The sequence below is a fragment of the Pseudomonas koreensis genome (assembly GCF_025447595.1).
In the GTDB taxonomy this organism is placed as follows: domain Bacteria; phylum Pseudomonadota; class Gammaproteobacteria; order Pseudomonadales; family Pseudomonadaceae; genus Aquipseudomonas; species Aquipseudomonas koreensis_H.
In genome coordinates this window covers 55922-100326 of sequence record NZ_JAOEJU010000023.1, presented here as the reverse complement: position 1 = coordinate 100326, position 44405 = coordinate 55922, and the positions used below count along the sequence as shown (strand labels likewise).

Sequence of the window (44405 nt, the reverse complement as noted above, 5' to 3'; positions counted from 1 at the left end):
AGGCGATGCCCCCGGATCAATCCCGGAGCGAAGGAACCCGAGCCACAGCGAGGGCCGTACGTCAGGGTAAAGCCTTTGGGGTTACCTTTTCGGCGTTTGGAAAAGGTGACCCGCCGTAAGGGCGGAACCCTAAGAAGCCGTTACCGCAGCAACGGATATTCACCCCAAACAACCCAAAGCATGGTCGGCCCAAAGGCCGCCAAGACACAAAAAAAAAGGGCAACCGAAGTTGCCCAAAATGCCTTGCGTGCTCATCAAACCCGGAAGAATCAAGGCTTCTTGCGCTTGTTCGCATCCTTCCAGATAAAAAATCCAAACCCTGCAAAAAACAGAACCATCAGGCCCACAGTCAGGACCCCGGCAAACACCACGTTATCGAAAAACATGACTGGCCTCCTGGCCCCTGCTCTGCTGCGATGGAACTAAGTTAACCAATCAGGCAGGCGCAGGAATTGACCGGGATCAATGCCGGTCACCATGCGGAGGAAAGGAAGGGAAATAACTGACCTGCATCAACAGATGCAGGGGAGATCAACGCTTTTTCGGTTTGTTTTTCGGCTTTTTCTTCGGTTTGCCCAACGGCATGGCCTGCTCGAACGCCTGGCGTACTTCATTCAGGCGCTTTTCGTTGAGGTCATGAACCCGCTTGGCGCGTTCGGTGTTGAGGTCGATCAGTTTGTCGTCTTGGCTCATGGCGTTCGGTGCATCGCTGGGACTGAATCACAACTGTCGGATCACCGACAGGACTGCGCCAATAATGCGGCCTGACGCAGGCGCTGACCAGCCACACGCATAAAGGCTCTGCAACAATTCAAATCTCGATATCGACCCAAAGCCCCTGACGCGGCTGATCTTCCATCAATGGCGCCACCGGCACGGTGTTGTCGGCATTCAGTTCGGTGCCGGGCACGGCGAGGTGCGCTTCGGGGTCGTCATCGGCTTCACGGCGCCGGCGATCACGTTCCTGCTGGCGGCGCTGCTCTTCGCGCAGCAGATAGCCGTCCTCTTCCGGATCGCGCTTTTGCAGGTCGATGGTGCTTTCGTTAGAGCTTTCCTGTACCGGCACCACAGGGGGAATGTCCGGTCGCTGGCGGATCGGATCCTGCTGGGAGGTGATCGGCACGGCGCTCAGGGGGAGCATCGGTGGCAGCATATGAAGGGTCTCCTGTCAGCAGGTTATCGGCGGCGCCAGGGGTGCCTTGAGCCATCGGTCGCAAACTTGTGACCGGTTTGGCACTCAGGGGTGCCGCAACATCCCGTAAAACCGATGCATGACCTAATCTTCCCTGCAATTGGCCGATTGCGGTTAAAAGCCGGGCCGAGGCTCCTTATCCTTTGGCCTCGGGCCCTCATTCCGTTAAGATAGCCCGCTTTTTCAAGGTGGGAGTCAGGCAGCATGGCGCAGCAGTATCAACCGGGGCAACGCTGGATCAGTGACAGCGAAGCAGAGCTTGGTTTAGGCACCGTTCTGGCACAGGACGGCCGCTTGTTGACCGTGCTTTACCCGGCCACTGGCGAGACTCGCCAGTACGCGCTACGGAATGCGCCCCTCACCCGCGTGCGGTTCTCGCCGGGCGATTCGATCACTCACTTCGAAGGCTGGAAGATGACTGTCCAGCAAGTCGACGACGTCGACGGCCTGATGGTCTATCACGGCCTCAACGCGCAGAACGAAGCGGTCACCCTGCCGGAAACCCAGCTGTCGAACTTCATTCAGTTCCGCCTGGCCAGCGACCGTCTGTTCGCCGGGCAGATCGACCCGCTGGCGTGGTTCTCCCTGCGTTATCACACCCTGGAACACACCAGCCGCCAGTTGCAGTCCTCGCTCTGGGGCCTGGGCGGCGTGCGTGCACAACCGATCGCCCACCAGTTGCACATTGCCCGTGAAGTCGCCGACCGTATCGCGCCGCGCGTATTGCTGGCGGACGAAGTGGGTCTGGGCAAGACCATCGAAGCCGGTCTGGTGATCCATCGCCAGCTGCTGTCGGGCCGCGCCAACCGCGTGCTGATCCTGGTTCCGGAAAACCTCCAGCACCAGTGGCTGGTGGAAATGCGCCGCCGCTTCAACCTTCAGGTCGCGCTGTTCGACGAAGAACGCTTCATCGAAAGCGATGCCACCAACCCGTTCGAAGACACCCAGCTGGCCCTGGTGGCGCTGGAGTGGCTGGTCGACGATGAAAAGGCGCAGGACGCGCTGTTCGCTGCCGGCTGGGACCTGATGGTGGTCGACGAAGCCCACCACCTGGTGTGGCACGAAGAGAAAGTCAGCCCGGAATACTCGCTGGTTGAACAGCTGGCCGAAGTCATTCCCGGCGTGCTGCTGCTCACCGCCACCCCGGAACAACTCGGTCAGGACAGCCACTTCGCCCGTCTGCGCCTGCTCGACCCGAACCGTTTCCATGACCTGGCCGCCTTCCGCGCCGAGAGCGAAAACTATCGCCCGGTGGCCGAAGCCGTTCAGGAGCTGCTGGACAAGGGTCGCCTGTCGCCGGCCGCGCACAAGACCATCCACGGTTTCCTCGGCAACGAAGGTGAAGCCCTGCTCACCGCCGTCAACGATGGCGACACCGAAGCCAGCGCCCGCCTCGTGCGTGAACTGCTTGACCGCCACGGCACCGGCCGCGTGCTGTTCCGTAACACCCGCGCCGCCGTGCAGGGGTTCCCGGAGCGCAAACTGCATCCGTACCCGCTGCCGTGCCCGGACGAATACCTCGAACTGCCGCTGGGCGAACACGCCGAGCTGTACCCGGAAGTCAGCTTCCAGGCTCAGCCGGACGCCAGCGAAGAAGAACGCTGGTGGAAATTCGACCCGCGCGTCGAGTGGCTGATCGACCAGCTGAAAATGCTCAAGCGCACCAAAGTGCTGGTGATCTGCGCCCACGCCGAAACCGCGATGGACCTGGAAGACGCCCTGCGCGTGCGCTCCGGCATCCCGGCCACGGTGTTCCACGAAGGCATGAACATCCTCGAGCGTGACCGCGCCGCCGCCTACTTCGCCGACGAAGAGTTCGGCGCGCAGGTACTGATCTGCTCGGAAATCGGCAGTGAAGGTCGCAACTTCCAGTTCGCCCACCACCTGGTGCTGTTCGATCTGCCATCGCACCCGGACCTGCTGGAGCAGCGGATCGGTCGTCTGGACCGGATCGGCCAGAAACACATCATCGAACTGCACGTGCCGTACTTGGAAACCAGCCCGCAAGAGCGCCTGTTCCAGTGGTACCACGAAGCCCTGAACGCGTTCCTCAACACCTGCCCGACCGGCAACGCCTTGCAGCATCAGTTCGGCCCGCGCCTGCTGCCGCTGCTCGAAGAAGCCGACGACGGCGAGTGGCAAGCGCTGATCGACGAGGCGCGCACCGAGCGCGAGCGTCTGGAAGCCGAGCTGCACACCGGTCGCGACCGTCTGCTGGAGCTCAACTCTGGCGGCGCCGGCGAAGGTGAAGCGCTGGTCGAGGACATCCTCGAGCAGGACGATCAGTTCGCCCTGCCGATCTACATGGAAACCCTGTTCGACGCGTTCGGCATCGACAGCGAAGACCATTCGGAAAACGCCCTGATCCTCAAGCCGAGCGAGAAGATGCTCGACGCCAGCTTCCCGTTGGGCGACGACGAAGGCGTGACCATCACCTACGACCGCAACCAGGCGCTGTCGCGCGAAGACATGCAGTTCATCACCTGGGAACACCCGATGGTGCAGGGCGGCATGGATCTGGTGCTGTCCGGTTCGATGGGCAACACCGCCGTCGCACTGATCAAGAACAAGGCGCTCAAGCCGGGCACCGTGCTGCTGGAATTACTCTACGTCAGCGAAGTGGTTGCCCCACGCTCGCTGCAACTGGGCCGTTACCTGCCGCCGGCCGCCCTGCGCTGCCTGCTCGATGCCAATGGCAACGACCTGTCGTCGCGCGTGGCGTTCGAAACCCTCAACGATCAACTGGAAAGCGTGCCGCGCGCCAGTGCCAACAAGTTCATCCAGGCTCAGCGCGACCAGCTGACGCCACGGATCAACGCCGGTGAAGACAAGGTCACCCCGCGCCACGCCGAGCGCGTCGCCGAGGCCCGCCGCCGTCTGGCAGCCGACACCGACGAAGAACTGGCACGCCTGACCGCGTTGCAGGCGGTCAATCCGACCGTACGCGACAGCGAACTGGACGCCCTGCGCAAGCAGCGTGAACAAGGTCTGGCGATGCTGGACAAAGCGGCGCTGCGACTGGAAGCGATCCGGGTGCTGGTGGCGGGCTAAACCGCCCTGCTCCATCGCCCCAAAAAAAAAGGCCCGCAGCGATGCGGGCCTTTTTGTTTGCCTGATATTTATGCTGCGCGGTTGATTGCCTCTTCGCGAGCAAGCCCGCTCCCACAGTTGACCGGGTTCCTTCAGGAGGAAATGCGGTCGAATGTGGGAGCGAGCTTGCTCGCGAAGGCGATTACGCAGTCACCGCTGCGCCCTCTGGCTCAACCACTGCCACCAGCCCCTCCTTCATCCGCTTCGCATCCCGCACAAAACACCGCGAGGCGAGGAACAGGAACACCATGGTCAGAAACAGCGCCACCGGGATCAGGTACATCGCGTCATGCAGACCGACAGCCTTGAAGGCTTCGGTCATCTGCTCGGCGCCCGCCGAGACCATGGCCGACTTGGCGAAGTGATCCGACAAACCGCCGACCACCACCGGCCCCAGGCCGCCGCCCAGCAAGTACAACCCGGCGAAGAACAGCGCCATCGCCGTGGCCCGCAGGCGCGGTTCGACCACGTCCTGAATCGCCGTGTACACGCAGGTGTAGAAGTTATAAGCGAACAGCCAGCCGACGCTGAACACCGCGACAAACACCCCGATCTCGATGCGCCCGGCATGCAGCGCCCACGCCGTGCACAGGGTCGAGATGATCAGGCTGAACGCGGCAAACAGCAGTCGCCCATTGGCCACCCGCTGGTGAATCTTGTCGGCGATCCAGCCGCCGAGGGTCAGGCCGATCAACCCGGTCACACCGACGATCACCCCGGTCGCCACCGCCGCTTCCTGCAACGGCATCAGGAAATAACGCTGCAGCATCGGCACCAGAAACGAGTTGCAGGCGTAGGTCGCGAAGTTGAAGCACAGCCCGGCCATCACCAGCCACAGGAAGGTCGGCACGGCGAGGACGCGGCGGATCGGCTTGTCGACTTTCTCTTGGGACACCTGCACGGTTTCAGCCGCTCCGCGCTTGGGTTCCTTGATGAAGAACATGAACACCGCCAGCACCAGCCCCGGCACGGCGGCGATGAAGAACGGTGCGCGCCAGCTGTCGAACGCCTTGACCATCCAGCCGATGGTGAAGAAGGCCAGCAGCAACCCCAACGGCAGGCCGAGCATGAAAATGCCCATGGCCCGGGCCCGGCGGTGCGCGGGAAACAGATCGCCAATCAATGAGTTGGCAGCGGGCGCGTAACTCGCCTCACCGATGCCGATGCCCATTCGCACCAACAGGAAACTCCAGAAACTGCCGACCAGACCGTTCACGGCAGTCAGCGCGCTCCAGGTCGCCAGGCCCCAGCCCATCAGTTTGCTGCGCGAACCGGTGTCGGCCATGCGCCCCAGTGGTAAGCCGGCAATCGCGTAGACCAGGGTGAACGCCGTGCCGACGATCCCCAGCTGGAAGTCGCTGAGGTGCCATTCCATTCGGATCGGTTCGATGATGATCGCCGGGATGGTGCGGTCGAAGAAATTGAAAAGGTTGGCGAGGAACAGCAGGAACAGAATGCGCCAGGCATTCGCCGCTTGGGTCGAGTTCTGCATGGGTCCGTCTCTTTATTGTTATTAGGGCTTCACTGCCAACGCATCCGAGCCCGGAACCTGCAATCTAGTCACGCTCGTCGGGACTGTCTGTGATCATTCGTCAGCCTGATGACGGGCCATGGCTGTGTAACGAAACGTAAGCCCTTGAAATGCTTCGAATCCCCCTGAAACCGGGGGTTTTGCGGAAAAATCCGGCAATGAAAAAATACTTTCTCACCCCCCTTCCCAACGCCGTGGCAAAGCCTAGAATGGCCGCCGGATCCGTCCGGATCCTGCCGATCAATCCCTTTGATACCCCCGCCCATGTCCGAAGCCAGTCCGTGTCTGAATTGCGGTGCCTGCTGTTCCCATTTCCGTGTTTCTTTTTTCTGGGGTGAATGCGCATCCTCCGGCGGGACCGTACCCGATGAACTGGTCACCCAGATCACGCCCAGTCGGGTCGCGATGATCGGCACCGACCGCAAGGCGCCGCGCTGCACTGCGCTGGAAGGCGAAGTCGGAAAATCGGTGGCCTGTACGATCTACGACAAGCGTTCCAGCCCCTGCCGCGAGTTCGAAGCGTCGTGGGAAAACGGCGAACAGAACGCCGACTGCGACAAGGCAAGGGCCCGTTTCGGCCTGCCGCCGCTGCAACCGCACTGGAACGAGGTTGCCTGATTTCCGGCATTTCAATGCTTAGCGCCAAACGCTATGACGCTCATGCCAAAATCATTAGCGCCAATGTGCCACTATCGCTTGCACGCCAAAAACCGCCTCTATACTCCTGACATTCGTCTGCGTTGATGACGCAGTAAGGACGCACTCAGGAAACGGGGCATGCTATGGAGTGGCTTGGTTTACAGTTTGTTGCCGAGCTGCCGGAGAGCGGGCAGGTCATCCTCAATTGCATACATAATCCCTTGCTGGTGCTGGTAGCCTATCTGGTTGCCTGCGCCGCGAGTTTCGCCACCCTCGACATGGCGGAACGGGTCGTCCACGCGGAGGAGCCCGGCTCGCAAAGACTGTGGCGATGGATCGGCGCCACCTGCCTGGCCGGCGGCATATGGGCGATGCACTTCATCAGCATGCTGGCTTTCCAGGCGCCCATCGATATCCAGTACGACCTGCCTGTCACTCTCTTTTCTCTTTTGATCGCATTGCTCGCATCCTGGCTGGCGATGCACACCTTGAGTGATCCCCGACCGAATCTGTTGCAATACACCAAAACCGCCATCGTCATCGGCCTGGGCATTGCCGGCATGCATTACGTCGGCATGGCGGCCATGCAATCCGCCGCGACGGCTTACTACGAACCGACCCTGTTTCTGGCATCCATCGTGATCGCCATCGGGGCCAGCTTTGCAGCGCTGTGGGTGGCTGGCAACCTGCGCGAAGCCACCGGCCTGCACCTGCCGATGCTTAAATACCTGGCCGCGCTGATTCTCGGTGCCGGCATCCTCAGCATGCATTTCACCGGCATGGCCGCGTTGCAACTGGTGCTGCCCGAGGGGCGCCTCCCGACCCTTTCCACGCAAACCAGCCATCTGCAACTGGGCCTCACGGTAGCGCTGATCACCTTGTTGATCCTCGGCAGCGCCATCAGCGCGGCACTGGCCGACAAAAAACTGCAAAACAAGGAGCACGATCTGCGCCGGGTCAACGCTCTGCTCAGTCAGCTCGATCAGGCGCGCATGTCGCTGCAACACGTTGCCAACTATGACGCCCTGACCAGTCTGATAAACCGTCGGGGGTTCAATCAGATTTTCGCCGAAAAGCTCAGCCAGAAATCCAGCGAGGGCGGCATGCTCGCGGTGATGTTTCTCGACATCGACCACTTCAAACGCATCAACGACAGCCTCGGCCATGACGCCGGCGACGAACTGCTCAAGGTCATCGCGCAGCACATAAAGGGTTCGGTGCGCAGTCATGAGGACGTGGTCGCGCGTTTCGGCGGCGACGAATTCTGCATCCTGATCGGCCTGCGCGACCGCGAAGAAGCGCGCAATCTGGCCCAGCGCATCATGCTCAAGATGAAAGAGCCGATCGAACTGGCCGGCCGGCGCATGGTGATGACCACCAGCATCGGCATCAGCCTGTTCCCCGAGGACGGCACCACTTGCGACGAACTGCTCAAACATGCGGATCTGGCGCTGTACCAATCCAAGGGCGCGGGACGCAACGGCGTGCATTTTTTTGATTCCAACCTGAAGAACCGCGCCAGCCTTGAGCTGCAACTTGAAGAAGAACTGCGCCAGGCCCTGCGCGAAGAGAACGGACTGATGCTGTTTTACCAGCCGATCTTCGAACTCAAGACAGGCACGGTCACCAAACTGGAGGCGTTGATTCGCTGGCAGCACCCAGTGCATGGCTTGCTGACGCCGGATCGTTTTATCGCCATCGCTGAAAACAACGGTCTGATCGCCGAACTCGATAATTGGGTGCTGCGCAAGGCCTGTGAAGACCTCGGTGAACTGTCACGCCATGGCTGTGAAGAGCTGAAGATTGCCTGGAACTGCTCACCGCTGAATCTGGCCCGGGAAGAACTGGCCAATGAAATCGAGCATGCCTTGCGCAGCGCTGGCGTCGCGCCGGAACGGCTGGAACTGGAAGTTACCGAAAACGCCTTGATGGGCAACATCGCCAACACACTGGTGTTGTTGCGGCAAATCCGCGCCCTCGGCGTGTCCCTGTCGATCGACGACTTCGGCACCGGTTATTCGTCGCTGGCCTATCTCAAGCGCCTGCCGCTCAACACATTGAAGGTCGATCGCTCGTTCATCCTCGATATTCCCAAGGCCACCGCCGACATGGAGATCGTCCAGGCGATCATCGTCATGGCGCACACCCTGCATTTGCAGGTGGTCACCGAAGGCGTCGAAAGCCTGGAGCAATACGAATTCCTGGAGCGCTCGGGATGCGACTTCATTCAGGGTTACCTGCTCAGTCGCCCGGTTCCGCTGGCCGAACTGCGTCCGGTGCTCGAAGAAATCAATCAACGCAAACACGCGCACACCGTCAATCCGCTGAGTCTGGCGCGCGGTACATTTTCACCAGTGTCGCTGGATCCTTCTGCAAAAAGCCCTGCGCCCCATGCAGGCGCATCAGTTGTGCGGCCAATCCGCTGATCGGTGTGGCCGAGCCGGTTTCACGGGAAAACTTCACCGCGGTATCCAGATCCTTGAGCAGCGTGCGCACGTGCCACTTCACCGGCTCGAAACGGCTTTCGGCCATTTGCGGGGCGAGGATCTGCAACGGTTTCGAATCGGCAAAACCACCGGCCAGCGCCTCGGCGATGAGGCTGGCATCGACCCCGGCCTGTTCGGCCAGCGCCACTACTTCGGCGATCACCAAGGCATTGCAGGCGACGATCATCTGATTGCAGGCCTTGGTCACCTGACCGGCGCCGACGCCGCCCATATGCGTGACCCGCTGGCCGAGTTCGAGTAGCACCGGGCGTACGCGATCAAGGTCCGCTGCATCACCGCCGACCATGATCGCCAGGCTGCCGGCTTCGGCCCCGACAACCCCGCCAGAGACGGGCGAGTCGAGCCAGGTCATGCCAGTCTTGTCCGCCAATTGCGCCGCCATCTCGCGGGTGGCCGTCGGTTCGAGGCTGGAAAAATCCACCAGCAACTGACCGGGTTTTGCCCCTACAGCCACGCCGGCCGGGCCGAACACCACTTCGCGCACCACCGCCGTGTCCGCCAGGCACAGCATCACCACATCAGCCTGTTCACAGAGTTCGGCGGGGGTCGCCACCTGCCGGGCGCCGGCCTCGACCAGCGGCGCGCACTTGGCCGGGTTGCGGTTCCACACGGTCAGCGGATATCCGGCGGCCAGCAAGCGGCGGCACATCGGCAGGCCCATCAGGCCGATTCCGGCAAACCCCAACGAAGGTCGCGTTGACATCATTTAGCCTCCTTTTGATTAAAGATCGCCGAATAATGGCCGATCCATCATCAATCAGGAAAGGATTCCCCCGCGCGGCACTCAGGCCAGACCCCTGACGCACGGGCCAAACACGCGCAGAAAAAAGACGCGAGATTCCCATTCCGTGAGGTTCGACGACAGCGGTCGCTGAACCAACCAGTCCAGGTATATGGCGCACAATGACTTCTAAAAACAATCCGGCCACTGCGGTATCCGATCTGACTCTGAGCCCTGCGGCGAACAGCCCTGCCCCGATGAAGCCATTGCCACCCTCGCGCCCGCTGGGCACTCAGCAATACCTGTACTTCACCGAAACCAATACCGACCGCATCCTCGACAACCTCGATGGCCTGCGTGACCTGGTGTTCCCGCGCCCACCGCACCTGGAAGGCGACAACGAACAGCACAACGATCAGGAATTCCCGTCGGTGTGCCTGATCGGCCTCGGTCGTTGCGGCTCCAACATCGCCCTCGACGTGGCGGAGCTGGTGTACAACGCGCGCAAGTTCTACCTCAACGAATTCAACAACGAAGATCGCCCATCCAGCGATCGTCGCCTGGCCGACAAGGGCTACAGCCCGGCCCAGTGGATCAAGACCAACCTGCGGATCGGCCCGAACAAGGGCAGCAAACCGGTGTTCCTGGTGGAACCGCTGGTGATGCTCGGCGACCTCGACAAGGACATCGCCGGACGTATCCGTTTCTCGCGCAAGGGCGAAAAAAGCGGCTTCCTGCGCGACTACAGCAAGATGAAGATCATGGACTTGTCCGAAGTCCACGCCGGTGGTGCCGGTAACGCGCCGATCCTCGGCCAGTACCTGGCGAAGATCATCCTGAACAAGGACACCCAGCGTTTCTCCAGCCCTGACTGGAAAATGATCCACTCGTACCTGATCGACAGCTGCGGCATCAAGGCCAACCAGTCGCGTCTGTATTTCTCGATCTTCAGTGCCGGCGGCGGTACCGGTTCGGGCATGGCCTCGGAGTTCGGCCTGGCCCAGCAGCACTCGTACATGAACAAGACGTTCGACACCAAACCGATGGACGAGCATGACGGCAAGAGCGGTCATTCGTTCGTGTTCGAACCGATCTTCACCAGCGGCATCTGCGTGCTGCCGAACATTTCCGACCACCGCAGCGAAATGTCCGAGGCGCTGCACATCAACGCCGGTCGTCTGCTGTGCAAATACCTCTCGGAAGAATGGGATTTCTCGTACAACTTCGCCAACGAAGACAGCAGCGAAGCCAGCGTCATGGGCCGTATCCGCCCATGGAACGCGATGATGCTGATCTCCAACGACATCATGCGTTACGCCGAAGAGAGCGATGACGGCAACATCCAGAACATTGATGTCAATGCGATGGAGAAGCACGCCAACCAATACATCTCGCAGCAGATCTTCAACATTCTGACGGCTCAGGCGGTCACGACCGACTACGACCAGAATTATTTCCGTCGCGCCGGCATCGACATCGGCGAGACCATTCGCCTGGACGCCAACGACCTGTTCATGAGTCTGGCCGGCCCGGTGGCGATTGCCTACGCCGAATCCGTGGTGCCGGAGACCCCGCCGCCAAGCAGCGACAAGTTCAAGGTGTTCGACAAAGAGCCGCAGCGCCTGAACATCGACGACCTGTTCTTCCGCTCGATCGACCTGCCGCACTTCAACAAGGTCACCCAGGCCATCGAAGGCATCAGCCTGCTGCCGATCGAGTCCAAGCGCTATCGCGCCTCGCTGGAGCAATACAAGAACTCCGGCTACGACGCCGCCGCCCTGCATGACCTGCACTTCTTCAAGAACTGCTCGTCGGTGGTCTCGATCGTTTCGCTGCCCAAAGACTACAAGCTGTCGTACATGGACCTGAACCGGTTGAAGACCCACCTCAACAGCCTGTTCCCGAACACCACGCTCAAGCGCTACGCGCTGGTGATCGGCGCCTCGGCCAACCTGTCGCTGACCACCCTGATCGCCAAGAGCCCGTGCCTGTCGGACGACTTCCTGACGCTGATCGTGGCGTTCATCAAGCGTTGCTTCGCCAAGACCCCGTACCGTTTTGACGAGACCCTGGACAACTCGATCCTCGACTTCATCATCAACGAAGAATTCGACGAAGACCGTATCGACGACCTGCTCAACGAATTCGAGAACCCGGCGAAGATCCTCGATACCAACTGGTACGCGATCAAGCCGATGTACGAGAAGAAGTACCGCGAACTGATCAACGACAAAGAGAAGTTTGTCTCGATCAACGACATTCGCCTGTCGCGTGATTGCGTGAAGAAGTCGATCAAGTACCTGCGCGAGATCTACCGTCACCGGATCGGCAAGACCAAGGTTATTTCCCTCAATAACCACACTGGCAAGTCTTACTCGGTCTGACACCAGACCGAGGCGCCCCCATCGCGAGCAGGCTCGCTCCCACAACGGAATTCATTTCCTGTGGGAGCGAGCCTGCTCGCGATAAGGCGCTCAAATTCCCGGCTTATTCAGCCTTTCCAACATCCCGAAACAATTAAGCAGCCGTTAGGCTGCTTACTAAACTGTGCCCGTTACGTTTACGTCACCGTTATGCCACCCACGCTTGTGGCATTTCTCTACGGCAATCGGCCATCACGCTACTCCGCTACACACTTTTTGCCGGGCGGCACTCGCACCAACAAGGTGCAACCAGTCAGGCCACTGCCCTTTCCTGGACCAGGATCCACGGCCGGACCACCACCGCCCACATCTCGGGATCGCGCTCGAAAATATCCAGCGCCCGCGTTTCAGACAGCTTGGCGACCTTGCCCTCGGCCAGCCAGGCAGCGACTTTCTCGCCCTGATCCGACGCCACGGCCTCGGCGACCGCGATCAAATCCAGGCTGGCGTCGACCCACAATAGGGCACCCTGCGCGTAGAAGCGCTCCAGCTCTTTCCAGGTAATAGATGCGGTTTCACCAAGCAGCTTGGCATAGAGGGTGCTAGGTTCTTGATTCATGGGACTGTCCGGAAAAGAAATCGACGCAAATGATAACGTCGGTGGTCCGGCAGAAAAACCCGGTTGCAAAAGGCCGTACCGAACGAAAAGAGCAGGAACGCCAGGGAATGCTGATGATTGGGGTATAAGCCCTCTGAACGTCCCGCCGCAATTCTGTCTTTTTCTTTCATTTAAGCGACACCCTCAGGTTTTGCCCCCTGGCGCCAGCTTCCCAGGCCAACAACCGGCGCTCTACACTGTACCGGTACAGTTGCCGGGGGCTTTTCCGGAGGGTATCGCCTAGATATCTGTCCCGGTTCTGCTGCTACGGCGTCAGGACTCTAAAAAAATACAACAGTAAGAGTGGAGCACTATGACTAAGGCTACTAAGCAGATTTCCAAACTGTTTGCCGCTATGGTTCTGGCCGGGGTTGCCAGCCATTCGTTCGCAGCTGACACCATCAAGATCGGTATCGCCGGCCCTAAAACCGGTCCAGTAGCCCAGTACGGCGACATGCAGTTCAGTGGCGCGAAAATGGCCATCGAACAGATCAACGCCAAAGGCGGCGTCGACGGCAAGAAGCTTGAAGCCGTTGAATACGATGACGCTTGCGATCCCAAACAAGCGGTAGCGGTTGCGAACAAGGTCGTCAACGACGGCGTCAAGTTCGTGGTCGGTCACCTGTGCTCCAGCTCCACCCAGCCTGCTTCGGACATCTACGAAGACGAAGGCGTGATCATGATCACCCCGGCTGCCACCAGCCCGGACATCACCAACCGTGGTTACAAAATGGTCTTCCGTACCATCGGTCTGGACAGCGCCCAGGGCCCTGCCGCCGGTAACTACATCGCCGATCACGTGAAGCCGAAAATCGTCGGCGTGCTGCACGACAAGCAGCAGTACGGTGAAGGCATCGCCACCGCCGTCAAATCCACACTCGAGAAGAAAGGCACCAAGGTTGCCGTGTTCGAAGGCGTCAACGCCGGCGACAAGGACTTCTCTGCGATCATCGCCAAGCTCAAGCAAGCCAACGTCGACTTCGTCTACTACGGCGGCTACCACCCGGAGCTGGGTCTGATCCTGCGTCAAGCCCAGGAAAAAGGCCTGAAAGCCAAGTTCATGGGTCCGGAAGGCGTGGGTAACGACTCGATCACCCAGATCGCCAAGGACGCGTCCGAAGGCCTGCTGGTGACCCTGCCGAAGTCCTTCGACCAGGATCCGGCCAACGTGGCCCTGGCCGATGCATTCAAGGCCAAGAAAGAAGACCCGAGCGGCCCGTTCGTGTTCCCGTCCTACTCGGCAGTTGAAGTGATTGTCGGCGGTATCGCTGCGGCCAAGTCCGAAGACCCTGCCAAAGTGGCTGAAGCCATCCACGCCGGTACTTTCAAGACCCCGACCGGTGATCTGAGCTTCGACGCCAAGGGCGACCTGAAGGACTTCAAATTCGTGGTTTACGAGTGGCACAACGGCAAACCTAAAACCGAAGTGTCGCCTCAGTAAGGCGCTGCCTGACTGACTGCCAATAAAGCCCACGGCGTGCCGTGGGCTTTGTTTTACGAATGTATAGGGCCGCGCTGGCGTGATCCGCCAGTCTCCCCACCTGAAAATCTCAAAACCGTCATCAGCGGTTCGCTGGCAAAACCCGGATTCGAAGTGGATAAAGATCCACGGGACCGGGCGGGAAAATGACTCCACCAGTGAAATGCGTATCAGGTTTTTAGGAGCGCTGTAATGCCTGACATCTATCACTTCTTCCAACAGCTGGTTAACGGCTTGAACGTTGGCAGCATGTATGCCCTGATCGCCATCGGCTACACGATGGTCTACGGCATCATTGGAATGATCAACTTCGCCCACGGCGAGGTGTACATGATCGGTTCCTACGTGGCGTTCATCGCCATCGCCGGGCTGACCATGATGGGACTCGAAAGCGTCCCGCTGTTGATGACCGTGGCGTTCATCGCCAGCATCGTCGTCACCAGCTCCTACGGATACAGCATCGAACGCATTGCCTACCGCCCGTTGCGCGGCAGCAACCGTCTGATCCCGCTGATTTCCGCGATCGGTATGTCGATCTTCCTGCAGAACACTGTTCTGCTGGCGCAAGACTCCAAGGACAAAGCTATCCCCAACCTGATTCCGGGCAACTTCGCCTTCGGTCCAGGTGGCGCACATGAAGTGCTGATTTCCTACATGCAAATCGTGGTGTTCGTGGTGACCCTGATCGCCATGCTCGGCCTCACGCTGTTCATCTCCCGCTCTCGCCTGGGCCGCGCCTGCCGCGCCTGCGCCGAAGACATCAAGATGGCCAACCTGCTGGGCATCAACACCAACAACATCATCGCCCTGACCTTCGTCATCGGTGCTGCGCTGGCGGCCGTCGCAGCCGTGCTGCTGAGCATGCAATACGGCGTGATCAACCCGAATGCCGGTTTCCTGGTCGGCCTCAAGGCCTTCACCGCTGCGGTACTGGGCGGGATCGGCAGCATCCCCGGCGCCATGCTCGGCGGGCTGGTGCTCGGGGTGGCGGAAGCCTTTGGCGCCGATATCTTCGGCGACCAGTACAAGGACGTCGTGGCTTTCGGCTTGTTGGTTCTGGTGCTGTTGTTCCGTCCGACCGGCATTCTGGGCCGTCCGGAGGTTGAGAAAGTATGACTAGGAATCTTAAACAGGCGCTGTTCAGCGCCTTGCTGGTCTGGGCCGTGGCCTATCCGGTACTGGGTCTGAAACTGACCATCGTCGGCATCAACCTGGAAGTGCACAACACCAGCCCGGCCATTCTGGCGACCATCGCCATCTGCTCGGTGCTGATGTTCCTGCGGGTGCTGTTCAACCAGCAGATCAGCAAGGCGTGGCGTTCTTCGCCGGGCATGCCGCTGATCCCGGCCAAGGCCAGCAACTTCCTGACCCTGCCGACCACCCAGCGCTACTTCATCATCGCGCTGATCATCGGTGCGCTGGTCTGGCCGTTCTTCGGCTCCCGTGGCGCGGTGGACATCGCGACGCTGATCCTGATCTACGTGATGCTCGGCCTCGGTCTGAACATCGTGGTCGGTCTGGCCGGTCTGCTCGACCTGGGTTACGTCGGCTTCTACGCCGTCGGCGCCTACAGCTACGCGCTGCTGTCGCACTACTACGGCCTGAGCTTCTGGATCTGCCTGCCGATCGCCGGTTTGATGGCGGCGACGTTCGGCTTCCTGCTCGGCTTCCCGGTGTTGCGTCTGCGCGGCGACTATCTGGCGATCGTGACCCTGGGCTTCGGGGAAATCATCCGCCTGTTCCTGCGTAACCTGACCGACATCACCGGCGGCCCGAACGGCATCAGCAACATCGAGAAACCGACGTTCTTCGGCCTGACATTCGAACGCAAGGCTGCGGAAGGCCTGCAAACCTTCCACGAGTATTTCGGCCTGCAATACAACTCGATCAACAAGGTGATCTTTCTCTACCTGGTTGCCCTGCTGCTGGCGCTGGCGGCGCTGTTCATCATCAACCGCCTGCTGCGCATGCCGATCGGCCGTGCGTGGGAAGCGCTGCGTGAAGATGAAATCGCCTGCCGCGCACTGGGTCTCAACCCGACCGTGATCAAGCTCTCGGCGTTCACCCTGGGCGCGAGCTTCGCCGGTTTCGCCGGCAGCTTCTTCGCCGCCCGTCAGGGTCTGGTGACGCCGGAATCGTTCACCTTCATCGAGTCCGCCATCATCCTCGCCATCGTGGTGCTGGGTGGCATGGGCTCGCAGCTGGGCGTGATTCTCGCGGCCGTGGTGATGATCTTGCTGCCGGAAATGATGCGTGAGTTCAGTGAGTACCGCATGTTGATGTTCGGTGCCCTGATGGTGTTGATGATGATCTGGCGTCCACAAGGTCTGCTGCCGATGCAACGCCCACACATGGAGTTGCGAAAATGAGCCGCGAGATCCTTAAAGTCGAAAACTTGAGCATGCGCTTCGGCGGCCTGCTGGCGGTCAACGGCGTGGCCCTGACCGTGAAAGAGAAACAGGTGGTTGCACTGATCGGGCCGAACGGCGCGGGCAAGACCACCGTGTTCAACTGCCTGACCGGTTTCTACCAGCCATCGGGCGGTAGCATCCTGCTGGACGGCGAGCCGATCCACGGCCTGCCGGGCCACAAGATCGCCCTCAAAGGCGTGGTGCGCACCTTCCAGAACGTGCGGTTGTTCAAGGACATGACGGCGGTCGAGAACCTGTTGATCGCCCAGCACCGTCACCTGAACACCAACTTCCTGTCCGGCCTGTTCAAGACCCCGGCGTTTCGCAAGAGCGAGCGCGAGGCCATGGAGTTCGCCGAGTACTGGCTGGAAAAGGTCAACCTCAAAGAGTTCGCCAACCGCCCCGCCGGCACGCTGGCCTACGGTCAGCAACGTCGCCTGGAAATCGCCCGCTGCATGATGACCCGTCCGCGGATCCTCATGCTCGACGAACCGGCCGCCGGCCTGAACCCGAAGGAAACCGAAGACCTCAAGGCGCTGATCAGCGTGCTGCGTGAAGAGCACAACGTGACCGTGCTGCTGATCGAACACGACATGAAACTGGTCATGAGCATTTCCGACCACATCGTCGTGATCAACCAGGGCACGCCCCTGGCCGACGGCACGCCGGACCAGATCCGCGACAATCCTGAAGTGATCAAAGCCTACCTGGGGGAAGCGTAAATGCTGCAGTTCGAAAACGTTTCCACCTTCTACGGCAAGATCCAGGCCCTGCACAGCGTCAACGTCGAAGTCCGTCAGGGCGAGATCGTGACCCTGATCGGCGCCAACGGTGCCGGCAAGTCCACGCTGCTGATGACGCTCTGCGGTTCGCCGCAGGCCCACAGCGGCAGCATCCGCTACATGGGTGAGGAACTGGTCGGCCAGGACTCGTCGCAGATCATGCGCAAGAGCATTGCCGTGGTGCCGGAAGGTCGTCGGGTGTTTGCCCGTCTGACCGTCGAAGAAAACCTGTCCATGGGCGGATTCTTCACCGACAAGGGCGACTATCAGGAACAGATGGACAAGGTTCTCGGACTTTTCCCACGCCTGAAAGAACGCTTCAACCAGCGCGGCGGCACCATGTCCGGCGGCGAACAGCAAATGCTCGCCATCGGCCGTGCGCTGATGAGCAAGCCGAAACTGCTGCTGCTCGACGAGCCGTCGCTGGGCCTGGCACCGATCATCATCCAGCAGATCTTCGACATCATCGAACAGCTGCGCAAGGACGGTGTGACGGTGTTCCTGGTCGAGCAGAACGCCAACCAGGCGCTGAAAATCGCCGACCGTGCATACGTTCTGGAGAACGGCCGGGTAGTGATGCAAGGCACCGGTGAAGCGCTGCTGACCGACCCGAAAGTGCGCGAGGCGTACCTCGGCGGTTGATCGAACGCTTCAAAAAAAACGGCCTTCGGGCCGTTTTTTTTGTGCCCGGCAAAAAATTTTTACCGATCGCTGTAACGCATCGCCGAGTCGTTTCTCTAGTGGGGCAAGCAAGCGCAATCGCTTGTTCAAACCCAAGTTCAAACCGGAGAAACATCATGACTGCTACCACCCGCACCCTGTCCGCTACCGCCCTGGTTCTGGCCCTCGGTTCTGCCCTGAGCATCGCTGCCGTCTCCACCGCCCACGCCGCTGACGACAACATGGAAAAATGCTTCGGCGTGGCCATGAAAGGCAAGAACGATTGCGCTGCAGGCGCGGGCACCACCTGTGCCGGCACCGCGAAAATGGATCATCAGGCCAACGCCTGGAAACTGGTTCCGAAAGGCACCTGCGCCACCACCGAAAGCAAAACCTCGCCGACCGGTTTCGGTCAGCTCGAAGCGTTCAAAGCCAAGTCCTGATCCGGGAGCCGCCCGAGTGTCGATCATGATCACATCCTGCGACCATGCCTTGCGCCGCACTCGGGCAGCCCTCACCGGGCTCCCGTCCCGTGCCGGGCTGGGGCTCAAGAGCGAGCACTTCAAGGAAGTGCTCGATTCACGACCGGACATCGGTTTCTTCGAAGTCCACGCCGAAAACTACATGGTGGCCGGCGGCCCGTTTCATCATTTTCTGGGTTTGATTCGCGAGGCGTATCCGCTGTCTCTGCACGGGGTCGGCTTATCCATCGGTGCCGAAGGCCCGCTGGATGTTCAGCACCTCAAACGCCTGTCCGCGCTGATCGAGCGCTATCAACCCCACTCCTTTTCCGAACACCTGGCCTGGTCAAGCCACGGCCCGGTGTTCCTCAATGACCTGCTGCCCCTGGCTTACGACACGCCGACGCTGGACCGCGTCTGCAAACACATCGATCAGGTGCAGAACACTCTCAAACGCCCGATGTTGCTGGAAAACCCGGCGACCTACCTGGCATTCGAGCGCTCGACAATCGACGAAGCGGACTTCATCCGCGAAGTCATCCGGCGCACTGGCTGCGGTCTGTTGCTGGACGTGAACAATGTCTATGTCTCGTGCATCAACCATCAACGCGATCCCCTGGCTTATCTCGACGCACTGCCGCTGCAAGCGGTGGGCGAGATTCATCTGGCCGGGTTTGCCGAAGATTCCGACAGCCTCGGTGATCGCTTGCTCATCGACGATCACGGCGCGCCAATCGATCAAGCGGTCTGGTCGTTGTACCGGCAAGCGCTGAAACTCGTCGGCCCGGTGGCGACGCTGATCGAACGGGACAATCAGGTACCGGCCTTCAACGTGCTGTTGGCAGAAGCGCAGCAGGCCGATGAGCTGTTGCTGTGCGCGGGAGGTCGGTCATGAGCACTCAAGCCGCGTTCAGCGCCGCGTTGCTCGATACCGACCTGCCCTGCCCCGACGGTTTGTGCAGCGCCAACGGCGGCGATCCCGCCAGCCGTTTCGCGGTGTATCGCAACAATGTTCAGAGCTCGTTGATCAACGCACTGGTCGACAGTTATCCCGTGGTGATGCAGTTGGTGGGTGACGAATTCTTCCGGGCCATGGCCGGAATTTTCGTGCAAAGCCATCCGCCACACAGTCCGTTGATGAGTGACTACGGCAGTGAGCTGGCGGATTTCATCAGCGGCTTCGAACCTGCCTCGAGCGTTCCCTATCTGGCCGATGTCGCGCGGCTGGAGCGTTTGCGCACGCAGGCCTATCACGCTGCCGATGCGTTACCCCTGAGTCAGGTACGGATCGCTGCTGTGTTTGCAGACGCCGACGCGCTCAACGAACTGCGTATCGGCCTGCACCCTTCGCTGCATCTGCTCCACTCAAACTTTGCCGTGGTGGATGTCTGGGCCGCGCATCAGCATGACGCGACGCTGGCCGGGATCGATCTTCATAACGCCCAACACGCGTTGATTCTGCGCAACGGACTGGAAGTCGAGGTGTACGCCGTTGATCGCGGCGCCAGCCAGTTCATTCGCCGGCTCAAGGCCGGCCTGTCACTGACCCAGGCTCTGGAATCCGCCGGGGCCTTCGACCTCAGCCAGACCCTCGCTCTGCTGATCAACCGCCAAGTCATCACTCACTTCCACTTAAAGGTGTCGCCATGAACTGTCTCATTGCCCGCGCCATCGCGCTGCTGGAAAAAATCCCTCACAGCCTGATCGCTTTCATCGCGCGTTTTTCCATCGCAGCCGTGTTCTGGAAATCCGGGCAGACCAAGGTCGAAGGGCTGGCCGTCGACCTGATCGATGGCACCTTCGAGTTCGGCTGGCCGCGTCTGGCGGATTCGACAATTCCGTTGTTCAAAAGCGAGTACCACGTGCCGCTGCTGTCGCCGGAAATCGCCGCGCATCTGGCGGCGTTTGCCGAACACCTTTTCCCGATCCTGATCCTGATCGGCTTCGCCACGCGTTTTTCGGCACTGGCGTTATTGGGCATGACACTGACCATTCAGCTGTTCGTGTACCCGGATGCCTACCCGACTCACGGAACGTGGATGGCGGTGTTGCTGTACTTGATGGCAACCGGGCCGGGCAAACTGTCGATCGATCACCTGATCGCCAGGCACTACAACCGGTCCAGCGCTTCGCCGCTGAGCTTGAACCAGCCGATCAGGTAATCCGCCAGCACTTGGGTGCGTTTCGGTAACCCGCCCTGATACGGGTGCACCAGGTACATTGGCATGCGCCGGGTCTGAAAATCGCGAAGGAGCCAGCGCAATCGGCCGTCAGCCAATTCCGTCTGCAACAGGTAGGACGGTAGGCGAGCGATCCCGGCGCCGGCCAGTGCGGCTTTCTTCAACAGGTTGTAGTGATTACTGGCGAACGGCCCCGACACCCGCACCCGCAGCAGTTCGTGCTGCTGGTGATAAAGCCATTCCTCGCGACCGCTGTAGTGACTGTTGAGCAGGCAACGGTGTTCGGCCAATGCTTGCGGCGTCAGCGGTTCGCCAAAGCGCTCCAGATAGTCAGGGCTGGCACAGGTCATTTCCTGCCAGGCCAGCAGCGGCTTGGCCACCAGTCGCTCGTCATTGGCGACCTCGGTGCGGATCGCCAGATCGAAGCCGTCGCGGGACAGGTCGCGGTAGCTGTTATTCAGCTCCAGTTCGATCTGCACCTCGGGGTATTTCTGCGAAAAGTCCAGCAACAAACCGTCGAAGAAGGTTTCCCCCAGCGACACCGGAACCGTCATACGCACCGGGCCGGCCATGTCGTCCTTCAATCGCGCCAAAGCCTGACGCGCTCGCTCCACCTGAACTACAAGCGCCTGAGCCTGTGGCAACAACGCCGCACCTGCCGCCGTCAGGCTCAGCCGACGCGTGGTGCGTTGCAGCAACACCACGGAAAACCGCGCTTCCAGCTGACTGATGCGCTTGGACAACTGCCCCTTGCTGCACCCCAATTGCTGCGCCGCCAGGGTAAAACTGCCCGCCTCGATCAACACCGCGAACGCCGCCAGATCATCCATCTCGCTCATGGATTGTTTCCATTTGAAAACCAAAGGTTGCCCATTAGTGCGCTTATCTGCAGAAAAAACCACTCTAGACTGAAACCTCGTTCAATCACTTGAGGCAATCACGATGAAAATTCTGTTGATCGGCGCGGGCGGCACCATCGGTTCGGCCGTGGACAAAGAGCTGTCGCAGCGTCATGAAGTCATTCGTATCGGTCGCAGCAGCGGCGATTTCCAGGTGGATATCAGCGACAGCGCATCGATCCGCAAGCTGTTCGAACAGACCGGCAAGTTCGACGCACTGGTCTGCGCCGCTGGCAACGTGACCTTCGCCCCGCTGGGTGAAATGACCGAAGACAGCTTCGCTCTCGGGCTGAAAGACAAGTTGATGGGCCAGGTCAATCTGCTGCTGATCGGCCGCGAGTTCGCCAACGACGGCGCATCGTTCACCTTCACCACCGGCGTGCTCAGCCACGATCCGATTCGCAGCGGCGCCTCGGCTGCACTGGTCAACGGCGCGCTGGACAGCTTCGTCCGTGCCGCCGCCATCGAACTGCCACGCGGCCTGCGCGTGAACTCGATCAGCCCGACCGTGCTGGTCGAAGCCATGGGCAGCTACGCCCCGTACTTCCGTGGCTACAAGCCGGTTCCTGCGGCGGATGTGGCATTGGCCTACGCCAAAAGTGTCGAAGGCTTGCAGACAGGTCAGACATTTCACGTGGGCTAAACCCTTGTGATGAACGGTCAGCCTGCGTAACGTGGCGGCACTTGTCTGGAGAGCCAAAGATGCGTGTTGCCCGTTCCCTGATCGTTGTTGCCCTGCTCCCGTTGTTTGCCGCGTGCCAGTTGTTCGATGGTGCGCGGGAAAGCGCCTCCCACGTCGGCCAGACGCGGATGCAGGGGCAACTGACCGCTGCCGAGGGCAAACTGGTGTTCCAGGCCTGCGGGGAGCAGCGCCAGTACGTGGTCAATGACATCGGCGGCACCAGCGTCCTGCAAGAGGCCGCCACCCTGGCCGATGAGCAGGGCAAGTTGTTCGCCGACGTGCGCGGGAAGATCGCCGGCGACCGCCTCGACCTGACCCAGCTCTATCGCGTCGAACGCTCCGGCACCGCCTGCGACGACCCCAACTTCAAACAGCTGATCCTGCGCGCCGCCGGCCATGGCCCGGAATGGAACGTAAAAGTCAGCGGCAAGGGCCTGGTCATCGACCGCGAAGGCCAGCCACCGCTCGCCGTGCCTTACGTTGAAGAGCAACTGGGCGACGGTCGTTTCAACCTCAGCAGCGAAGCCAACAACCAGCGCATCGAGCTGTGGGTAGCGCCGCAGCGCTGCGTCGATAGCAGCACCGGCAGCGTGCAGCACATGAGCGCCGAGCTGCGTATCGACGGCAAGGTGCAGCGTGGTTGCGGGTATTTCGGCGGTTCGCGTAACGACTGATCGTTTTACCCTCACGGGATCCGGCCGTTGCGGCTTATAATCGCCGCCTTCAAACGCCCTGGCGCAGTTGTGCGCCCCGCGAACCGGATCCTGTCATGTTACGAATCACTGAACTCAAGCTGCCGATCGACCATCCCGACGAAGACCTGCGCGCTGCTATCGTGCAACGCCTGGGCATCGCCAGCGATGACCTGCTCGACTTCACCTTGTTCAAGCGCAGCTACGATGCGCGCAAAAAGTCCTCCGAACTGTGCTTCATCTACACCATTGACCTCGAAGTGCGCGACGAGGCCAAAGTGCTGAGCAAGTTCGCCGACGACCGTAACGTCAACGTGGCGCCGGATGTCAGCTACAAATTCGTCGGCCAGGCGCCGAGCGACCTGAGCCAACGCCCGATCGTGGTCGGTTTCGGCCCGTGCGGGATCTTCGCCGGCCTGTTGCTGGCGCAGATGGGCTTCAAGCCGATCATCCTCGAACGCGGCACCGAAGTGCGCCAGCGCACCAAGGACACTTGGGGCCTGTGGCGCAAAAGCGTGCTCAACCCCGAGTCCAACGTGCAGTTCGGCGAAGGCGGCGCGGGCACGTTCTCCGACGGCAAGCTGTACAGCCAGATCAAGGATCCGAAATTCCTCGGCCGTAAAGTCCTGCACGAGTTCGTCAAGGCCGGCGCGCCGGAAGAAATCCTCTACGTCAGCAAGCCGCACATCGGTACGTTCCGTCTGACCGGCATGGTCGAGACCATGCGCGAAGAGATCCGCGCCCTCGGCGGTGAAGTGCGCTTCCAGGAGCGTGTCACCGACGTGCTGATCGAAGACGGCCAACTGGTCGGCGTCGAACTGGCCAGCGGCGAAACCCTGCATTCGAAACACGTGGTCCTGGCCCTCGGCCACAGTGCCCGCGACACCTTCCGCATGCTCCACAGCCGTGGCGTGTTCATGGAAGCCAAGCCGTTTTCGGTGGGTTTCCGCATCGAGCACCCGCAATCGCTGATCGACCGCGCGCGCCTGGGCAAGTACGCCGGTCACCCCAAGCTGGGAGCCGCCGACTACAAACTGGTGCACCACGCCAAGAACGGCCGTTCGGTCTACAGCTTCTGCATGTGCCCGGGCGGCACCGTGGTCGCCGCGACTTCCGAGCCGAACCGTGTGGTCACCAACGGCATGAGCCAGTACTCGCGTAACGAGCGCAACGCCAACTCCGGCATCGTCGTCGGCATCACCCCGGAAGTCGATTATCCGGGCGGCCCGCTGGCCGGGATCGAGTTGCAGGAACGCCTGGAATCCCACGCGTTCATCCTCGGTGGCAGCGACTACAAGGCGCCAGCGCAACTGGTCGGCGACTTCATCAACGACATTCCTTCGACCGAACTGGGCGAGGTCGAGCCGTCGTACAAACCGGGCGTGGCGCTGGGCGATCTGGCCCTGGCCTTGCCGGACTTCGCTATCGAAGCGATCCGCGAAGCCTTGCCGGCGTTCGAGAAGCAGATTCGCGGTTATTCGCTGCACGATGCGGTGCTGACCGGGATCGAGACGCGTACGTCTTCGCCGCTGCGCATCACACGTAACGAGACGCTGCAGAGCATGAACGTCAAAGGTCTGTTCCCGGCCGGTGAAGGCGCGGGTTATGCGGGCGGGATTCTGTCGGCGGGTGTTGACGGGATTCGCATCGCGGAAGCCGTGGCGCGTGACATCCTGGGCCTTGAGGCCTGATAAACAAGCTTTGAAGTGACACAACCCCTGTGGGAGCGAGCTTGCTCGCGATAGCGTTATCCCAGTCAACGATGATGTTGAATGTGACGGCCCTTTCGCGAGCAAGCTCGCTCCCACAGTCGTTTTCGGCGTCAGATATTGGCGCGCAATACGCTGGCGGGCAGCGCCTCGCCCCGTTCGGCACTCGCCGCCACCGCCGCTATCAATCCCTCCAGCTCATAGCCCTGCGCCTTGAGCCACGCCTGATCGTAATAGGTGTCCGCATAGCGCTCGCCGCCATCGCACAGGATCGCCACGATCGAGCCCGACTCCCCCGCCGCTTTCATCTGCTGGGCCGCCATCAGCGCGCCGATCAGGTTGGTGCCGCTCGACCCGCCCACATGCCGGCCCAGACGCTGCGCCAGGTAATGCATGGCCGCCAGCGACAAGGCATCCGGCACCTTGACCATCGCATCGATCACTTTCGGCAGGAACGACGCCTCCACCCGCGGCCGGCCGATGCCTTCGATCCGCGAACCGTGGTCCAGACGCAAACTCGCGTCGCCGGTCTGGTAAAAGTCGAAGAACACCGAACGCTCGGCATCGGCACACAGCACCCGCGTGCAATGCTGGCGATAACGCACGTATCGACCGAGGGTCGCGGTGGTGCCGCCGGTGCCGGGGCTGGAAATCAGCCAGGCCGGACACGGGTGCTGCTCATAGCGCATCTGCTGGAAGATCGACTCGGCGATGTTGTTGTTCGCCCGCCAGTCGGTGGCGCGCTCGGCGTAGGTGAACTGGTCGATGAAGTGACCGTCGTGCTCGCGGGCCAGGCGTTCGGATTCGGCGTAGATCTGGGTCGGATCGTCCACCAGATGACTCTGGCCACCGTAGAACGCAATCTGCGCAATCTTCTCCTTGGAAGTGGTCGCCGGCATCACCGCAATGAACGGCAGCCCGAGCATCCGCGCAAAGTACGCTTCGGAAATCGCCGTCGAACCGCTGGACGCCTCGATCACCGGCGCGCCGGGCTTCAGCCAGCCGTTACACAAGGCGTAGAGAAACAGCGAGCGGGCCAGCCGATGCTTGAGGCTGCCGGTCGGGTGGCTGGACTCGTCCTTGAAGTACAACTCGATGCCCGCAAACCCCGGCAGCGGCAAGGGGATCAGGTGGGTGTCGGCGCTGCGCTGGAAGTCCGCTTCGATGATCCGGATGGCTTCGCGGGCCCACTGTCGGTTGTCGCTCATGGCTGTCGTTCTCGTTGAATCGGGCAGAAGTGCCTTCACAGGCTCAGCCCCCAAGCTTAGGAAAAATCCCACGGCACCGACAGATACAGCTGAGCTTCAATCCCTTGGGCAACTGCTAGGCTCTGTTGCACGTCTGGCTCACGCTCTGAAACCATATATAACAAAAAAGAATATAACTTTTGTTTTAACAACTAACAGTACGGGTTAGGGTGTCCCACCTTTTGACTTTATCGATGGAGAGCGACCTTGCCTCTGCGTAGCACTTTCACGCGTTTCTTTCAGTTGGAAGCTGCCAGCGGTCTGTTACTGATCGCCGCAGCCATCCTGGCTCTAATCATCAATAACTCGCCACTGTCGTGGTTGTACACCGGCCTGCTCGACACCCCGGTGGTGGCGCAGATCGGCGCACTGAAGATCGCCAAGCCCCTGCTGCTGTGGATTAACGACGGCCTGATGGCGCTATTTTTCCTGCTGATCGGCCTGGAAGTGAAGCGCGAAGTGCTTGACGGCCAGCTGTCGAAACCGTCGCAGATCGTCCTGCCCGGCGCGGCAGCCATCGGCGGCATGCTGGTGCCGGCGCTGATCTACTGGTTTCTCAACCGCGACAACCCGGCCGCCCTCGATGGCTGGGCGATTCCGACTGCCACCGACATCGCCTTCGCCCTCGGCGTACTGGCCTTGCTTGGCAAGCGGGTGCCGGTGTCGCTGAAGCTGTTCCTGATGACCCTGGCGATCATCGACGACCTCGGCGCCATCGTGATCATTGCGATCTTCTATTCCGGCGAACTATCGACCCTGTCACTGGGCCTGGCGGCGGCGTGCATTGCGGCGCTGGTGGCGATGAACCGGCTCGGGGTGGTCAAGCTCGGGCCGTACATGATCATCGGCCTGATCCTCTGGGTCTGCGTGCTCAAGAGTGGTGTCCACGCGACGCTGGCCGGTGTAACGCTCGCGTTCTGCATCCCGCTGCGCACCAGGAATGCCGAGCCTTCGCCGCTGCTGACCCTCGAACACGCGCTGCACCCGTGGGTGGCCTACGGCATTCTGCCGCTGTTCGCCTTCGCCAACGCCGGCCTGTCGCTGACCGGTGTGACCGCCGAAAGCTTTACCCACCACGTGCCGATGGGCATCGCCGTCGGCCTGCTGCTGGGCAAGACCATCGGCGTGTTCGGCCTGACCTGGCTCGCCGTGAAAACCGGCATCGCCGCTCTGCCCCAGAACGCCAATTGGGGCCAGGTGCTGGGCGTGGCGATTCTCTGCGGGATCGGCTTCACCATGAGCCTGTTTGTCGGCTCCCTCGCCTTCGTACCGGGCGCCAGTGAATACGCCGGGATGGACCGGATGGGCATTCTCACAGGTTCAGTGTTTGCGGCATTGATCGGTTATGCGGTGACGTTGGCGGCGAGCAGAAAAAGCACCATGCAAGGCATTTAACACGCTCATTACAGCGCCCCTCACTGAAGGGGCCAAGAATCAACGAAAGATCCACACACATGATTGGGCTCCAGAACCTTGCAATGCCTTAGTAAATCCCCGTTGGTGTTGCTCGCGGCGCTTAACCCGAGCCTTTCAAGTGTGCTATATCTTCAGCTGACAGCAGCGTCACCTCAGAACGTTTTTTCGGAGCCTTCCATGTCACGCAAAGCAGAAAAGCGCCCAATGACGGACAGTCAGATTGCCGTGCAGGAGTCTTATATTCCGGACATTGCCCTGAAAGCGTTCAACAACGCCTATAAAATGGCACTCGCCAATGGGGCAGCTGTGCTTGTCGCCAAAGATGGCCAACTATTTGAGGTGACAGAAAAATCTTCGGTTGCACTGCGACCAATCGGTACCTATGGAAACCTGAAAAGCGGGACTCGCTTGCACATCAGCAAACTGTCTAAACAGGTCGTTTCTTGAGTACACCCAGGATACGTATATTCGCTGGACCAAATGGCTCAGGCAAAAGCACCTTTAATCGGCTGGTGCCTGCACATCTATTGGGCAATTACATAAATCCAGATGATATAGAGCGTGCAATCAAAGACACTGGATATTTTGATTTCACCACCTATCGCATCGAATCTCACAAAAATGACATTTTTGACTTCTTCCGAAGCCACGCCCTGCTGAAGAAAGCTCCAGAGTCATTGGCAAAATTGGATTCGATTACGATTGAAGGTGACAGGCTCAGCTTCTCGAATACTCAAATCGACTCATATGTAGCGTCCGCTCTCTCCGACTTCATACGGCGCTCGCTGATCAAAGAGAAAATCAGTTTTACGTTCGAAACTGTCATGTCCTCCTCAGATAAAGTCGATTTGCTCTACGAAGCCCAGAGATCCGGGTATAGGGTTTACGTCTATTACGTTGCAACAGCCGATCCGGAAATCAATGTTGCCAGGGTTGCCTATCGAGTATCGCAGGGTGGGCACAACGTTCCTCCTGAAAAGATACGAGATCGTTATTGGAGGTCTCTGGCACTTCTATCTGAGGCAATCCTCAGCTCTAACAGAGCCTATATCTTTGATAACTCGGACGAAGGTAGCGAAGGACTGACACAGGTAGCAGAGATCACAGACGGGGAGCTGATTGAAATTAAATCTGACGTACAGCCACCTTGGTTTAAAGAGTTCGTGCTCGATAAACTGATCTAGATTACAAGCCCTTGAATTCTCTTAAGGTCGGCTCTTATTCACGTCGAACAATCCCCCACGTCTTTAAAGATACGTCCTACCAAATCGCATTCGTCTATCGCGATCACTGGTGTACACCAAACAAAAACCCCGACCAGTCACCTGATCGGGGTTTTCCTTTACCGCTCGTTTGCGCTTAGTGCGAAACGCGGCTGGTTCCGCCGACAGTCGAAATCCGTACCCGCTCACCCACGCGGAATACTTCATTCTCCTGCACTTGCTGCACATAGGCGCGCATGCTGCCGTCGTCTTCGCGCACGGTGATTTCGACACCTTGAGTACGGGTCAGGCCTTCTTCAGTGGCCGAACCGATCAGGCCGCCAGCCACGGCGCCGATAACGGCTGCAACGATGCTGCCTTTGCCGCCGCCGATGGCGCTGCCGCCGACACCGCCCACGGCTGCACCGGCGAGGCCGCCGATCGGGGTTTTGGTGCCTTCGATTTTCACCGGACGCAGGGATTCGATGGTGCCCATGCGAATCGTCTGCACGCGACGCGCTTCGTCACGGGAGTAGGAGTCACCGGTCAGGCTCGACTGGCAGCCGGTCAGCAACATCGCCATCGTGGAAAAGGAAGCAACCAGCAGAACAGACTTACGCATAGCATCAACTCCAAAGGACAGGTATTCATTAAACTCCGCAGCTTGACGCCTGTCACGGCGTCGCCCGGATAAAGTTGCTTTCATTCAGGCCCGGTACAGGCACCCGCGAACTCACCCAACAGTAGCGCCAAAATCCGTTTCCTGCGCCGCCGACCCAAGGATTTCCATGGATTACTTCATCATTGTCGTCACCACCGCCGCCGGTCTGTACTTCCACTGGTGGCTCTATGTGCGGATCAAACGCTGGATGGATCGCGACCTGGCCCTGTCACTGGCCGGCAAGGATGAAGGCAAACGCGCCTTCATGCTCGAACGGCTGAAGCAGGCTCAGGCGCAGAAGATCAAGCGCCGGGACCTGCCGAAGTGGCTTGAGGCCGCTGCGGCAGGCTATCCCGCTCGGTAGACTGCTTAGGGTGCCAGACGTTCAAGAATCCAGTCGGCGCCCTGCACGCGGTAGTTGAGGCGATCATGCAGACGGCTCGCGCGGCCCTGCCAGAATTCGATGCGCTCGGGGAGCAGGCGGTAGCCGCCCCAGTGTTCCGGGCAATCGGGCTGGGTATCGCTAAAGCGCTGCTCGGTGGCCTTGAGCAAATCTTCCAGTTCACCTCGACCGTTGATCACCCGGCTCTGCGGTGACGCCCAGGCACCGAGTCGGCTGCCCAGCGGTCGCACCTGATAATACGCGTCGGACTCTTCAGGTGAGACCTTCACCACCCGCCCTTCGATCCTCACCTGGCGCTCCAGGGTTGGCCAGAAGAACGTCATGGCGGCAAAGGGGTTCGCCGCCAGATGCTGGCCCTTGGCACTTTCGTAGTTGGTGAAGAAGGTGAAGCCCTGCTCGTCCAGCCCCTTGAGCAGCAGAATGCGGCAATGCGGACGGCCGTCCGCATCCACCGTGGCCAGGGTCATCGCGTTGGCTTCCACTGGCGCCTGTTCGGTTTTCACCGCTTCGGCAAACCACTGGTGAAACAACGCAAAGGGCTCGGCCGGAGCTTGCGCCTCGGTCAGGCCGTCCCGGGTGTAATCACGACGCATATCTGCCAGAGACTGGGTCACGGCGCATTCCTTTTCGTTAGCGGATCACTTTTTGGTGGTATCGGTCGCAGCGACTTTCTTGTCGGTTGCGGCAGCTTTGGCGGGCGCGGTCTTTTTCGCCGGAGCCTTGGCCGGGGCCTTTTTCGCTGGAGCCTTGGCAGCAGCTTTCTTGGCCGGAGCCTTTTTGGTGGCCGGTACAGCGGCTTTCTTCGCGGCCGGCGCCGGGGTCACCGGTTTGGCGGCAGGCTTGACGTCCTGGGCAGCAACCATGGTCACTGGCTTAGGTGCAGGCATGTTGTATTTGCTCAGCAGCGCGACCATGGTGTTTTGCGGCGTCACCAGCAGTTCGACACGACGGTTCAGGGCACGGCCTTCAACGCTGTCGTTAGCGGCACGCGGCGCTTCGGAACCCATCCCGCGCAACATCAGGCGATCACGCTGCAGACCGCTGAGGCGGAAGATCGCCGCCACGGCCTGGGCGCGTTCCTGGCTCAGCTTGACGTTGGCTGGAGCGGCGCCAGTGGTGTCACTGTGACCGAGCACCAGTACGGCGGTTTTCGGGTCGGCTTCGAGAATTTTCGCGACACGGGTGAACGGGCCGAGGGTCACTGGCAGCAACATGGCCGGGCGATCCGGGTTGAACGAGCCTTCCACCGGCGCGGTCACGACCAGCACGTTTTCACGGCGCTCGAGTTGCAGGTTGCTGTCCTTGATCGCGGTGCGCAGGCGCGGCTCGTAGTCATCCAGCCAGGCCTGAGTCACTTTCGGATCGGGCATCGGCACGGCTTTGGCCGTGTCCTGCTCCTTGCCGCCAAACGGCCACCACCATTTGCCACCCTTGTCGGCCTCAGCCTTGGCGACTTCGACCGGCTTGGCTTCGGGTTTGGCTTCAGCTTTCACTTCAGACTTGGCCGCCGAGTCGTCGGAGCCAAACGGCCAGTACCAGGGACTGCTGCTCTCGGCCTTGGCCACGGGCGCGGTGGCAGCCGGTTTCAATGGGACAGGCGCCGGAGCCGGCTCCTTGGCCGCGACTTTGTCGGAAGAACCGAACGGCCACCAGCTACCGCCATCGGCGTCGTTTTTCGGAGTCTGTGCACAACCGGTAATCGCGAAACACAGGGCCAGGGCGAGAGTTTGTTTGGACGACATTGGAAACCTGCAAAAAGAGTAATGGACGATCAGAGGACTTTCGCCCGGATAAACAGACGGTTTGAAACAAAAAACGCCATGAGGTTCCGGCCCTGGAACCCCGGGCGACGCTTTACAGACAAGTGGCAAGTACCCGCGCCAGCTTCTGCGCGCGCGGATCCATCAAGACGTACGGCCCAAGGGTATTTGTCACAAATCCGAAGGCCACATCGTGCTCCGGATCAGCAAAACCAATGGAACCACCCGCACCCGGATGGCCGAATGCACGCGGGCCGAGGCCGTAAGTGGCGTTCGGCACGTCGGGTTGATCGAGCATGCAACCGAGACCGAAACGAGTACGGGTCAGCAAGGTCTTGTCCTCGCCGAGGCTGTGTTCACGGGTCAGTTCTTCGAGCATTTCGCTTTCCAGCAGGCTGCCGTCGAGCAGACCGGCATAAAACCCGGCCAGACTGCGAGCATTGCCGTGGCCGTTGGCCGCCGGTTGCTGCATGCGGCGCCATTCCGGTTTGTTGGTGCTGGTGAGCACCGACGGCGGATTGGTGAAGGCCCGGGTGGTCATGGCCGTCGGCTCGCGCATGGTCACTTGCAGCAGGCGCTGGGCAGCGGCGTCGCCGGTGTTGCCCTTGCCCCGGGCGATGTGCGCCACGCGGTGGAATTCTTCGTCGGCCAGCCCGACATGGAAATCCAGCCCCAGCGGTTTGGCGACCCGCGCGACGATCGATTCCCCCGGCCCGCGACCGTCGGCGCGCCGCAGTAATTCACCAATCAGCCAGCCGTAGGTGATCGCGGCATAACCGTGACCAGTGCCCGGCGTCCACCACGGTGCTTCGGCCGCGAGGGCGTCGACCATGGTTTGCCAGTCATACAGCGCTTCCGGCGCCAGCAATTCGCGCAGGGCCGGCAGACCGGCCTGATGGCAAAGCAGTTGGCGCAGGGTGACGGATTCCTTGCCGGCAGCGGCGAATTCCGGCCAGTAACGGGCGACCGGCGCATCGAGCTGCAATTTGCCTTCGGCAACCAGTTGCAGCGCGGTGACGGCGGTAAAGGTCTTGGTGCAGGAGAACAGGTTGGCGATGGTGTCGCTGTGCCAGGCCTCGGTGCCGTCCTTGTCGGCGGTACCGGACCAGAGGTCGAGGACGGTTTCTCCGCCGACCCGGATGCACAACGCGGCGCCGCGTTCCTGGGGATCGTCGAACAGTGCGGCGAAAGCTTCGCGCACCGCTTCGAATTGAAGCTCGTAATGGCCCTGAATCTGCACCCGCAACTCCCCCGCGAAAACGCTCTACAAAGTGGCCCGCATTGTTCCAGCCCGAGAGGGTTTTGGGAACCGCTGCGGGCCGGGCGGTCTTCAGGTTTCGTAACGATCAGTGACCGTTGCCGGAATGCCCGCCGGTGTGGCCAGCCCCCTGCCCCGGGCCTTTGCCGGCGTCTGCCTTGCGGCCGCCCTCGGCTTCATGGCCGGCCTCGTCCGCTGCGGCAGCCGCTTTCTGCGCCTCTTTATTCAACTGATCGACGGTCGCCAGGTTGCTCTTGCGCACGGCTTCGACAAAACCCTGGAACGGCAGATCGGTGACGCCAACCAGACCAAAGTGACCGTTCTCGCCATCGAGCAGGCGCCCGGTCACCGGTTGATCCAGATACTGAAACCAGTGCACGCCGACAATCGACGGTTCGCTCAGCGCCTGCTTGAGGAAGTTGGCGTAAGCCGGGCCGCGGTCTTCTTCCTTGCTCAACGGGGTCACGCCGCCCCAGAACGGGCCACGGTCGGTGGAGCCGAAGTTGAATTCGGTGATCAGCACCGGTTTGTCGAGGCTGCGCAGCGCGGCGAAGTCATAACCGTCCTGCGGTTGCAGGGTGTACATGTTGAAGCTCAGCACGTCGCAATACTGGGCGCAGGACGCCACGGCTTCCGGGGTGCTGGTGGCGAAACGGCCGCCGAGCAGCAACTGGTTCGGCGCGTGCCATTTCAGTGAGTCGGAAATGGTCTTGAAGTAGGTGTCGGCGAAGACCTTCTGGAAGTATTTGAAGTCGGCCTCGATTTCCGGATGCTCCGGATTCGGCAGCGGCGCTTCAAAACCCGGGTCCTCCATCAATTCCCACGCCGGCAGATCAATCCCCCAGGCCTTCGACAGCCCCGCCTGATTGCGGTATTTGTCGCGCAACTGCTTGAGGAACGCGCGTTTGGCCGGAACGTCGGTGGTCATTTTCAAGGTGCCGTAGGCCAGCGCGTAACGGGATTTCGGATCATCACCGGGGCCGGCCCAGGCCAGTTCGTTGTCGGCGAAGTAGCCGATCAACCACGGATCATCGCGATGATCGCGGGCGGCAATCGCCACGGCGCGTTCGGTAGCCATGGCGAAACGTGGATCGAACGGGTCAGGCATGCCGCCCCACCAGTCGGTGCCGGTGCTGATGCTGGTGTAATCGCCGACGATCGATAGCGGCAAGGTGTACGGCATGCGCTCGGCGTCGCCCAGTTGTGGCGCGCTCCAGTTGCCGACGGTGTTGAAGCCCCAGGCTTGCAGGCGATCAAGGGTGTGGTTGGCCCACTTTTGTTCGTCTACGGCGTTTTTGCACGGTGCCGCGACGCTTTGCCCGCTGGTGGCTGCCGACTCGGCGACCCCGGCTTTTGGCTGTTCGGAGGCGGCTACCGGTGCACTGGCATTGGTCGCGACTTCCTCTGCAGCGCCAGCCTTGGCGGCTTCGGCGACCCCGGCCTTGTTGCCGCTATCCGGGGTGCACGGCTGGCCATACAGACGCTGAAGGTTGGCGCCGTAGAAGTCGTACCAACGCCCGAAGTTGTAGCCACGGCCCTGATCGACACCGTTGCCACCACGGTTGTCACCTTCGCCGAAGTGGCTGGCCAGAGGTTCTCCTGGTTTGGGCAGGGATTCGAACATGTACTCACGGCCGGCCACGTAGGTCTGGTTGACCTCCGGGCTGACGGTGTTCACGCCCAGGGAATAGAACGGGTGGCCCTCGGGCGTCACCAGATACCAGCGGCCGTCACGCTTTTCGGTACGGAAGAAGCCGCTGGCCTTGAACGCCGGGCCTTTGCTCCAGCCACCGAACTTGTCCAGCGACGACTTTTCGCGCTCGGCCAGCCAGGTATTCAGTTGTTGCTGTTCTTTGGCGGCAGCGGATTTCAGTTGTTCATCATTGGTGACTTTTTCCGGCCATTTGCCGCGAGTCGACTGGCCATAGACATCCACCAGATGGCCGTAGGCGGATTTGATCACCTCGCCTTCGTCCTGCACGCCAAAGCGCTCGAGCAACAGACTTTGCGCGGCTTTCGGCTGATCCATCGACAGGCTGACCGACACCACCTGACTGCGATCCAGCTCACCGCTACTGCTCGCCAGCAGGATGCGCTGCCCGTCGATCGTCATCGGCATCACCGGCCCGGCTTTCATGCCCTGGCTCAGCGGCGAGGTCGCGGTCAACGGCACGAGCAAGGTCTGCGCCGGGCCGGCCGGCAGGTCGACGCGGCTGACCAGAGTCTTGCCGTCGTTGCTCTGGATTTGTACGTAGACGGTCACCGCCCAGTTCATCGCGCTCTGAATGCGCAGGCTCATCATGCCGGACTGCGACCAGTCCCAGGCGCCAGTCTGCGGGGACAGACGCAAGGTCGGGCGGGCCACCGGGTTGAACGTCACCCGGCGCAGCACTTCGCCTTCGGGGGTCTGCTCGGCGTTGGCTTGCGGCAAGTCAGCGTTTTCGGTCGCCACTTTCACCACATCGGCGGGGCGGACAAAGTTGAACAGGGTCTGCTGGCCGGCAGGTGCCGCCAGCAAGGGGCCAGCGAAAACCAGGGCAAAAATGGCAGGCAACGAACGACGAATCATGAGAACGGATTTCTCCCTAACGACCCACGAGGGCCAATGGAAAAGCGATAGCAGAGAGATAGACAGCGCGGCGGGCAAAACTGCCCACCGATGTCTCAGGATATTTCACGACGGAAAGGAGGCAACGCATTGAGGATCGCCTTGCCGTAGCGCTGGGTGACCAGCCGCCGATCCAGCAAGGTGATGGTGCCGCGGTCTTCTTCGGTGCGCAGCAGACGGCCGCAGGCCTGGACCAGCTTCAGCGAGGCGTCCGGCACCGAGATTTCCATGAACGGATTGCCGCCCCGGGCTTCGATCCATTCCGACAATGCGGCTTCGACCGGATCATCCGGCACCGAGAACGGAATCTTGGCGATCACCACGTGCTCGCAGTAGGCGCCCGGCAAGTCCACGCCTTCAGCAAAACTGGCGAGGCCGAACAGCACGCTGGAATCGCCGCCATCGACCCGCGCCTTGTGCTTGTTCAGGGTTTCCTGTTTCGACAGGTTGCCTTGAATGAACACTTGCTTGCGCCAGTCGCGGTCGAGACCGTCGAACACGTCCTGCATCTGTTTGCGCGACGAGAACAGCACCAGACTGCCGCGCGAGCCTTCGACCAGTTCCGGCAGATCGCGGATGATCGCGGCGGTGTGGGCGGCGGCATCGCGCGGGTCGGCCTTCAGGTCCGGCACCCGCAACACACCGGCATCGGCGTGATGGAACGGGCTCGGCACCACGGCGGTGACGGCTTTTTTCGGCAGACCGGCACGCATACGAAAGCGGTCGAACGTTCCGAGCGCAGTCAACGTCGCCGAAGTCACCAGACAGCCGTAAGCCACGTTCCACAGGCTGCGGCGCAGGGTTTCGGCGGCGAGGATCGGGCTGGCGTTGACCTCGATGTCGAACAGCGAACCGCTTTCGGCCAGGGTCAGCCAGCGGGCCATCGGCGGGTTGTCTTCCGGGTCTTCGGCGGTGAATGCGGTCCACAGCTCCCAGTTGCCGGAGGCACGGGACAACAGGCTGCCGAACAGCGGATACCATTCCTCGGCCTGATTGCTGGCGATGCCGATGTTGACCTCGCCGTCCATGCCTTCCTTGAGCAGATCGGTCAGGCGGGCGAACAGGTCATTGAGACGGGCATAGCCTTTCTTCAGCTCGATGCCCATTTCGCGCATGTGCTCGGGAATTACTCCGCCGACGAACCGATGACGCGGTCGCTCGCGGCCTTCGACGTCTTCACCGGGCTTGAAGTCGGCGATCTGTTCGCAAGCAGTGAACATGAATTGCTGCTGGGTCTTGATCTCCCGCGCCAGCTCCGGCACCTGCTCGATCAGTTTGCCGAGGTCGCCCGGCAACGGGTGTTGCGCAAGCAGTTTGGTGAGGTTCTTGGCAGTGGTTTCCAGCCAGTCGGCGGTGGAGCGCAGGCGCGTGTAATGGGCAAAGTGGCCGATGGCCTTGTCCGGCAGGTGGTGGCCTTCGTCGAACACATAAATGGTATCGCGCGGATCCGGCAACACTGCCCCGCCGCCCAGCGCCAGGTCGGCCAGCACCATGTCGTGGTTGGTGACAATCACGTCGACCTTGCCCATGCCTTCGCGGGCCTTATAAAAGGCGCACTGGCCGAAGTTCGGGCAATGACGGTTGGTGCACTGGCTGTGATCGGTGGTCAGGCGTGCCCAGTCGGCATCTTCCAGTGCGGTCGGCCAGCTGTCGCGGTCACCGTCCCACTTATTGCCGGCGAGTTTCTCGATCATGCTGGTAAACAGCTTTTGACTGGCTTCATCGACCTCGATCTTGAAGCCTTCTTCCTCGAACAGCTGCGCGGTGGCGGTCTGCGCGTGGCCTTCCTGCAACAGCATGTCGAGCTTGGAAAGACACATGTAGCGGCCACGGCCCTTGGCCAGGGCGAAGCTGAAACTCAGCCCGCTGTTGCGCATCAGGTCTGGCAGATCCTTGTGGACGATCTGCTCCTGCAGCGCCACGGTCGCGGTGGCGATCACCAGCCGTTTGCCTGCCGCCTTCGCGGTCGGAATCGCCGCCATGCTGTAGGCGACGGTCTTGCCGGTACCGGTGCCGGCTTCCACCGCGACAATCGCGGGGTCGCCACTGCGCCGGCCTTCATCGTCGGTGTCGATATCCCCGAGGACCTTGGCGACTTCAGCGATCATCAGGCGCTGGCCGTAACGCGGCTTGAGGCTCTTGGCCTCTAGAAAACGCGAGTAGGCGCCCTGGATCGTGGTTTTGAGTTCAGTGCTGATCATTGAGTGTCGGGCGCAAAAAACGCTGGATAAATTTTCAGTGGTTCGGTTCGGCGGCTATCATACCCCGCGAATCGATCCCGCGCAGAACGGAGTGCCCCAATGACACCTTTTAGCCTCGTTTACCCCATCCATGTACTGGCCGCACTGGTGTGGGTCGGCGGCATGTTTTTCGCCTGGATGGTGCTGCGCCCTGCGGCGATGAAGGCACTGGACGGTCCCAGGCGCCTGACGCTCTGGGTGGAAGTGTTTCAAGGTTTTTTTCGTTGGGTATGGGGAGCGGTGATTCTGCTGCCGGTCACTGGCGTGGGCATGCTGCACCTGCAACACATCGCCTTCGATAACGCGCCGCGTTATGTGCAAGTGATGATGGGGCTGTATGTGGTGATGACCGCGCTGTTCATCCGGATTCAGGCATTGATGCTGCCGGAACTGCGCACGGCGGTGCAAGCGAAGGACTGGCCGGCGGGTGCGGCGGTGCTGGGGCGGATTCGCAAGGTGGTGGGGTTCAATCTGCTGGTCGGGGTGGTGCTGGTGGCGGTGGCTGCTGCGCGGCCGATGATTTGAGCGTGTTCGCTCCCGCGCACGGCGCGGGAGCGAACACGTGACAGATTACAAGCGTTGTACGGTGACAGACCCCGCCGCACCCGCAGGCCCCGGCTGCCCGTCAGCCCCCGGTTTGCCGCTCTTGCCGCCATCGGCGCGATAGACCAGGCAGCCCTTGGACTTGCCACCCGCCCCCGGCTTGCCGCCAGGACCGGCCGGGCCACCGGCGCCGCCGGCGACTTCGACCTTGATCAGCTCGGCCGGAAACTCGCGCGGCACTTCAAGACGCACCAGCGCGCCCGGTGCCCCCGGCTGACCATCGCTGCCGTTGCTGCCATCAAAACCGTGTCCCGCCTGACCCCAGGTGCAACCCGGTTCCTGACCGTTGGCGCCATCGAGCCCGACAAAACCCGGCGCACCGGTGCCGCCACGCGCATCGACCACCAGTTTCGGTGCGCTCAATGCCTTGAATTGCAGGTTCAGATTGCGCCCGGCGCGGGCGGCTTTTTCGTAGGTGCCCGGTGCGCCACGGGCGGTGATCTGGCTGCCTTCGGCAAGTTGAGCGCGGATGACTTTCATATCCAGCGCCTGTTCGCTCGGCACGATGGCGATGCGCGCTTCATGGCCCAGCTGCAATTCGCCGACACTCAACTCGGTCACGTTCGAAGGAATCAGCAAGGTGCCGTAATCGGCGACCACCAGTTTTTCCAGTTGCAAGGTACTGGCGGTGTTCGGCAGACGCATCAGCGAATTGGTTTCGACGCTGACCACCTGGGCACAGGCAAACGGGCTGATGAATGCAGCGAGCAGGCAGAGTTTACGCATGGGAAGCCTCCGGAGCGGCCGGGGCCGGGATGGTTAACAGGTGGAAAATGCCGAACAGCAGGATGCGGCCACGATCACGCCAAGGGTGTGGACGGCCCTGGAGGCTGCGGCCGCTCAGCAGCGCTTCCAGCACGTGGATCACCAGCAACAGAGCGCCGGCCAGATTGACCAGCAGGTGCAGCGGATGAACAAACGGCACCAGCTGATTGGCCAGCACCACGCAGCAGAACAGCAGGGTCAACAATCGCCCCAGCCCACAGAACACCTTCATACGCTCCCCCGTGTTGCGAATTATTCTTTGGGCGCACAGTAACGGCTTCTGCAGGGGATAAGCCAGAGGGAAAAATGAAAAAACATCATCCGCCGCCAGATGACTGCCGGTTCGGGAGACTCGTCGACCGACAGCTCTAGCCTGCGGACTACAGACCCATCCTAACGATTGATGTGCAGTTCCACCCGACGGTTCTGCGCACGCCCCTCTTCAGTATTGTTGTCTGCGACCGGCTCGCTTTCGCCGCGCCCTTCACTGGTGAGTTTGTTCGGCGCCAGGCCCTGACTCAGCAAATATTCCGCCACGCTGCTGGCGCGACGTTCCGAAAGCGCCTGGTTATAGGCATCCGAACCCTTGCTGTCGGTGTGGCCGATGACCTTGATGCTCACCACGTCGGCATTGCGCAGTTTGTCCATCAGCGTATCGAGCTGACTTTTCGCGGCCGGTTTCAGATCGGACTTATCGAAGTCGAACAGCACGTTTCCGGCATCGTTGAGGGTGATGACTTCGGTTTGCGGGGCCGGTTCGGCCGGTTTCTCGGTGACCGGATATTGCGGCAACGGACAGCCACGGTGGTCGACCGGGGTATTGGCCGGGGTATCGGGGCAACGGTCGCGGCGGTCGAACACGCCATCACCATCCTCATCGCCATCCTGGGCATAGCAGATCAATCCGCCGGTAAGGATCCCCAGCGCAGCGCCACCGCCGGCCCAGCCGCCACTTTCGAGCGCGCCGAGACCGCCACCGACCAGCCCGCCAATAAGGCTGCAGATCGGCCAGGTACGTTGATTGAGGGGAGCGGTGCCATCGCTGTGGGTGGCGCAACCGGTCAACAGGCTGCCCAGCAGCAGAACCGGCAAGACGGACCTTGTAAGAACACTCATCGTTAAAGCTCCTGTGTCACCGGCCCATACCGGTTACACAGGAGTAAAGACCCGCATCCGCGACTGCACAAGCCGCGGATGCGAGGGGGCTAGCGGTTGATTTTGATTTCGGTACGACGGTTCAGCGCGCGACCGTCCGCAGTTTTGTTGTCTGCCACCGGCTGGCTTTCACCGGCACCGGTCACCGACACGAAGCTGCTTTGCGGCACGCCGCTTTCAACAAGGTACTTGACCACCGAGTGCGCGCGGCGATCCGACAGTTTCTGGTTGTAGGCATCGCTGCCGACGCTGTCGGTGTGGCCGGTCACGGTCAGTTGGGCCGTGCTGGACTCCTGTTTCAGGCGCGAAGCGACTTTATCCAGGACCAGTTTGTCGGCCGGGGTCAGCGTGGCCTTGTCGAACTGGAAGTGAACATCGCGGATGACAATGGTTTCTTCCTTGACCACTACAGCTTCTTCAACCACTGGTGCAGGGGCTGGTGGAGGGCAGCCGTCAGCATCGACCTGTACGCCTTTAGGCGTGCCCGGGCACTTGTCGCGACTGTCCGGCACACCATCGCCGTCTTCGTCGCCATCACCATGAACCCAGCAATAGGCTGCTGCCGTACCGCCGACGAGTAACGCGCCATACCCCGCCCATGCGGAGCTTTCGGTCGCACCGAGACCCGCACCGACGACACCACCGACTGCCGCACAGGTCGGCCAGTCGGTTTTCTGCAAACCTGCACAACCAGTCAACACACTGGTTAGCAGAACCAAGGGTAATGCTGTCCGAACTATGCTCATCTAGTTTTCTCCTGAGGGATCGGCTTAGAACCGATTCAGGGAGTAAAGACCGGAGTTTTAATCTCCGCCAGCAATAGGCCATTGCTGTTTGTGCGCCTGTTCACGGGACTTCGACGAATTTGCCGCAAACCCGCAGGACAGAGATCTAGGCCTTGACGCTTGGGCAGGCTAGTCTTGGCGCTCTGATTGAGGAGTTTCGATGAACGTCGCCATTTCTTCCCGCACGCCGCAGCAGGCATTGGCCGCCCTGCTCGACCGCTATGCCCCGGCACGTCTGCTGCTGATCGGCGCCAGCGAGTTCCCGGCGCTGGCTGCCTTTAAGGAAGCGCACCCGGACACCTGCGTCGCGCACGCCGCGCCCGGCGCGTTGCCGGCGGAACTGGCGGCGTGCCGTTTCGACCTGGCGCTGGTAGTCGATTGCCTGGAACATTTGCCCAAGCGCGACGGCCTGAACCTGCTGGGCGGGATCCGCAACCTCAACGCCAGCCGCATCGCCGTGCTGGCGGATCTGCCGGCCAGCGGCTGGCAGGAAACCGATTTTTATTCCCTGGCCCTGCAAGCCAGTGAGCGTTTTCAACGCGAGGAACAGGTATTAACCCTGTTCACCTACGATCTGCTTGACTACAAACAAGTCCCGGACTGGCTCAACTCGCGTTTCTGGGCCAACCCGGAAAACTTCGGGAAATACTGGTGGTAATGCAATGATCTGACACCTTGTAAGCGTTAGATTCCCATTGTATTAAAAGGCAACCCCTTTCGAACTCATAGCCTGCGCTGGTGATTAAGGGGCAATTTAATGCCCCTTAATCTGTAAAAGCAGACTTAAGGGATTGGGGGTCTAGTCAATGCAGGGGATGTTTGATGGAGCTTGTGAGGGCTACTCAAGATTTTGTGATTGCTGGGCAACCCTATCCGAAATTTCCTATTCTGCTTTGGGACTCGATGGAGAGTTGCGTCCCGGCCAATCAGTTCTTTCGTCACTACCTGCTTCGTGGGGAAATCGGCTCTGATCGATCCTGGCCCAGTGCTGGACGCGCCCTTTACGATTTCTTCAGCTTTCTCCAAGCCCATGAGATGAATTGGCGCGACGTTGATCGGGGTGAGGCAAAGAGCCTTGTGGCTGCCTATCGAGACTACTGTCTGGTGACATGCGAGTTGGGACCAAACACCACTCGCCAGCGCCTGAGTTACATCTGCAAGTTCTACAAATACGCCCTGAAGGAGGGCTGGGTGAACCGCCTGCCCTTCAGCTTTGAAGAACGTACGGTGAGCCGTGAATCAAGATTCCTTGCGCACGTCGATGCCAGTGGCGGCAAGAATATGGCAAACGATGTGATGCCGCGTTGCCGCAAGGTCCTGCCCAAGTTTCTAAGCATGGCCGAGATCAAGTCTCTCCTAGCCGCAGCGGAAAACCCTCACCACAGGATGATGATTCGCCTAGCGTTACATACAGGGCTACGCCGCGAGGAAATCGCCGCCTTCCCGCTGGCATATATTCTTGACCCACATAAGGCTGGACGAGCCGAACGCAACCTCCGCCTTCGGCTAGATCCATTCGACGGCAGTGGTATGGTGACTAAAGGCAGCAAGTCACGGGATATTTACGTCAGTTGCAAGTTTATGGCTGAACTCTACCGATATGTGACGAAAATCCGCGGCGAGCGTGTATCGCCAAGCAAAACGCCACCAAAAACCTTGCTCCTTAACCAGTCGGGTGAACCCTATGGTGACAATGGCAAGAGCCTCAACCGGATCATTAGCGAGATCGGCAAGCGGGCTGGAATCAAGGTCCATGCGCACATGCTCCGGCACACATATGCCACCCAAACCCTAGTCAGCCTCCAGCGTACCGCTGAGAGTGGACTAGAGCCTTTGGTCTTTGTTCAGCGACAACTTGGCCACAGTTCAATTCAGACAACCATGGTGTACCTGCACCTAGTGAATGAAATGGCCGACAAAGCAGTGCTGGCTTATGACGATGAATTGTACGCCCTTGCAGGGACAGTTTGATGGGCAAGCGCAAGGTATTTACTAAGACTGACCTCAGTGTCTCGCAAGCCGAGCACAGTCACGATATAGCAGGTAAAGTGGTGATTCTGCCAGAGGTAATCCCGCGAACTAATACCAAGATCGCGTTCGGACGGAACGCCACTTCAGCGCGTAACTTCGACTTTGCCCGCTGGTATGGTGTTGACATTGATCCCATCACCCATGCTTGCCAGTGCCAGATCGAACGCTTTCTCTCAGAAGGGGATGCCGTCGTCGCGACGAGCACGGTGACTGCTTACTGCAGGCAAGGATTGGGCTCTTTTCTGGACTATTGCGTGCTGCACGCGACGGCCTTTGGCCGAGAATTGACCTTGGCCGATATAACCCGCGACCTGATCGACGGTTATCTTGTCCATCTTGCCGGGATAGGTGTGGCAACTACCTGTCAGAAAAGCACGTACTCAAAGACTAAGTCCGTTCTTCTCGCCTTGGGGCTGCGTGGAGTGGTCCACCTAGTCACCTCCGGCGATGCCGCTACCTTCCCGGATAATCCCTTTCCGAACATCAACCGCAAGTCCAAAGGCGAGACGGCGCTGTCCAAGCGCGAGAAGCGAGCTTTAACGGTGGCGCTGAGACAGGCCATCAAGCCAATTTGGGATGACGATGTAACCGTGACCGGTTACCTCCTAAGCCTTATCCTGCTGGTCGTGGCACTGCACACTGGACGCAATACCACTCCACTCCTGGAAATGGGTCGAGATTGCCTGCGCTCCCACCCTAAGGACGACACCGTGTTCTTGGTGTTATGGAAACGGCGCGGCTACAACTCCAGCAAGGTGGCCCTTCGCGCTGCGTCAGACGCCGAACGCCTTTTGGAATCCACCCCGAGCGTGAGAACAAACCTCGAACGGCTCATCCGCCGCGTGATGACGCTTACCGAGCCTCTGGATGCAGAGGCACCGGTCGACTACAAGGGCCGCGTGTGGCTGTATCGCTCTAGTTCCAGAAGAAACGCCGGCGAAGTCAATGCGCTGACTCATGTGTCGTTGGAGAAGGCAGCAATCAACTTTGTAGCTCGCTATAACCTGACAGACAACGACGGAAAGCCACTGCGCATTAATATCTCACGACTGCGCAAGACCTTTGCCAACCGCATCTTCGAGCTGGCCGATGGCGATTTGGTAACCACTGCCGCAGCACTAGGCAATACCTTGCGGGTAACCGACCAAAACTACTTGGCGCCCGATGAAGTTGCCCGTCGCAACTGGCAGTTCATGGGCGAATTACTGGTGCAGGAGCTACTAACCCAAACCATTGGAGCGACCTATAAAAATACGCCCTTGGGCCGCTGCGCCGACCCGGTGAACGGCCAGTACGCCCCGAAGCGCGAAGGTGCGACCTGCATGAACTTCATGAATTGCCTGCGGTGCAATCACTATGCGGTGACCGCCGACGATCTGTATAAACTGTTCAGTTTCTACTTCCGAGTACTGACCGAGCGCTCGCGTATGGATAAGTGGCGCTGGACACGAGAGTACGCTCATATCCCCCGCTTAATAGACCACTTCATCATTGCCGAGGGAGTTCGTCGCGGCACGTTCAAGACAACCGTCGTGGAGGCCGCCCGCGAGCGTGCCCGCATTCTGCCGCATCCGTTCTGGTCAGTTGATCTGATTGACAATCTAGAGACTTTTT

Annotated in this window: 42 protein-coding genes (1 of these 42 cut by a window edge); 24 read left to right on the top strand and 18 right to left on the bottom strand. The window is 60.5% G+C overall.

The window, feature by feature from the left end:
* Positions 1 to 269 precede the first annotated feature (269 nt).
* The 3 genes from ccoM to N8H71_RS23540 all read right to left on the bottom strand — a co-directional run bounded on the left by ccoM (position 270) and on the right by N8H71_RS23540 (position 1153).
* Positions 270 to 386, bottom strand: a complete 117-nt coding sequence (gene ccoM, locus N8H71_RS28780; RefSeq protein WP_007959205.1) for a cytochrome c oxidase subunit CcoM — start codon at positions 384 to 386, stop codon at positions 270 to 272.
* Between the two features lie 145 nt (positions 387 to 531).
* Positions 532 to 693, bottom strand: coding sequence for a hypothetical protein (locus tag N8H71_RS23545; RefSeq protein ID WP_007959203.1), 162 nt, complete (start codon positions 691 to 693; stop codon positions 532 to 534).
* A gap of 118 nt (positions 694 to 811) precedes the next feature.
* Positions 812 to 1153 carry a hypothetical protein gene (locus N8H71_RS23540; protein WP_007959194.1) on the bottom strand — a complete coding sequence of 114 codons (342 nt, stop codon included), beginning with the start codon at positions 1151 to 1153 and terminating at the stop codon, positions 812 to 814.
* A gap of 243 nt (positions 1154 to 1396) precedes the next feature.
* Between N8H71_RS23540 and rapA the strand changes: the two genes are divergently transcribed.
* Positions 1397 to 4243 (top strand): RNA polymerase-associated protein RapA, encoded by a 2847-nt coding sequence (rapA, locus tag N8H71_RS23535; RefSeq protein WP_085605390.1) that lies wholly within the window; start codon positions 1397 to 1399, stop codon positions 4241 to 4243.
* A gap of 181 nt (positions 4244 to 4424) precedes the next feature.
* Here rapA and N8H71_RS23530 read toward each other — a convergent pair whose 3' ends face one another.
* Positions 4425 to 5774: a spinster family MFS transporter gene (locus N8H71_RS23530; protein WP_262195859.1), complete on the bottom strand. Its 1350-nt coding sequence runs from the start codon at positions 5772 to 5774 to the stop codon at positions 4425 to 4427.
* Between the two features lie 303 nt (positions 5775 to 6077).
* Between N8H71_RS23530 and N8H71_RS23525 the strand changes: the two genes are divergently transcribed.
* The gene (locus N8H71_RS23525; RefSeq protein ID WP_262195858.1) at positions 6078 to 6431 is read left to right on the top strand and encodes a YkgJ family cysteine cluster protein; all 354 of its coding nucleotides are present in this window, start codon (positions 6078 to 6080) and stop codon (positions 6429 to 6431) included.
* Between the two features lie 164 nt (positions 6432 to 6595).
* Entirely contained in the window at positions 6596 to 8878 is a 2283-nt protein-coding gene (locus N8H71_RS23520) for a putative bifunctional diguanylate cyclase/phosphodiesterase (RefSeq protein ID WP_262195857.1), read from the top strand.
* On the opposite strand, the gene N8H71_RS23515 is transcribed toward N8H71_RS23520, so the two are convergent.
* Positions 8769 to 9665, bottom strand: coding sequence for an NAD(P)-dependent oxidoreductase (locus tag N8H71_RS23515; RefSeq protein ID WP_262195856.1), 897 nt, complete (start codon positions 9663 to 9665; stop codon positions 8769 to 8771). The two genes, N8H71_RS23520 and N8H71_RS23515, sit on opposite strands and share 110 nt — an antisense overlap.
* A gap of 197 nt (positions 9666 to 9862) precedes the next feature.
* Here N8H71_RS23515 and N8H71_RS23510 point away from each other — a divergent pair, with 197 nt between their 5' ends.
* On the top strand, positions 9863 to 12064 hold the full coding sequence (locus N8H71_RS23510) for a hypothetical protein (protein ID WP_085605382.1): 2202 nt from the start codon (positions 9863 to 9865) through the stop codon (positions 12062 to 12064).
* 292 nt (positions 12065 to 12356) lie between these two features.
* Here the strand turns inward: N8H71_RS23510 and N8H71_RS23505 are convergent, their stop codons facing one another.
* The gene (locus N8H71_RS23505) at positions 12357 to 12662 is read right to left on the bottom strand and encodes a DUF2288 domain-containing protein (protein ID WP_262195855.1); all 306 of its coding nucleotides are present in this window, start codon (positions 12660 to 12662) and stop codon (positions 12357 to 12359) included.
* A gap of 352 nt (positions 12663 to 13014) precedes the next feature.
* Between N8H71_RS23505 and N8H71_RS23500 the strand changes: the two genes are divergently transcribed.
* The 9 genes from N8H71_RS23500 (at position 13015) to N8H71_RS23460 (ending at position 20657) form a co-directional block, all read left to right on the top strand.
* Positions 13015 to 14142 carry a branched-chain amino acid ABC transporter substrate-binding protein gene (locus N8H71_RS23500; protein WP_064382946.1) on the top strand — a complete coding sequence of 376 codons (1128 nt, stop codon included), beginning with the start codon at positions 13015 to 13017 and terminating at the stop codon, positions 14140 to 14142.
* Positions 14143 to 14373: 231 nt separating this feature from the next.
* On the top strand, positions 14374 to 15297 hold the full coding sequence (gene livH, locus N8H71_RS23495) for a high-affinity branched-chain amino acid ABC transporter permease LivH (protein ID WP_007959165.1): 924 nt from the start codon (positions 14374 to 14376) through the stop codon (positions 15295 to 15297).
* The gene (locus tag N8H71_RS23490; protein WP_115076811.1) at positions 15294 to 16550 is read left to right on the top strand and encodes a high-affinity branched-chain amino acid ABC transporter permease LivM; all 1257 of its coding nucleotides are present in this window, start codon (positions 15294 to 15296) and stop codon (positions 16548 to 16550) included. Before livH ends, N8H71_RS23490 begins: the two co-directional genes overlap by 4 nt.
* Entirely contained in the window at positions 16547 to 17314 is a 768-nt protein-coding gene (gene livG / locus N8H71_RS23485) for a high-affinity branched-chain amino acid ABC transporter ATP-binding protein LivG (RefSeq protein ID WP_085683272.1), read from the top strand. Before N8H71_RS23490 ends, livG begins: the two co-directional genes overlap by 4 nt.
* Entirely contained in the window at positions 17315 to 18016 is a 702-nt protein-coding gene (locus N8H71_RS23480) for an ABC transporter ATP-binding protein (RefSeq protein ID WP_003222380.1), read from the top strand.
* Between the two features lie 155 nt (positions 18017 to 18171).
* Complete coding sequence (locus N8H71_RS23475; RefSeq protein WP_007959157.1) at positions 18172 to 18477, top strand: BufA1 family periplasmic bufferin-type metallophore; 306 nt, start codon at positions 18172 to 18174, stop codon at positions 18475 to 18477.
* A gap of 25 nt (positions 18478 to 18502) precedes the next feature.
* Positions 18503 to 19390 carry an MNIO family bufferin maturase gene (gene bufB / locus N8H71_RS23470; RefSeq protein WP_262195854.1) on the top strand — a complete coding sequence of 296 codons (888 nt, stop codon included), beginning with the start codon at positions 18503 to 18505 and terminating at the stop codon, positions 19388 to 19390.
* The gene (locus N8H71_RS23465; protein ID WP_262195853.1) at positions 19387 to 20145 is read left to right on the top strand and encodes an HvfC/BufC N-terminal domain-containing protein; all 759 of its coding nucleotides are present in this window, start codon (positions 19387 to 19389) and stop codon (positions 20143 to 20145) included. The genes bufB and N8H71_RS23465 overlap by 4 nt, the downstream gene beginning before the upstream one ends.
* Entirely contained in the window at positions 20142 to 20657 is a 516-nt protein-coding gene (locus tag N8H71_RS23460) for a DoxX family protein (protein WP_262195852.1), read from the top strand. The genes N8H71_RS23465 and N8H71_RS23460 overlap by 4 nt, the downstream gene beginning before the upstream one ends.
* On the opposite strand, the gene N8H71_RS23455 is transcribed toward N8H71_RS23460, so the two are convergent.
* Positions 20606 to 21514 carry a LysR family transcriptional regulator gene (locus tag N8H71_RS23455; RefSeq protein WP_221532869.1) on the bottom strand — a complete coding sequence of 303 codons (909 nt, stop codon included), beginning with the start codon at positions 21512 to 21514 and terminating at the stop codon, positions 20606 to 20608. The genes N8H71_RS23460 and N8H71_RS23455 overlap by 52 nt on opposite strands.
* Before the next feature lie 103 nt (positions 21515 to 21617).
* Here N8H71_RS23455 and N8H71_RS23450 point away from each other — a divergent pair, with 103 nt between their 5' ends.
* From N8H71_RS23450 to N8H71_RS23440, 3 genes are all read left to right on the top strand, one after another.
* The gene (locus N8H71_RS23450; RefSeq protein ID WP_007959150.1) at positions 21618 to 22217 is read left to right on the top strand and encodes a short chain dehydrogenase; all 600 of its coding nucleotides are present in this window, start codon (positions 21618 to 21620) and stop codon (positions 22215 to 22217) included.
* Positions 22218 to 22276: 59 nt separating this feature from the next.
* Entirely contained in the window at positions 22277 to 22930 is a 654-nt protein-coding gene (locus N8H71_RS23445; RefSeq protein ID WP_262195851.1) for a COG3650 family protein, read from the top strand.
* Positions 22931 to 23025: 95 nt separating this feature from the next.
* Positions 23026 to 24639, top strand: a complete 1614-nt coding sequence (locus N8H71_RS23440) for an NAD(P)/FAD-dependent oxidoreductase (RefSeq protein ID WP_262195850.1) — start codon at positions 23026 to 23028, stop codon at positions 24637 to 24639.
* A gap of 131 nt (positions 24640 to 24770) precedes the next feature.
* Here N8H71_RS23440 and N8H71_RS23435 read toward each other — a convergent pair whose 3' ends face one another.
* Complete coding sequence (locus N8H71_RS23435; RefSeq protein WP_262195849.1) at positions 24771 to 25865, bottom strand: PLP-dependent cysteine synthase family protein; 1095 nt, start codon at positions 25863 to 25865, stop codon at positions 24771 to 24773.
* A 246-nt stretch (positions 25866 to 26111) separates the two neighbouring features.
* Here N8H71_RS23435 and nhaA point away from each other — a divergent pair, with 246 nt between their 5' ends.
* The 3 genes from nhaA (at position 26112) to N8H71_RS23420 (ending at position 28504) form a co-directional block, all read left to right on the top strand.
* The gene (gene nhaA, locus N8H71_RS23430; RefSeq protein WP_262195848.1) at positions 26112 to 27299 is read left to right on the top strand and encodes a Na+/H+ antiporter NhaA; all 1188 of its coding nucleotides are present in this window, start codon (positions 26112 to 26114) and stop codon (positions 27297 to 27299) included.
* Positions 27300 to 27497: 198 nt separating this feature from the next.
* Positions 27498 to 27767: a hypothetical protein gene (locus N8H71_RS23425; protein WP_262195847.1), complete on the top strand. Its 270-nt coding sequence runs from the start codon at positions 27498 to 27500 to the stop codon at positions 27765 to 27767.
* Positions 27764 to 28504: a zeta toxin family protein gene (locus N8H71_RS23420; protein WP_262195846.1), complete on the top strand. Its 741-nt coding sequence runs from the start codon at positions 27764 to 27766 to the stop codon at positions 28502 to 28504. The genes N8H71_RS23425 and N8H71_RS23420 overlap by 4 nt, the downstream gene beginning before the upstream one ends.
* A gap of 175 nt (positions 28505 to 28679) precedes the next feature.
* Here the strand turns inward: N8H71_RS23420 and N8H71_RS23415 are convergent, their stop codons facing one another.
* Positions 28680 to 29144 carry a glycine zipper 2TM domain-containing protein gene (locus N8H71_RS23415; protein ID WP_007918566.1) on the bottom strand — a complete coding sequence of 155 codons (465 nt, stop codon included), beginning with the start codon at positions 29142 to 29144 and terminating at the stop codon, positions 28680 to 28682.
* Between the two features lie 166 nt (positions 29145 to 29310).
* On the opposite strand from N8H71_RS23415, the gene N8H71_RS23410 reads away from it, so the two are divergent.
* The gene (locus N8H71_RS23410) at positions 29311 to 29547 is read left to right on the top strand and encodes a hypothetical protein (protein ID WP_007959143.1); all 237 of its coding nucleotides are present in this window, start codon (positions 29311 to 29313) and stop codon (positions 29545 to 29547) included.
* 5 nt (positions 29548 to 29552) lie between these two features.
* Here N8H71_RS23410 and pdxH read toward each other — a convergent pair whose 3' ends face one another.
* The 5 genes from pdxH to dinG form a co-directional block, all read right to left on the bottom strand.
* Positions 29553 to 30200, bottom strand: a complete 648-nt coding sequence (gene pdxH / locus N8H71_RS23405; protein ID WP_262195845.1) for a pyridoxamine 5'-phosphate oxidase — start codon at positions 30198 to 30200, stop codon at positions 29553 to 29555.
* 24 nt (positions 30201 to 30224) lie between these two features.
* Positions 30225 to 31328, bottom strand: coding sequence for an OmpA family protein (locus N8H71_RS23400; RefSeq protein WP_262195844.1), 1104 nt, complete (start codon positions 31326 to 31328; stop codon positions 30225 to 30227).
* A 112-nt stretch (positions 31329 to 31440) separates the two neighbouring features.
* Positions 31441 to 32586 (bottom strand): serine hydrolase domain-containing protein, encoded by a 1146-nt coding sequence (locus N8H71_RS23395; protein ID WP_262195843.1) that lies wholly within the window; start codon positions 32584 to 32586, stop codon positions 31441 to 31443.
* Between the two features lie 106 nt (positions 32587 to 32692).
* Positions 32693 to 35173, bottom strand: coding sequence for a beta-galactosidase (locus N8H71_RS23390; protein WP_262195842.1), 2481 nt, complete (start codon positions 35171 to 35173; stop codon positions 32693 to 32695).
* Positions 35174 to 35268: 95 nt separating this feature from the next.
* Positions 35269 to 37413, bottom strand: a complete 2145-nt coding sequence (dinG, locus tag N8H71_RS23385) for an ATP-dependent DNA helicase DinG (protein WP_262195841.1) — start codon at positions 37411 to 37413, stop codon at positions 35269 to 35271.
* Between the two features lie 99 nt (positions 37414 to 37512).
* Between dinG and N8H71_RS23380 the strand changes: the two genes are divergently transcribed.
* Entirely contained in the window at positions 37513 to 37977 is a 465-nt protein-coding gene (locus tag N8H71_RS23380) for a CopD family protein (RefSeq protein WP_262195840.1), read from the top strand.
* A 45-nt stretch (positions 37978 to 38022) separates the two neighbouring features.
* On the opposite strand, the gene N8H71_RS23375 is transcribed toward N8H71_RS23380, so the two are convergent.
* From N8H71_RS23375 to N8H71_RS23360, 4 genes are all read right to left on the bottom strand, one after another.
* Positions 38023 to 38781 (bottom strand): collagen-like protein, encoded by a 759-nt coding sequence (locus tag N8H71_RS23375; RefSeq protein ID WP_262195839.1) that lies wholly within the window; start codon positions 38779 to 38781, stop codon positions 38023 to 38025.
* Complete coding sequence (locus N8H71_RS23370) at positions 38774 to 39052, bottom strand: DUF1145 domain-containing protein (protein ID WP_262195838.1); 279 nt, start codon at positions 39050 to 39052, stop codon at positions 38774 to 38776. Before N8H71_RS23370 ends, N8H71_RS23375 begins: the two co-directional genes overlap by 8 nt.
* 161 nt (positions 39053 to 39213) lie before the next feature.
* On the bottom strand, positions 39214 to 39936 hold the full coding sequence (locus tag N8H71_RS23365) for an OmpA family protein (protein ID WP_262195837.1): 723 nt from the start codon (positions 39934 to 39936) through the stop codon (positions 39214 to 39216).
* 89 nt (positions 39937 to 40025) lie between these two features.
* On the bottom strand, positions 40026 to 40721 hold the full coding sequence (locus N8H71_RS23360) for an OmpA family protein (RefSeq protein ID WP_011332779.1): 696 nt from the start codon (positions 40719 to 40721) through the stop codon (positions 40026 to 40028).
* A 199-nt stretch (positions 40722 to 40920) separates the two neighbouring features.
* Here N8H71_RS23360 and N8H71_RS23355 point away from each other — a divergent pair, with 199 nt between their 5' ends.
* The 3 genes from N8H71_RS23355 to N8H71_RS23345 all read left to right on the top strand — a co-directional run.
* On the top strand, positions 40921 to 41418 hold the full coding sequence (locus tag N8H71_RS23355; protein ID WP_262195836.1) for a DUF6231 family protein: 498 nt from the start codon (positions 40921 to 40923) through the stop codon (positions 41416 to 41418).
* Between the two features lie 164 nt (positions 41419 to 41582).
* Positions 41583 to 42731, top strand: coding sequence for a tyrosine-type recombinase/integrase (locus N8H71_RS23350; RefSeq protein ID WP_262195835.1), 1149 nt, complete (start codon positions 41583 to 41585; stop codon positions 42729 to 42731).
* Positions 42731 to 44405, top strand: the 5' portion of a protein-coding gene (locus tag N8H71_RS23345; protein ID WP_262195834.1) for a hypothetical protein. The gene runs 5 nt beyond the window's last position; the window shows 1675 of its 1680 coding nt (coding positions 1-1675); it begins with the start codon at positions 42731 to 42733; its stop codon lies beyond the right edge, outside the window. The genes N8H71_RS23350 and N8H71_RS23345 overlap by 1 nt, the downstream gene beginning before the upstream one ends.

What these genes read in the sequence shown, in the direction of transcription:
- ccoM (WP_007959205.1), bottom strand. Translation starts at nt 386, where the DNA reads ATGTTTTTCGATAACGTGGTGTTTGCCGGGGTCCTGACTGTGGGCCTG.
- N8H71_RS23545 (WP_007959203.1), bottom strand. Translation starts at nt 693, where the DNA reads ATGAGCCAAGACGACAAACTGATCGACCTCAACACCGAACGCGCCAAG.
- N8H71_RS23540 (WP_007959194.1), bottom strand. Translation starts at nt 1,153, where the DNA reads ATGCTGCCACCGATGCTCCCCCTGAGCGCCGTGCCGATCACCTCCCAG.
- rapA (WP_085605390.1), top strand. Translation starts at nt 1,397, where the DNA reads ATGGCGCAGCAGTATCAACCGGGGCAACGCTGGATCAGTGACAGCGAA.
- N8H71_RS23530 (WP_262195859.1), bottom strand. Translation starts at nt 5,774, where the DNA reads ATGCAGAACTCGACCCAAGCGGCGAATGCCTGGCGCATTCTGTTCCTG.
- N8H71_RS23525 (WP_262195858.1), top strand. Translation starts at nt 6,078, where the DNA reads ATGTCCGAAGCCAGTCCGTGTCTGAATTGCGGTGCCTGCTGTTCCCAT.
- N8H71_RS23520 (WP_262195857.1), top strand. Translation starts at nt 6,596, where the DNA reads ATGGAGTGGCTTGGTTTACAGTTTGTTGCCGAGCTGCCGGAGAGCGGG.
- N8H71_RS23515 (WP_262195856.1), bottom strand. Translation starts at nt 9,665, where the DNA reads ATGATGTCAACGCGACCTTCGTTGGGGTTTGCCGGAATCGGCCTGATG.
- N8H71_RS23510 (WP_085605382.1), top strand. Translation starts at nt 9,863, where the DNA reads ATGACTTCTAAAAACAATCCGGCCACTGCGGTATCCGATCTGACTCTG.
- N8H71_RS23505 (WP_262195855.1), bottom strand. Translation starts at nt 12,662, where the DNA reads ATGAATCAAGAACCTAGCACCCTCTATGCCAAGCTGCTTGGTGAAACC.
- N8H71_RS23500 (WP_064382946.1), top strand. Translation starts at nt 13,015, where the DNA reads ATGACTAAGGCTACTAAGCAGATTTCCAAACTGTTTGCCGCTATGGTT.
- livH (WP_007959165.1), top strand. Translation starts at nt 14,374, where the DNA reads ATGCCTGACATCTATCACTTCTTCCAACAGCTGGTTAACGGCTTGAAC.
- N8H71_RS23490 (WP_115076811.1), top strand. Translation starts at nt 15,294, where the DNA reads ATGACTAGGAATCTTAAACAGGCGCTGTTCAGCGCCTTGCTGGTCTGG.
- livG (WP_085683272.1), top strand. Translation starts at nt 16,547, where the DNA reads ATGAGCCGCGAGATCCTTAAAGTCGAAAACTTGAGCATGCGCTTCGGC.
- N8H71_RS23480 (WP_003222380.1), top strand. Translation starts at nt 17,315, where the DNA reads ATGCTGCAGTTCGAAAACGTTTCCACCTTCTACGGCAAGATCCAGGCC.
- N8H71_RS23475 (WP_007959157.1), top strand. Translation starts at nt 18,172, where the DNA reads ATGACTGCTACCACCCGCACCCTGTCCGCTACCGCCCTGGTTCTGGCC.
- bufB (WP_262195854.1), top strand. Translation starts at nt 18,503, where the DNA reads ATGATCACATCCTGCGACCATGCCTTGCGCCGCACTCGGGCAGCCCTC.
- N8H71_RS23465 (WP_262195853.1), top strand. Translation starts at nt 19,387, where the DNA reads ATGAGCACTCAAGCCGCGTTCAGCGCCGCGTTGCTCGATACCGACCTG.
- N8H71_RS23460 (WP_262195852.1), top strand. Translation starts at nt 20,142, where the DNA reads ATGAACTGTCTCATTGCCCGCGCCATCGCGCTGCTGGAAAAAATCCCT.
- N8H71_RS23455 (WP_221532869.1), bottom strand. Translation starts at nt 21,514, where the DNA reads ATGAGCGAGATGGATGATCTGGCGGCGTTCGCGGTGTTGATCGAGGCG.
- N8H71_RS23450 (WP_007959150.1), top strand. Translation starts at nt 21,618, where the DNA reads ATGAAAATTCTGTTGATCGGCGCGGGCGGCACCATCGGTTCGGCCGTG.
- N8H71_RS23445 (WP_262195851.1), top strand. Translation starts at nt 22,277, where the DNA reads ATGCGTGTTGCCCGTTCCCTGATCGTTGTTGCCCTGCTCCCGTTGTTT.
- N8H71_RS23440 (WP_262195850.1), top strand. Translation starts at nt 23,026, where the DNA reads ATGTTACGAATCACTGAACTCAAGCTGCCGATCGACCATCCCGACGAA.
- N8H71_RS23435 (WP_262195849.1), bottom strand. Translation starts at nt 25,865, where the DNA reads ATGAGCGACAACCGACAGTGGGCCCGCGAAGCCATCCGGATCATCGAA.
- N8H71_RS23425 (WP_262195847.1), top strand. Translation starts at nt 27,498, where the DNA reads ATGTCACGCAAAGCAGAAAAGCGCCCAATGACGGACAGTCAGATTGCC.
- N8H71_RS23415 (WP_007918566.1), bottom strand. Translation starts at nt 29,144, where the DNA reads ATGCGTAAGTCTGTTCTGCTGGTTGCTTCCTTTTCCACGATGGCGATG.
- N8H71_RS23410 (WP_007959143.1), top strand. Translation starts at nt 29,311, where the DNA reads ATGGATTACTTCATCATTGTCGTCACCACCGCCGCCGGTCTGTACTTC.
- N8H71_RS23400 (WP_262195844.1), bottom strand. Translation starts at nt 31,328, where the DNA reads ATGTCGTCCAAACAAACTCTCGCCCTGGCCCTGTGTTTCGCGATTACC.
- N8H71_RS23390 (WP_262195842.1), bottom strand. Translation starts at nt 35,173, where the DNA reads ATGATTCGTCGTTCGTTGCCTGCCATTTTTGCCCTGGTTTTCGCTGGC.
- dinG (WP_262195841.1), bottom strand. Translation starts at nt 37,413, where the DNA reads ATGATCAGCACTGAACTCAAAACCACGATCCAGGGCGCCTACTCGCGT.
- N8H71_RS23380 (WP_262195840.1), top strand. Translation starts at nt 37,513, where the DNA reads ATGACACCTTTTAGCCTCGTTTACCCCATCCATGTACTGGCCGCACTG.
- N8H71_RS23375 (WP_262195839.1), bottom strand. Translation starts at nt 38,781, where the DNA reads ATGCGTAAACTCTGCCTGCTCGCTGCATTCATCAGCCCGTTTGCCTGT.
- N8H71_RS23370 (WP_262195838.1), bottom strand. Translation starts at nt 39,052, where the DNA reads ATGAAGGTGTTCTGTGGGCTGGGGCGATTGTTGACCCTGCTGTTCTGC.
- N8H71_RS23365 (WP_262195837.1), bottom strand. Translation starts at nt 39,936, where the DNA reads ATGAGTGTTCTTACAAGGTCCGTCTTGCCGGTTCTGCTGCTGGGCAGC.
- N8H71_RS23360 (WP_011332779.1), bottom strand. Translation starts at nt 40,721, where the DNA reads ATGAGCATAGTTCGGACAGCATTACCCTTGGTTCTGCTAACCAGTGTG.
- N8H71_RS23355 (WP_262195836.1), top strand. Translation starts at nt 40,921, where the DNA reads ATGAACGTCGCCATTTCTTCCCGCACGCCGCAGCAGGCATTGGCCGCC.
- N8H71_RS23350 (WP_262195835.1), top strand. Translation starts at nt 41,583, where the DNA reads ATGGAGCTTGTGAGGGCTACTCAAGATTTTGTGATTGCTGGGCAACCC.